The organism is Betaproteobacteria bacterium (assembly GCA_016720925.1).
In the GTDB taxonomy this organism is placed as follows: Bacteria; Pseudomonadota; Gammaproteobacteria; order Burkholderiales; family Usitatibacteraceae; genus UKL13-2.
This window is the reverse complement of sequence record JADKJR010000003.1, coordinates 1-57,671: the sequence shown is the minus strand read 5'-3', so window position 1 is coordinate 57,671 and position 57,671 is coordinate 1. Positions and strand designations below refer to the sequence as shown.

The following is a 57,671-nucleotide window of genomic DNA, read 5'->3' as shown; positions in this document are numbered from 1 at the left end:
TCCAGAATTTGCTGCTGCGGTTTCACGACGAAATTGCCGCCGATCTCAAGGCGGGAGAATCGCTCGGTCTGGTGTTGAATCTCGCCGAGCCGGCCAAGGCGGGCGCCGAAAGCGAGTACGACTATACCGCCTGGTGCCAGGCATACCTCGACGGCGTCGAGTCCTCGACCGTGCCATGGGTTGAAGCCGGCGATGATGAAGAAATCAACGATCTCTTGTTTCCCATCAGCCTGCTCGCCGGAGAGATTGATCCAAAGGCACTAAAGCAGGTCAAGCCGCGCGAGATGGCGGACCTGCTGCAAGAATGCCGCGAGGATTTGCCGATGCTGGCGGTGGACATCTACAAGTATTTTCAGTCGCTGCGCGATCGGCCAAAAGTGACGGCGAAGCATCCGGGTTCATCGCCAATGCAACCGGGGTCGGAAAAAAAGAAATTGCACTAAGCAGTCGTTTGCTTGGCAAGCCCCGCGTCCAGCTTGCCGTTCGAGTCTTTTCCAGCCTGCATGCCGCGCCAGTGCTTGAGTTTGATCGCAGGCAATTGTTGGGTTTCCCGCTAGCCTGGCGCCATCTGCTGCAATACACCTGACTTGCCAATGCGGCATAATTGAACGCGGCGCAAAGACCAACAATATCAAACCGCCCGCGTCTGTCGCATGAACCGCGTCACCTCGTCCGCTTGGCAATACCTCATAGGAGAGAACCATGTTCAAATGCATCAAAATTGGGGCCGCCGCGTTACTCGCCGCCGCATCGTTCACGCTGTCGGCCTTCGCGCAAAACGCTATCTGCTACAACTGCCCGCCCGAATGGGCCGACTGGGGCACGCAGTTGAAGCTCATCAAGGAAAAGACCGGCATCACTGTTCCGCAGGACAACAAGAATTCCGGCCAATCGTTGTCGCAGCTCGTCGCCGAAAAAGGGAACCCGGTCGCGGATGTGACTTATCTCGGTGTGACTTTCGGCATTCAGGCGAAGAAGGAAGGCGTGGTCACCGGTTACAAGCCCGCCAACTGGGCCGACATTCCTGACGGTCTGAAGGACGTCGACGGCGCCTGGTTCACCATCCACTCCGGCACACTGGGCTTCATGGTGAATGTGGATGCGCTTAAGGGCAAGCCCGTGCCGAAATCCTGGGCGGACCTCCTGAAGCCCGAATACAAGGGGCTGATCGGCTACCTTGATCCCCCAAGCGCGTTCGTTGGTTATGTTGGTGCAGTGGCTGTGAACCAGGCGATGGGCGGTAACATGAATGACTTCGGCCCCGCCATCAAGTACTTCACGCAATTGCAGAAGAACGATCCCATCGTGCCGAAGCAAACTTCGTACGCGCGCGTGCTTTCGGGCGAGATCCCGATCCTGCTCGATTACGATTTCAACGCCTACCGCGCCAAATACAAAGACAAAGCCAATGTCGCCTTCGTGATTCCCGCCGAAGGCACGGTAGTGGTGCCGTATGTGATGAGCCTGGTGAACAAAGGGCCGAATGCCGCCAACGGCAAGAAGGTGCTGGATTTTGTGTTGTCTGATGAAGGCCAGGCAGTTTGGGCAAACGCCTATCTGCGCCCGGTGCGCGCGAGTGCCGTGTCGAAGGAGGCCGCGGCTCGTTTCCTGCCCGCAACGGAATATGCACGCGCCAAGACCATCGACTACGCCAAGATGGCGGAAGTGCAGAAGGGTGTTTCGGATCGGTATTTAAAAGAGGTGAAGTAAGCAATCGCAGCGTGTCCCCTCGTCCCCACCCTTCTCGCGGAGGGGGGGTGGTTGAACGCAATGACTCTGCCGAATAAATGAAGCCCCACCACCGCGAATGCCTGCGCCACATTGCGCTGCTGCTCCCGGCGCTCACCATTTTCTCCGCCTTCTGGCTGCTGCCCATGGCCCGCCTGCTCGCGGTTGGTGCCAGCGGCGAGATGGGTATCGCTGCGTATTGGGCGGTCGTCACCGACCCGCGCTATTTCAGCAGCCTGGTCTCGACCGTCGTGCTTTCTGCCACGGTGACGCTGGCCACCATCATCATCTCCGGTATCGCCGGGATGTTCCTGCAGCGCAATCGATTCCTGGGTCGCAGTTTCCTCCTCGCCACGCTCACTTTTCCGTTGGCGTTTCCCGGCGTGGTGGTGGGCTTCATGGTCATCCTGCTGGTCGGCCGGCAGGGACTGGTGGGCAGTGTGACGGAGTGGTTATTTGGCGAGAAACTAGTGCTCGCCTATTCCATGGCCGGCTTGTTCCTGGGTTATCTGTATTTCTCTATTCCGCGCGTCATCCTCACCATCATGGCGGCCGCGGAGAAACTCGATGGCGCGCTGGAAGAGGCGGCGCGCTCACTCGGCGCCTCACCCTGGCAGGTGATCCGCGATGTGATGATTCCGGGACTCAAGCCCGCATTGATTTCCTCTGGCGCCATCTGCTTCGCCACCAGCATGGGCGCGTTCGGCACCGCCTTCACGCTCGCCACCAAGATCAACGTGCTGCCCATTACCATCTACAGCGAGTTCACGAACTACGCCAATTTTTCACTCGCGGCGGCACTGTCCATTGTGCTCGGCTTGATCACATGGCTGGCATTGGCACTCGCGCGATCGATGGCGGGCTCCACTGTCGCGGCAGCGGCATGATGCATTTCAACCTATGAAACGCACCAAACGTTTTTTACGTTCAACTGGCCTTCACGGTTGGTGTCTGTGCCTTTCCTGGTGGTCCCGGTGGTGCTGTCCATCATGGCCGGCGTCACGGAGAATTTTTTTATCGGCATCAAGAGCGGACTCACGCTGCGGTGGGTGGTGGAAGTCTGGTCGCTCTACAACAGAACCATCTTTCTCTCCATTGGTATCGCGCTTGCGACGCTGGCCGTGACGCTGCTGATTGGCGTTCCGGCTGCGTACGTGCTCGCGCGGCGGCAGAACCGTTACACCCGCTGGATCGAGGAACTGATGGTGTTGCCGGTCGCCGTGCCGGGGCTCGCCACGGCGCTCGCGCTTATTCTGCTTTACGGTCAGTTCAGCGCCTTTCGCATCAGCTGGACGTTCATCCTCGTCGGCCACGTCCTGTTCACGCTGCCGTTTATGGTGCGCTCGGTGCTGGCGGTGATGGGTGCAATCGACCTGAAGACGCTTGAGGATGCCGCCGCCAGCCTCGGCGCGACGTTCATGCAGCGTTTCTTCCATGTGATCCTGCCCAATTGCCGGCAGGGCATTCTGGCCGGTGCGCTGATGGTGGTGACCTTGTCGATGGGAGAATTCAACATCACCTGGATGTTGCACACGCCGCTGACCATGACGTTGCCAGTGGGCCTGGCGGATAGCTACGCCTCGATGCGCCTCGAAATCGGTTCGGCGTACACGATCATATTCTTCTTCATGATCATCCCGTTGCTCATCGCGATGCAATGGATGACGGAACCCGCCAATGCCAGGAAATCAACGCATGGATAATGCTCTCAGCACCGTCGGCATCCGCCTCGCCGGTTGTGCCAAAACGTTTCCCGACGGTACGCGTGCGCTTGAGCCGGTTCAGCTCGACATTAACCCCGGTGGAAACGCTGGTGCTGCTTGGTCCCTCGGGCTGCGGCAAGACGACAATGCTGCGGATCATTGCCGGCCTCGAACAACCTGATACCGGCGGACAGGTGTTTTTGACGCGCTGGATGTGACGCCGCTGCCGATCGAGCAGCGCCGTGTGGGCATGGTGTTCCAGAGCTATGCACTGTTTCCCAACATGAGCGTGGCGGAAAACATCGCTTATGGCCTGAAGGTTCGCGGCATGGCGGAGGCAGAAAAGAAGCAGCGCGTCGAGGAGATGCTGGCGATGATGCATCTCGACGGTTTCGCCGATCGGCGCATCGACCAGCTCTCGGGTGGCCAGCGTCAACGCGTTGCGCTGGCTCGCGCGCTCGCAGTGCGACCCCGTGTGCTATTGCTTGATGAACCGCTCACCGCGCTCGATGCCAAATTGCGTGAATCGCTGCGCACGGAAATTGATCGCCTGCTGCGCAGCCTCAAGATCACCGCCGTTTACGTGACGCACGATCAATCGGAAGCCATGGCGCTGGGCGATCGCATCGCGGTGATGGAAAAAGGACGCATCGCGCAGATCGGCACGCCACGTGATATCTATTACCGGCCGGCGACCCGGTTCGTTGCCGATTTCATCGGCACCATGAATCGCGTGCAAGGCGTGGTGGAGGGCGTGAATTTGCGGCTTCCCAGCGGATTGCTTCACGTCGGCCCACGCGTCGCAAACGAAGTCCTGTTTCGCCCGGAGGACGTGCGCATTGTCCCGGCCGCCGACGCGCCGTTGCAAGCCAGGATCGTCAGCGCATTTTTTCTCGGCGATCATACGCGCCTGATTCTCGACGTGGGTACTGAACATCCGATTGCTGCCGAAACGGTCGAGCGCCGTGAATTCAAGCCCGGTGATGTCGTGCCGATCGCGGTTGATGCCGACGCGCTGTTGTTCCTGGCGTAGCGCTCGCATGCTCATCTGCCAAATCAGCGATCTTCACATCAAGATCCCCGGCAAGCTCTCTTACCGGGTGGTGGACACCAGCGGCATGCTGAAGCGCTGCGTGGACCATATCCTCGCCCTGAAACAGGCGCCGGACATCCTGATTGCGACTGGTGATCTCACTGACTTCGGTCGCCCCGACGAATACGCGCATCTTCGTGAATTACTGGCTCCCCTGTCGATGCCGATCTACCTGATTCCCGGCAATCACGACCATCGTGAAAACATGGTGGCGACGTTTCCGGATCACCCATATCTTGCCCAGGCGCTGCCCTTTATTCAGTACGCCATCGAAGACTTGCCGGTGCGAATCCTCGCCATCGACACAGTCATCGTCGGTGAAAGTGGCGGAGAGTTGTGCGAGGCGCGCTTGGCTTGGCTCAAGCGGAAGCTGGAAGAAGCTCCCAACCGCCCAACGATCATCATCATGCATCATCCACCGTTCAAGACCTTCATCGGCCATATGGATGATATCGGCCTCGACAAAGTAAACAGCGCGGATGGCCTCAAAGCCATCGTTGAGCGGCACCCGCAGGTCGAGCGCATTCTGTGCGGTCATCTGCATCGGCCAATCCAGGTGCGTTGGGCCGGCACGCTGGCGTCGACTTCGCCGAGCCCCTGCCATCAAGTGGCGCTCGATCTAAGCGCTGATGCGCCGTCGCACTTTGTCATGGAACCACCGGGTTACCAGCTTCACCAATGGCATCCGGAAACCGGGCTGGTTTCGCATACGGCATTTATCGGGAAATTCGATGGCCCGTATCCTTTTTACGATGGAAACGGCTTGATCGATTAAGCTTCGTTTCCCGATTCCGTACGCAAAGCCCTCATTGAATTCCGCTTCCTGCAAAACTCCGACGCACACGCTCGAAACCTCGGAGGAGGCTGGGGTGCGGTTCCTGCATTTCGGCTCTGAATGGGTGCAGGGCGCCATGCGCATCGCGCGTCCGTATTCGCTGGAACTCGAATACACGCGAGAGATGGCGGCGTGCCTGCTGCTGCGGCCCGATAGCGATTGGCCGAAGCGGGTATTGCAGGTGGGCCTGGGCGCGGCTTCGCTGACCAAGTTCTGGCAGCGGCATCGACCGGACGCGACGCAGACCGTCATCGAGATCAATCCTGCAGTGGTGGCGATGGCGGAGCAGTCTTTCAAGCTGCCGCGCGTGATGGCCCGCGAGGAGGCGCACATTGACATCCAGATTGCAGATGGTGTCGCGTGGATGCGCGGTGAGGGTGAGCCGGTACACAAGGAAAAATACGATTGCATCATGGTGGACGGATACGATCACAACGCGCGCTTTGGCGCGCTGGGAACGGAACTCTTCTATCGCGATTGCCGCGCCCGCCTGACGAAACGCGGCCTGCTGGTGCTAAATCTGTTCGGTCGTACTCATGGCTATCGCCAGCAGATTGAAAACCTGCGTGCCGCGTTTGATGATCGCGTCCTGGCCCTGGCCCCCGTTGAAGGCGGCAATGCCATTGCGTTCGCTGTTAGCGGCGAGCCGGTGGCGCTGGAAATGTCGATGCTGCGCGCCGATGCCGATAAACTGCAAAAGGAGACGGGCATCAAGTTCACCGGCACGCTGGTGCGTATCGACCAGGCGATTGCGGGCATGATGGGGCAACTCGCGCGCAAGCGCGGGGGGCCGCTGATGCTGTAAATTAACGCTTACCCATGAATATCTCCGCCACCGTAAATTCGGTTGACCCGGAAACGGCCCTTGTGCCGGTGCCGTCGCCGAAGCCATCGCTTGTCCCGGCCCCGGTGTCGGTCCGCGAAGAGGTTGCGCGGATTCGCCTGGCGATCAATGCCGGCAATGGTGTCGCCGCGCAACACGATGCCGAACAATTACTAAGGACTGTCGAATCCGGCGAGCGGGCCATGGTGCTGAATGCCCTCGCGCAACTGCATGCAGCCAATGGCAACGTGCTCGCGCTGGGCCGTGTTGCCGCCGATGCGCGGCGCGATGCGCAGAACCATGGTGACAAGGAAAGTGAAGCGGAGGCGATCCTGCATTCCGGTGAGGCCCTGCAGATGATCGAGGACCATGCGGCGGCGATCAAATACTTTCTCGAGGCCGAACAACTTGCCACCGAAGCCGGATCGCGCGATATCGAGGCGCGCGTGTGGCGGCGCATGGGGGTGTCGTCTTCGATCATTGGCCGTCACCCGCAGGCAGTCGATTATCTCGAACGCAGCGTGCTGATGTTTCATGAGCTGAGTAACATTCCCGATTGGTTCGGCGCGCGCAGCTCGCTGCTCAACGCATACAACCGGAAAGTGGAAGCAGAGATCCCTGAGGGGCCAGAACGAGTGGCGGCCTACCGCCCGTACTTATCGCAGTGGGATAATCTGGCCAACGAAGCGCAGGCGGCCGGCATTCGCCGCATCAGCGCAATTGCGCGCGGCAACTATGCGATTACCCAACGCTACGTCGAAGACTATGAAGGCGCGCTGGCAACGCTGGAAGAAGTACTCAAGCAATACCAGATGTACAAAATGCGCGCCAATGTTGCCATTACCTTCAACGAACTGGGCACGGTCTATTGCCGATTGAAGCGATTCGGCGACGCGCTCGCCGCGTTCCAGAATGCCCTGGTGTATCTGGTTGATGGCTCCAAGCGCGAACAGTGCGATGCCTATGCCGGCATTTCACAGGCCCACGAGGGGCTGGGCGATCTCGCGGGTGCGCTCGGTGCATTGAAGAAGGTGCGTACGCTTGAAACCGCACTCACCGATCAGGAGGCGCGGAGCGGCGCGGAGCGGCGCGAGATCATGCTGACGCTGAAGCGTTTTTCCGATCAATGGGAAAAACTCGCCAAGGAAGATACCCTCACGAATCTGCCGAACCGGCGCGCGCTTGAGCAGTGGTTGCTGGCCGCACTTTCCCGTGCCACGACCGCGCAGCCGGTCACGCTGCTACTGATCGACGTTGATCATTTCAAACAGGTAAACGACCAGTACGGGCACGCCATCGGCGATCGCGCCCTGCATACCCTGGCGGATCTGATGCGCCAGAATTGCCGCTATGCCGATTTCCCGGCGCGCTACGGTGGTGAGGAATTCATTCTGGCCCTGCCACAAACCGATCTGGTCAGCGGGACTGAGGTGGCGAAGCGGCTCAACCATAGCGTGGCGGCCTATCACTGGGCGGGCATTCAGACAGAGCTTGCGGTGACGGTCAGCATCGGCGTTGCCAGCACCACGGAGCTGGACAAGCCGTACGCGTCGGAAACACTGATCGAAATGGCGGACGGACGGCTGTATGCCGCGAAGAATGCGGGTCGGAATCGGGTCGTGAGTGCGTAGGCAAACCCCGCGTCCAGTTTGCCGTCTGGGGCACTTTCGGCCTGGAAGGCCCGCCAGTGCTGGATACTGCGTGTGTTGCGATCCCTTGAACTTATTGCCCAAGTCCGGTCGAATCAACGCGCACGCGACATTTACTTGCCGCTGAACGCTTACGCAAACAACGCAGAATCGCAGAAGGAAACAAACATGACTGATCAAGACCACAAAGCCATCGTCACCATCGCCCTGATGGCCGCCTTCGCCGATGGAACCAACGGCGACACCGAGCGCGCGGAAGTAAAGCGTGTGGCCGACTCCCTCTCGCAGGGAAATGAAATCAATGTCGCGGCGATATACCAGGACGTGATTCTGAATCGCGCGTCGCTCGATGGCGCGGTCGCGGCATTGACATCGCCTGAAATGAAAAGCCTCGCCTACGAACTCGCCGTTGGCGTGTGCGATGCCGATGGCGTGCAGGGGAGTCGGAGCGCGCGTTCCTGGCCAGCTTGCGGACCAAGCTTGCCCTGAGTCCTTCCGCGATCGCCGCTGCCACCGCACTGACGGCCAACGCCGAAATCCTCGCGGGCGCGCCGCTTGCCGGCACGTCATCATTCGAGCCCGCGATGCTAGGCAGCAGCATGAGCACGGAAGAGCAGGATAAAGTCATTCTGAATTACGCCATTCTCAATGGTGCGCTGGAGCTGTTGCCGGATTCACTGGCCTCGATGGCAATCATCCCGCTGCAAATGAAGATGGTCTACCGTATCGGCAAATCGTACGGCTTTGAGCTGGACCGCGGCCATATCAAGGACTTCCTGGCGACGGCGGGCGTGGGCATGGCCTCGCAGTATGTCGAACAGATCGGCGTAAAGCTGGTGGGCAAGCTGTTCGGCGGCGGCCTGATTGGCGGGCTCCTCGGCGGCATGGCCAAGCAGGCGGTGAGCACCGGATTTTCGTTTGCCACAACTTACGCGCTTGGACATCTGGCCAGGCGCTACTACGCCGGCGGCCGCACGTTCTCAGCCGCGGTGCTGAAAGATACCTACGCCGGGTTGCTTGGTGAAGCGAAAAGTATGCAGGGGCAATATCTGCCCGCCATTCGCGAGAAGGCGCGCACGATTAACGTTTCGCAAATACTCGAGGAAGTGCGGCAGTAACGCGAAACTGCAATCCTGACCCAATCCCGGCTTGCCATCCAGCCGCGCGCGCGTAAGGACGTGCAAATGGCGCACCGCGCAGGAGGGCCAATGCCGCCCACAGCAGCGCCGATAACTGACCGCTCGCCATATGTACAAACACTAGCACTGGCGAGGCGTTTAGGGCATTAGTGACCGGAAAAGCTCGTCCGTGCTAGTGTTTGACTTGTTGGCGTGAAAAACACTACTTCGCTACGCGCGCCCGAACCAGCTTCAACAGCTGCCGAAAAATATCCTCGTCAGGCATCTCCGGCGTGTACTCGCCCCAGCCGAAGGCGCGTTCGACAGCGGCATCGCGTGTGCCATGCAAATGGGTTTTGTCCATTCGCGTTTGGGGATGCGCGGCGTTTCAGCCAACTTCAGCCCGAAAGCTGCGCCAGTATTCGCGTTCGCCGTTCCTAGTTGCGAGTGTATTCAAACCTCGCTTCGCCGGGCGGTGAATCCGGGCGCTGGATTTTCAATGTAATGACGTAGCGTCCTTTGGTCGGCAACTGGAAGAAGCTGCCGTAGCTGATTCCATTGTTGATCGCCACGACATCGAGGGCTTTGGAGTCGCCGCGGAACGCCGGGTCCTCGACCCGCGCATCGACTTGTGCATTGGTGACCACTACCTTGGTTGTGCGGTCGCGCAATGACACGTTGACATGGTAATAGTCGGCACCATCCGGCACATTCGCGATGGATGCCGCATCCGGATTCTTTTGCGCCGCGCGAATCGATTGCGCCGACGTGATGCCAAAGAATATCTCCGTGTTGCCGACAGACTTGTGGAAAGGATCCTGCGGCAGGGCCGTTGCCATGACCGGCCGGACCATCGTCGCGCTGGCGGGATTGAACATGTAGGTGATCGAGTTACGCATCTCGTTGACGGTAATGTCCGCCAGGCCGCCACGCGCGGGCATCGGTCCGTGACCATTGAACGCCGAGCGAACGAGCTCATCGAGACCCCGCTTCAGCCGCTGAACCCAGGCTTCGCGGTCGCCGAGCTTTGGCGCGCCTGCTTCACCGGTGACGTGGCATTTGCCGCACTGGGTTTGCACAATTTGCTGGCCGGTGCGTTCCTTCACCACAATGGGTTTTGGCGCGGGTGCTGCCTTGCCGACGGGTTCGATCCAGTTGCCACCGGACTGATTGACCATATAGGTGATGGCACGGCTGATGTCGAGATCACTGGCCTCCGCGCTGCCGCCGTGTGCCGGCATTTTGCGAAAGCCGGCTAGCGCACTTTGCGTCAGGCTGGTCAGACCGCGCGCGGTAAGTTTCCCCCACGCCTGCTTGTCACCGACCTTGTGCGCGCCATCCTTGCCGGTGGCATGGCACGTGCCGCAAATGGCCTGAACCACTTCCTTGCCGCTGCGTTCGGCGGCAATGGCGTTGGTCGGCGCCATGAGTGCCGCGGTCCCGAGCAATGCAGCGCCCGCGGCCAATGTGAAACGCCGCGCTCGACCGGATGATTGCCGTGCTGCTGTGTTTGAATTGTTTTTCATGATCGTATCTCCGCAGAAACTTGCAGGACTCAAGGCGAATACAAAACGAAATGACAAGTATCGGTTCCGTCAGGATGAACTGACGACCGCGATAATGCATACTCTTACGCGCTTTTTCCGTGCACTTTTTGATTCGTATCAAATGGACGCAAGAAAGAGAAATCAGTGACTTGCGGGAAATGGTGGATCGTCCGGCGCGGGCTCAACCATGTCACGGGCATTGATCCTGCGCAAACGCCGCCGTCCCGGTTAGTCCATCCTTCGCTTGTCAGCCACAAATTTTGCGGTGAGAATTCTTGTCGCCCACAAAAAACGCCGGTCAACCCGATGAACATCCTTCTTATTTACTCAACCACGGATGGCCACACGCTGCGGATCTGCCAGCGACTGCAGGCCATGCTGGAATCGCTGCGGTACCAGGTCACGATGGTCGCGTTGGATGATGGTGGGGGCGCCGACTTGAATGCATTCGACAAGATTGTGGTCGGCGCCAGTATTCGCTACGGCAAGCATCGGCCCGAGTTGGTCAAATTTTTGCAGCGCAACGGCACGACTCTCGGCGCCCGGCCGAATGCGTTCTTCACCGTCAATCTGGTTGCACGCAAACCGGAAAAAAACCAGCCCGACACCAATCCATACATGGTCAAGCTGATGAAACGCCTGTCCTGGCGACCGCGTCAGTTGGCGGTGTTTGCCGGAAAAATTGACTATCCGCGCTATGGCTTCTTCGACCGGCAAATCATTCGCTTCATCATGTGGCTGACCGATGGTCCGACCGGGCCACAGGATGTGATCGACTTCACCGACTGGGCGCAGGTGGACGAGTTCGCCCACGTGATCGACCGGATGTAAGTGTTATCCCTGCGTCGCCCTTGAAAGCGTCGATTCGAGGCCAATTGTAAAATGATGATCTTTATCAGGAGCGTTTCATGATTGAACTGACCGTTGACGATATGACCTGTGGCGGCTGCGTGGCCAGTATCACCCGCGTGGTAAAGGGCCTCGACCCGGATGCCAAAGTTAACGCTAACGTCGAAACCAAGCGCGTGAGCATTGAAAGCGTGACCGATACCGAGGCTGTGGTTGCGGCCATTGCGAACGCGGGCTATCACCCGGTGGCCGTGTAGGATTCATTCGTCTCTCCATCGGGGAGGCTGCCGCGAAGCGGTGATTGAGGGGAGCGCAGTGGACAAAACAATGAACCTCCAGATCACCGGCATGACTTGCGCGTCCTGCGTGTCCCGCGTCGAGAAAACGCTCACCGCGCTGCCGGGCATCGTCGCCACCATCAATCTCGCCACCGAAACCGCGACGCTACGCTCGACGTCACCGATCGACCTCGCGAAAGTCATCACCGCGATCGACAAAGCCGGTTATGGCGTGACTGATCAAACGATTGAGCTCGCCATCACCGGCATGACCTGCGCGTCTTGCGTCGGTCGTGTGGAACAGGCGCTGACCCACTTGCCGGGCGTACTGAAGGCAACCGTGAATCTGGCGACCGAACGTGCCACCGTGCACATTGCCACCGGCGCCGTGACCGCCATCGAGTTGATCGATGCGATCAAGCGCGCGGGTTATGACGCATCCACCATCGAAGACGCCTCCGTAAAGCCGGCAAAACTCACCAATCCCGCGCTACCCGTCATTCTGGCGGCACTGCTGAGTATTCCTCTGATGGCGCCGATGCTGATGGAACCGTTTGGCATCCACGTAATGATGCCGGGCTGGCTGCAGTGGTTGCTCGCGACGCCAGTCCAATTCATCCTTGGCGCGCGTTTCTATCGCGCGGGCTGGAAAGCGTTGAGGGCCGGAGCTGGCAATATGGATCTGCTGGTCGCGCTAGGCACCAGCGCGGCATATGGGCTGAGCGTCTACCAGTGGTTGACCGCGCAAGCCGGCGCGATGGTGCATCTCTATTTCGAAGCCAGCGCCGTGGTGATCACGCTGGTGCTGTTCGGCAAGTGGCTGGAAGTGCGCGCCAAACGCCAGACCACCGATGCCATTCGCGCACTGAATGCGTTGAAACCGGAACGTGCAACGCTACGAAGGAATGGCGTGGATGTGGATGTCGCGCTTTCCGCCGTGCAGTTGAACGACATCGTGGTGGTGAAGCCGGGCGAGCGGATCGCCGTCGATGGCGAGGTGATCGAGGGAGAAAGCCACGTCGACGAATCGCTCATCACCGGCGAAAGCCTTCCGATCGCCAAACGCGAGGGTGAACATGTCACTGGCGGTGCGGTCAATGGTGAAGGACTGCTGCTGGTAAAGACGCTCGCGGTCGGCGCCGAGAGCACGCTGTCGCGCATTGTGCGGCTGGTCGAGTCCGCGCAGGCCGAAAAGGCGCCGATTCAGCGGCTGGTTGATCGCGTGAGCGCGGTGTTTGTGCCGGTGGTGCTGGGCGTGGCCTTGCTGACATTACTGGGCTGGGGATTGGTGACCGGCCACTGGCAGACGGGATTGCTCAACGCCGTAGCAGTGCTGGTGATCGCGTGCCCGTGTGCGCTCGGGCTCGCGACACCTACTGCGATCATGGTGGGTACCGGTGCGGCGGCCCGGTACGGAATTCTGATCAAGGATGCATTGGCGCTGGAAATCGCGCACCGCATCAACGTGGTTGCGTTCGACAAGACCGGCACCTTGACGGTTGGGAAGCCGACGCTGACCGATGCAATTTCCGGTACCGGGGATCGCCCCGCGCTGATCCGTCTGGCAGCCGCCGTGCAACGCGGCAGTGAGCATCCGCTGGCGCGCGCCGTCGCGGAAGCAACCGTCGCGGAATCCATCGATGTGCCAGCGGCGAGCAACGTAAAATCGATCCCGGGCCGCGGCGTGATGGCGAATGTCGAGGGCGAGAACTATGCGATTGCCAGCACCCGCTACGCACGCGAATTCATTGCTTCACTGCCGCCAATATTGATTGAACATGCAGAGCGGCTGCAAACGCAAGGTCGCACCGTGTCATGGCTGGTCCATCTCGCGTCAACGCCCGAAGTCGTCGGCTTACTGGCGTTTGGTGACAGCATCAAGCCGACCGCAAAAGTGGCAATCGAGCGCTTGCACGCGCTGGGTGTCCGTTGCGTGATGATCAGCGGGGACAATGCCGGCAGCGTTCAGGCCGTTGCGCGGGAACTTGGGATCGATGAAGTGCGCGCGGAAGTGTTGCCGGGCGACAAGGCGCGGATCATGGGAGAGCTGAAAACTAAATATGGCGTGACCGCGATGGTCGGCGACGGCATCAACGATGCGCCCGCGCTGGCCGCGGCCGACGTCGGCATTGCCATGTCTACGGGTACCGATGTGGCCATGCATGCCGCCGCTATCACACTCATGCGCGGCGATCCGGCACTGGTGGCCGATGCCATCGACATCTCCCGGCGTACCTACGCCAAGATTCGCCAGAACCTGTTCTGGGCGTTCATCTACAACGTGGTGGGTATTCCCGCCGCCGCGTTCGGCCTGCTCAATCCGGTGATCGCCGGTGCGGCCATGGCGTTTTCCAGCGTGAGCGTGGTGTCGAACGCGTTGCTGCTGAGGCGTTGGCGGCCTGGAAAATAGAAGCGACGTTACGCGCCGCGTTTGGGGGCCTTGATGACCAAGGTACCCGCAATCTTGTCGTGCCAACCCTGTTTGCGGGCGTCGAAACCAACCCAGACCAGGCCCAGTAGCAGCGGAATGGTCGAGGCGTAATAGCCGATGTATCGCAGGATTGCCTGGCCAGTGGTGAGCTTCCCCAATGTCGCGGCATCAACTATTCGAGCGCCAATGACCATTTTTCCGGGGGTGGCGCCCCGCGCAAGCCAGAAAATGATGACCGCAATAGCCGGAAACACGAATTGCACGAGGAAATCCAGCGGCCCGGCGAACGCCGAATCGCTCGTGCGCACAAAGTGGCTGCTGCCATAGACAGCCATCAATACGGGCACGATGATCAGCATCATCCAAATCGTATCGATTAACGAGGCCAGCACCCGCGCCCAAAAACCAACGTAGACAATTTCCTGATCTGTTGTGCGCTCCATGCTCTCTCCCTAAATGGATAAATGTCGCCGCCAATTCAGCCATGCTACGCTTGCGGCGGACAACTATTATCGCGCCACTGTCATACTGGAAAAACCATGAAACCGATGCCGCTGGAAGGACTGAAAGTACTGGAGTTGGGCACGCTGATTGCCGGCCCGTTTTGCGGCCGCCTGCTGGCCGAATTCGGCGCGGAAGTCGTCAAGATCGAAACACCTCCCGACGCAAAGGGCGAGGGCGGCGATCCGCTGCGAAAATGGCGCAAGCTGCATGACGCGGATGGCGAATCCACCAGTCTCTGGTGGTACGCGCAGGCGCGCAACAAAAAGTCGGTGACGGTCAACCTGCGCGAAGTGGAAGGACAGGAAATCGTCCGCAAACTGGCGCTGGAGGCCGACATCATCGTTGAGAATTTTCGTCCAGGCACGCTGGAGAAATGGAACCTCGGCTTTGAAACGCTGGCGAAGGAAAATCCGAAATTGATCATGGTGCGACTGTCCGGATACGGCCAGACGGGCCCGTACAAGGACCGTGTCGGCTTTGGTGCCATCGGCGAATCGATGGGCGGCATGCGCTACCTCACCGGCTATCCGGATCGCGCGCCGGTGCGTGTCGGCATTTCCATCGGTGATTCGCTGGCGGCCATGTACGGCGCAATGGGTGCCTTGGTCGCGCTGCATCAACGCGGCAAGACCGGTCGCGGCCAAGTAGTTGATGTGGCGCTATACGAAGCAGTGTTTTCGATGATGGAATCGATGCTGCCGGAATTCGGCATGACCGGTTTCGTACGCGAACGCAGCGGCGCGAGTCTTCCGGGTATCGTGCCGTCCAACACGTACCTGTGCGGCGATGGCCAATATGTGGTCATCGGCGCCAATGGCGATTCAATATTCAAACGCATGATGCTGGCGATAGGCCGTGCGGATCTGGCCAATGATCCGACGCTCGCCGATAACGCGGGCCGCACCAGGCGAACAGAGGAACTCGATACCGCCATTGGCGCGTGGACCGGCGCGAACACACTCGATCATGTGCTGGAAATACTCGACAAAGCTGATGTGCCGTCAGGCCGTATCTATTCCATTGCCGACATTGTGACCGACATGCAGTATCAGGCGCGCGGCATGATTGAGAAACACAAACTCGGGGATAATGAAGAGGTGTGGCTGCCGGGAATTGTGCCAAAGCTTTCTGAGACACCCGGTGCAACGAAATGGCTCGGACCGAAACTGGGAGCACATACGGCAGAGGTACTGGGTGCCATTGGCTATGATACGAACGCACAGGCGGAACTGAAAAGGCGCGGAATAATTTAGGCACTGGACCTCTCACCGCCGCGATACGCCGGTCTCTCCAGGGGTGAGGTTCGATTTAGCCCTTCTCCCCCGGGAGAAGGGTTGGGATGAGGGGGTAGCGCGACCCCACGAAGGAAATCATGAAACAACGCATCTACATTAACGACGTCGCCGTGCGCGACGGTTTCCAGATCGAAAAAAACATTATTCCGACGGAAACCAAAATCGCGCTCATCGATGCGCTCTCCGAAACCGGCATCGCCAAAATCGAAGCCACCTCGTTCGTGCACCCCAGGCTGGTGCCGAACATGGCCGACGCGGTCGAGGTTCTGGCCAATATTAAACGTGCCGCCGGTGTAACCTACAGCGTGCTGGTGCCGAACCTGAAGGGCATGGAACGCGCCGTCGAGACGCACAAGACGCGTTGCAGGATTGATGAAGTCAATGTGTTCATGTCGGCGTCCGAAACCCACAATCGCGCCAACGTCAATCGCTCGTGCGATGAATCCTTCGCTGATTTCGCGGTGATGATCAAGATGGCCAAGGAAGCCGGTATTCGCATGAATGGCTCGGTATCGACTTCTTTTGGATGCCCGTTTGAAGGTGTTGTTCCGGAAGCGCGCGTCCTCGGTTTTGCGCGACGCTTTGTCGATCTGGGCTTTAACGGCGTGTCACTGGCGGACACCACCGGCATGGCCAATCCCGCACAGGTTGAGCGGCTATCTGCCGAGGCCGTGCAGCGGTTCCCGGGCACCGAACTCACGCTGCACTTTCACAACACGCGTGGCATGGGCCTCGCTAACGTTGTCGCCGGCATCCGCGCCGGCATCGTTCACTACGATGGCTCGCTCGCCGGCCTCGGCGGTTGCCCGTTTGCCCCTGGCGCCACCGGCAATATTTGCACCGAGGATATGGTGAACATGCTGGAGGACATGGGTTATGACACCGGCGTGGATTTGGACCAATTGCTGGCGGTTGCGGTGAAGATGCCGATGGTGGTTGGGCACGATGTGGCCGGGCAGGTGATGCGCGCCGGCAAGACCCTGCATCTGCATCCGGTGCCGGACAAGCTCTATACAAAATGAATGTCGCAACCAAAAGGAATCGCATGAATCGTTTGAAAGTATCCATCGCGGCACTGGCCACACTCACCTGCACGGTTTCTACCGGCAGTCTTGCGGGGAATCTGGATCAGATCGGCACGCTCGCGCAAAGCCAGTTCCTGAGTCTTTCCACCGACCTGGCCGCTGCTGCGTCCTACAAGGGCGTGACGCCTGCCACGCCTTTGGGTGTGAGCGGATTCGATGTTGGCCTGGAAGTAACGCAGACCCAGCTTGAAAGCACTGTCGTCTTCCGGCAAGCCGGCGCGGGCGACGTCAGCAACCTGTACGTGCCAAAAATCCATATTTACAAAGGCCTGCCATTCGGGGTCGACATCGGCGCGTTTGTGAGCAAGGTGTCTGGCGTCGATGGCTCGCTGGTTGGCGCGGAACTGCGCTACGCCGTGCTCGACGATGGCATTGCCATGCCCGCGCTGGGCGTGCGACTGTCAGGTACCAAACTTTTCGGCGTGAATGAGCTGAGCCTCTCCACAGTGGCGCTGGACGCGATGCTTTCCAAGAAACTTGCCATTGTCACGCCTTACATCGGCGCCGGCACCGTACGCACGCAAAGCCGGGCGAACGTTGCAGGACTGCGCGAAGAGACGTTCAACAAGTCGCGCGTGTTCGTCGGTCTGAATGTCAATATCCTGATTACAAACGTCGCGGTGGAAGCCGAAAAAATGGGTGACAACACCAGCTTGTCGGCAAAGGTCGGACTCCGGTTTTAGCATTTGGCAAATCACAAATAACGAGGACAAATCATGTTGAAGAAAATTCTGGGTGCCGCGCTCGCACTGGTAACCACATTGGCAATGGGCAATGTACATTCGCAGACACTGGAAAAGAAGAAGCTCACCATTGCCGTCGGCGGCAAAAATCTTTTCTATTACCTTCCCCTGACGATCGCGGAGCGTCAGGGCTACTTCAAGGATGAAGGCCTCGAAGTAGAGATTCCCGATTTTGCGGGCGGCGCGAAAGCGTTGCAGGCGTTGGTCGGCGGCAGCGCAGACATGGTCTCGGGTGCCTTCGAGCACACCATCAACATGCAGGCCAAGAAGCAACCCATTCGCGCGGTGGTATTGCAGGCGAGCTACTCCTCGATTGTGCTGGTGATGCCCAAGGACAAGGCCGCGAAATACCAATCGTCGAAGGATTTGAAGGGCCTGAAGATCGGTGTGACCGCGCCGGGTTCATCGACCAACATGTTTGTCAACAATCTGCTTGCGAAGGATGGCCTGAAGCCGAATGACGTGGCGATTGTCGGGGTCGGCGCCTCATCTGGCGCGGTAGCCGCGATGGAAAAGGGCGAACTCGACGGCATGTCGAATCTGGACCCGGTGATCACCCAGCTCGAATCGACCGGCAAGTACGTCGCGGTGGCGGATAGCCGCACCGAAAAAGGCATGAAGGACATCTACGGCGGCGATTACCTCGCCTCCTGCATCTACACCAATGAAGATTTTGTGAAGAAAAATCCCAACACCACGCAAGCCGTGGTGAACGCGATGGTGCGCGCCAATCGCTGGATCGCCAAGGCCACGCCGGAGCAGATCATGGCGGTGGTGCCGGAAGGCTACATGGCGGGCAACCGTTCGGTTTACAAAGCGGCGTTGCTGAAAAACATGGTCGGCTATTCCGTCGACGGCCAGATGAGCATGAAGGCCGCGCAGAATGTGTACAACGTGCTGAAGCAGTTCGAGCCGTCGGTGATTGCGGCGGGTAGCAGCATCAATCTGGCGGCGACGTTTGACAATTCGTTCGCGGTGAAGGCAGGTGCGAAGTACAAGTGATGAACCTGGCCAAGTATCTCTGATGACCGGAAAGTGTTATGAAACACAAGAACTGGTGCGGCTTGCGGGGCTGTTTTGGCTTGGAAGCCGCACCAGTGCTGGAGGTTGAGCGGGGGTTTCGATCCGCATGCGGATCGCCCGCGAGACGGCTGCCCCCTGCATGGGGCATGCGCGACCTGCAAGGTTGACGAATGATTCCCGCGCTATCCTTCGACAAGATCACTGTCACCTTCTCCGGCAAATCCGGTGGCCCCGGCTACTGCGCGGTGAAGGACACCACGCTCAACATCGCCGACGGCGAATTCGTCTCGGTTGTCGGCCCGACCGGCTGCGGCAAATCGACATTGCTCAATATCGGCGCAGGCTTGCTGAAGGCATCAAGCGGCGTCGTGAAAGTGTTTGGTGAACCGCTGGTCGGCTTGAACGCGAGGGCGGGCTACATGTTTCAGGCCGAGTCGCTGATGCCGTGGCGCTCGGCGCTGGACAATGTCACGGCCGGATTGCAGTTTCGCGGCATTGACGCGGTGCAGGCGGCACGCCAAGGTGAAGAATGGCTGGAGCGCGTCGGTCTCGCCGGCTTCGGCAATCGCTATCCACACGAACTCTCCGGCGGCATGCGCAAACGCTGCGCCCTCGCGCAGATGCTGATCCTCGATCCGAAAATCATGCTGATGGATGAACCCTTTTCCGCGCTCGATATCCAGACCCGGCAATTGATGGAAAACGAACTGCTGGAGCTCTGGAGCGCCAACAAAAAGTCGGTGCTGTTTATCACCCATGATCTGGAAGAGGCGATTTCCCTGTCCGACAGAGTAATCGTGCTCGCGGCGGGTCCCGCCACGCATCCGATCGGCGAATTCAAAATCGATCTGCCACGTCCGCGCGATGTGGCGGAGATTCGCATGACCCCGCATTTCCTTGAGCTGCACGAGAAGATCTGGCATGCGATGAAGGCTGAAGTATTGAAGGGATACGCGCAGACACGGAACAAGGTGGTGGTGTGAAAAAAGTCCCCATCTGGCTCTGGCAAATCGGTCTGCTCATCGCTATATTCGCCATCTGGCATCTTCTCACCGTGCCCGGCCTCATCCCGCCGATTTTTTTTGACAATGAAAACAAGGCGTCTTTTTTCTTCGGCGAGCCACTGAAGATTTTCAGTGCAATCTACGTCTGGTTCACCGAAGGCGAAATCTACGTGCATCTGTGGGTGACGCTGCAGGAGACCGCGCTCGCATTCATCATCGGTACGCTACTCGGCCTCGGCATCGGACTGTGGCTGGGGTTATCGAACACGGCGTCGGCCATACTCGACCCTTACATCAAAGCCATGAACGCCATGCCGCGCGTGATCCTCGCGCCGATCTTCATGGTCTGGTTCGGGCTCGGCATCTGGTCAAAGGTGGCACTCGGCGTGACGCTGGTGTTCTTCATTGTCTTCTTCAACGTCTATCAGGGCGTGAAGGAAGTCTCGCCGGTGGTGCTGAATAACGCACGCATGCTCGGCGCCAACGCATCGCAACTACTGCGCTATGTGTACATGCCGTCGGCGACCTCGTGGGTTTTCTCCAGTCTGCACACGTCCGTCGGCATGGCGTTTGTGGGTGCGGTGGTGGGCGAATATCTGGGCAGCGCCAAAGGCGTGGGCTACCTCATTCATCAGGCCGAGGGCTCTTTTGATATCAACACCGTGTTCGCCGGGATTCTGGTGCTGACGATGTTTGCGCTATTGCTGGATTACGTTGTGACGGTGGCGGAAAACAAGTTGCTCAAGTGGCGACCGCAGCAGGCGGAAACGGAGACGACGTAATTCAAGAGACGCAACGGATTTCCCAGCACACGAGCACGAAGATCGTCATTCGGCGCGCCTCGCCAAACGGAGTTGACCGGACAGTCGCACCGGTGCATGCGTTTATCAAGCGGCCAGTTACTCCGGCGCAGCCTCCAGCCCCAGTTCCTGAATCTTCCGCGTCAGCGTATTCCTTCCAATCCCCAACAACGTGGCCGCTTCAATTCGCCGGCCGCCCGTGTGCTCAAGTGCCTTGGCAATCAGCGCCGCTTCAAACGCCCGATTCAAGCCGTCAAAGATACCCTTCTCGCCACGCCCCAGCGACGCGGTGACTTCGCGTTCCAGCGCGCGCTTCCAGTTGCTGTCGAATGCCGCCGGTTTTTCTCCGCCGTTTGTGCCACGCACGTCGGGGGGCAAATCGGCCACTTCCACCATCTGTGCCGGTGCCATGACGGTGATCCAGTGGCAGAGATTTTCGAGCTGGCGCACATTGCCGGGAAAGTCCTGCTGCGCGAGGAAATTGAGCGCATTCTCGGTGAGCCGCTTGGGATCGACGCTGAGATCGCGCGCGCTCTTGGCGAGGAAGTGCCTGGCCAGCAGCGGAATGTCATCGCGACGCTCGCGCAGTGACGGCAGGCGCAGGCGAATAACGTTTAGCCGGTGATACAGGTCTTCGCGGAACAAGCCCTGTTTGACGCGCTGGTCTAGGTCCTGATGGGTGGCGGCGATCACGCGCACATTGGCGGTGATGGGCGTGTGGCCGCCGACGCGATAGAACTGGCCGTCGGACAATACGCGCAGCAATCGCGTCTGCAAATCCGGCGGCATGTCGCCGATCTCATCCAGGAATAGCGTGCCGCCATCGGCCTGCTCAAAGCGGCCGCGGCGCATGGTGGCTGCACCGGTGAATGCGCCACGTTCGTGACCGAACAACTCGCTCTCCAGCAAGTCCTTCGGAATCGCAGCCGTGTTGATGGCAATAAACGGCTTGGTGGCGCGCGGACTATGGCGATGCAAGGCATGCGCAACCAGTTCCTTGCCGGTGCCGGACTCGCCGGTGATCAGCACCGTTGCATGTGACTGTGACAGGCGGCCGATGGCGCGAAACACTTCCTGCATGGTTGGCGCGGAGCCGAGAATTTCCGGCGCGTCGGCGGCGATTTCTTCCTCGGGAACCTCGCGCATCGATTCATCCAGCGCACGCCGAATCAACTCCACCGCATGATCGACGTCGAATGGTTTCGGCAGATACTCGAACGCGCCGCCCTGGAAAGCGGCCACTGCACTTTCAAGATCCGAATAGGCCGTCATGATGATGATCGGAATGGTGGGCAGTTGGGCTTTCAGTTGCTGCATGAAATCCAGTCCGGAGGCGCCCGGCATGCGGATATCGCTGATCACCACCTGTGGCGGGCCCTTTGGCAAGGCATCCAGGGCGTCCTGCGCGGCTGCAAATGACTGGTAGCCGATTCCCTCCCGAGTCAGGGCTTTTTCGATGACCCAGCGTATCGATTTGTCGTCGTCAATTATCCAGACAGGCCGCATGAATCAGCTTTCAATGTGAGTGTGAATGAGGGTTGAAGGATTGGCTTTCGCGCACCGGCAGCAATACTGAAAAGCAGGTGTTGCCCGGCGCGCTCTCGAATTCGATGATGCCGTGATGCTGGCTGACAAAATTTTGCGCCAGCGACAAGCCGAGCCCAGTGCCGCCATCGCGACCTGACACTAGCGGAAAAAATATCTTGTCTTGCAACGTCGCAGGCACGCCCGGGCCGTTGTCGATAATCTGCACCTGGATGGCGTGACGGTAGCGCTGCTTGGCGAGTGTGACCTGGCGGGCGATGCGCGTGACCAGCCGGATCTGCCCGCGCCCATGCATCGCCTGCGCGGCGTTTCGGGTGATATTGAGCAAGGCCTGGATCAGCGGCTCCTTGTCGGCAATGAACTCCGGCAGGCTGGTATCGTAATCACGTATCACCGTCACGCCCGACGGAAATTCCGCCAGCACCAGGGAGCGCACCCTTTCCAGTACCTCATGAATATTCAGCCGCGCCATTTGCGGCAGGCGGTGCGGTGTCAGCAGCCGGTCCATCAGCGTGTGCAGGCGATCTGCCTCATTGACGATGACTTGCGTGTATTCCTTGAGGTCAGCCTCATTGGCCAGACCCTTCAATTCGCGCTCCAGCAGTTGTGCCGAGCCGCGGATGCCGCCCAGCGGATTCTTGATTTCATGGGCGAGATTGCGGATCAACTCGCGATTCAGTTCCTGACGCTCAAGAATCTTGGCCTCGCGTGCAATCTTGATCTGCTGATCGAGGGCGTGAAATTCCAGCACCACCCGCTCGCCATCCACGGGCGACGCGACACACGACGAATGCAGGGTATGCATGGTGGCGGACTCAAGTGTCAGCTCATTTTCATTGAAGCCCGCATCGTTTTTCACCACCTGGTCTAGCATGGCGAACAGCGCACGATTGCCGGCATGTCCCGCCGTAAACAGCCGCGCGAATGGCTGGCCAGTGGCGTTCTTCAGGCTGAATGCAAACAGGTTTTCGGCGGCGGGATTGGCGTACATCAGCACAAATGACCGGTTGATGATGACTACAGCAGTCGAGAGCAAGTCCAGACCGGCGTAGGTGGCATGGGAAGGATGGGGGGAAGGGTTCTGGTATTTCGGCATCGATTCGTCTTAGTCAAAAAGCAATTTCTGCGCCACACATCTCGCGCGGCATGAGTTGCAGCATAAACCTGAATGCACTGGCAAAAAAAAACGCCGGAAGTTCTTCACTTCCGGCGTTCAAGGTATCGATCGGCAACCCGATCGAAAGGAGACGTAAGTTCCCGAGCGCTATTTCAGCGCATTTAACTGCTCGCGAAGGGACTGCAAGTGGTTTTCGTGCATGGCGACCTGATCCTGCAGATTGCGCACACGCTCAAAATGACGTTCGATTTCGGCACGCTTTTCGGGATCGACCAGTGGCTTCTGGGGAGCGACCGCGTCAGATGTGGCAACGAACGAGGCACGCATCGCGCGAACATCGTTCGACGCTTTTTGTTCTTCCTCCCAGTTTCGATCTGGCCGCAGCCAGCAACTGCTCTTCGGTCTGCAATTCACCTTCCAGCAGACGACGCCTCGTATCCGCGCGACGTTGCTCGGTCAATCGATTAATGGTTTCAAGCGAGGCCAAGACAGTATTGTCTGGCGCAGGTGCGACGGGTTTCGCAAGGGCCAACTGTGCCTGATTGCTCAATGGAAAAACGGAAGCTACCTGAACAACCGGTTTGACGGGTTGTATTGCCGGTGTGGATTTGGCGGCAGGTGTTGGCGCGATAGCCCGGGAGACGACTTGCGCATTGGCAGGGTTAAGGGATCCGCTGGGCGTGGAAGGAATCACGGTCAGCGGTTCCAGTTCGACTCGCGCACCGCCTTTGATCGGTGCATTCGCGTACGTTACGCGGCCATTCTCGTCGATGTGTTTGAAGATGATGGTTTCGGCACGTGGCGCGCTTGCATTGGCGATCGCACTTGGCTGCGCATGGCCGATTGCCGGCACGAGCCACAACGGGCACAAACAAAAACAAACGATTTTCGCGGGTCGATCCATGGTCATTCGCCGATGCTGGAAATCGCTTTGACGGGTCTTCCAGCATACGACTCGGAAAATTCTTTTTCAACTCAAGGAGTTGTGGAAATCACATGCGCCGGACACTATGGGTAGTTCCGGGGACAAAAAAGCGTCCATTTATTGGCGTCAGCGGTACTTTTTCGCAAACTGAAACGTTGCGTCGAACAAATCAAAAAGGGCGGTGCAGTTGCCCGCGCCGCCCTTTCCCGCGATGCCTGAAAACTTATGAGGAATAGTACATATCGAATTCGAGCGGGTGGGTTGTCATGCGGAAACGCGTGACATCCTGCATCTTGAGTTCGATATACGCATCGATCATTTCGTTGGAGAACACTCCGCCTCGGGTGAGGAACTCGCGATCCTTATCCAGATATTCCAGCGCCTGATCCAGCGAGGAACAAACGGTTGGGATCTTTGCATCCTCTTCCGGCGGCAGGTCATACAGGTTCTTGTCGGCCGGATCGCCTGGGTGGATTTTGTTCTGGATGCCATCAAGACCGGCCATCATCATTGCCGCGAAGGCGAGATACGGGTTTGCGGTGGGATCTGGAAAGCGCACTTCGATGCGACGTGCTTTGTCCGACTGTACATATGGCACACGAATGGACGCAGAACGGTTACGGGCGGAGTACGCCAGTTTCACCGGTGCTTCGAAGCCCGGCACCAGGCGCTTGTACGAGTTGGTGCCCGGGTTGGTGATCGCGTTCAGCGCGCGTGCATGCTTGATGATGCCGCCGATGTAATACAGCGCGAGTTCAGAAAGGCCTGCGTAACCATTGCCGGCGAACAGGTTCTTGCCGTTTTTCCAGATCGACTGATGAACGTGCATGCCGGAACCGTTGTCGCCGACGACCGGCTTCGGCATAAAGGTCGCGGTTTTTCCATAGCTGTGCGCGACATTATGGATTACATATTTCATGCGCTGATTCCAGTCGGCGCGCTTCACCAGCGTTTCAAACTTGGTGCCAATCTCGCATTGGCCAGGGGCCGCCACTTCGTGGTGATGCACTTCAACTTCGACACCGACATCTTCCAATGCCAGGCACATAGCGGAACGCATGTCCTGAAAAGAATCGACTGGGGGCACGGGGAAATATCCGCCCTTGACCGGGGGACGATGACCGAGATTGCCGCCTTCGAATTTGGTGCCGGTCGACCAGGGGGCTTCTTCAGAGTAGATCTTCACGGCGCTGCCGGACATGTCGACATTCCACTCAACGGCGTCGAAAATGAAGAATTCCGGTTCAGGTCCGAAATAAGCAACGTCGCCGATGCCGCTCGATTTCAAATACGCTTCGGCGCGGCGGGCGAGTGAGCGCGGGTCGCGGTCGTAGCCCTTGCCGGTCGATGGTTCGATGACGTCACAGGAAAGCACCAGCGTTGATTCGTCGAAAAAGGGGTCAATGAATGCCGAATCCGGATCGGGCATCAGAATCATGTCCGACGCTTCAATGCCCTTCCAGCCAGCGATGGAAGAACCGTCGAATGCATGCCCCTCGGTAAACTTATCTTCGCCAAAAGCTTTGGCTGGAACGGTTACATGCTGTTCCTTACCCTTGGTATCGGTGAAACGAAAGTCCACAAACTTGACCTCGTTGTCCTTTGCCATTTTCAATACATCTGCCACTGCCATGATTTTCTCCTGAGTTGAAACGAAAATGAGCCTAAATGCGTACAGAAATGCGAAACGACTATTCTATTGATCCGGCACGATGATGTCTTCTCTCATCGAACCGAGGTTCTTACCCTTTCCTGCCAGAAGGATGGGGGTTATGCTGAAACCGGCATAAGAAGATTTCGTGCCGATTCAACCATCAGAAACATAAATAGCAGAAAACATGCCACCTCAAAGAACTCAGTAAGCCATTGAATTATTTTCTGAAAATCACAACTGACGCGACCGGCCGCACCGTGATGGGGCATAACTGTAAATTGCGCACCACTTTAGTGCAAAGAGAGGCGACGACAGATGGGATCAACCGGATGACATTTTTTTAAATTGAACATATAAGTATATGACAGACCGCTACGCCGTAATCGGCCACCCCGTTGCACATTCCCGATCACCTGAAATTCACGCGGCTTTTGCGCGTCAGACCGGACAGGTGATGAGCTATGAACGTATGCTCGCGCCGCTTGACGGATTTCAAGCCACAATTGAAACGTTCAGGACCGGTGGGGGTTGCGGCGCGAACGTTACCCTGCCATTCAAGATGGAGGCGTATCAATATGCGAACGAGTTGACACCGCGCGCGCGGCAAGCCGCTGCCGTCAACACGCTGAAGTTTCAGGGCGCCCAAATACTGGGTGACAACACTGACGGCGTAGGGCTATGCAGGGACATAATAGACAATCTGAATGTGCCGCTTGTCGATGCGCGCATCCTGGTGGTTGGTGCGGGCGGTGCGGCGCACGGCGTGATTGGACCATTGCTTTCTGCCAGGCCACAAATGGTCGCAATCACCAACCGCACATTTTCCAAGGCCGTCGAGCTTGCAGACTATTTTTCTGATCTTGGCCCGATTGCCGCAATTTCAGCCGGCGACCTGCATGTGCAGAAGTTCGACATCATCATTAACGCCACCTCCGCGAGCCTCGCCGGCAGCGTGCCAATGGTAGTAGCGTCGATTTTCAAACCAGGCGCCTTGGCCTACGACATGATGTACGGAAAAGGCCAGACACCATTCATGGCGTTGGCTGAAAGTGAGGGTGCGAGGACCGCTGATGGCCTCGGCATGTTGGTGGAGCAGGCGGCCGAAGCGTTTTTTTTATGGCGAGGCGTGCGCCCGGCAACGGCCGTGGTCATCGCGCAAATGCGTGGCGCATGATCCGGAAGTTCTTCAGCTATTTCGCCGCGCTGGCCGGGGTCGTCCTTATCATCTTCGTCGCGTACCAGGGCTATGTACTGGTGAAACTCTGGTGGTGGAATGACCACAATCCGTCATCAACTGCGTTCATGGAGGCCCGTCTCGGCGTCATGCAACAGAAAAATCCTGCGGCGAAACTGCAAAATCAGTGGGTACCCTACTCGAAGATCTCCAACAATCTGAAACGTGCAATTCTGGTGGCCGAAGACGACAAGTTCGTTGATCATGAAGGTTTCGATTGGGAAGGCATGCAAAAGGCACTGGAGAAGAATCAGAAAAAAGGAAGAGTAGTGGCCGGTGGATCAACCATCTCACAGCAACTCGCAAAGAACCTGTTCCTGTCCGGCGAACGCAGCCTGATTCGCAAAGGCGAAGAAGCTATCATCACCTACATGATGGAATGGATGATGGATAAGGAACGGATCCTAGAGATATATTTGAATGTCATCGAATGGGGCGACGGTGTGTTTGGCGTGGAAGCCGCCGCACGCCACTATTTTGGTGTTGGCGCCGCTCAACTGTCGCCCGAGCAGTCCGCCAAACTTGCGGCAATGGTGCCGCGCCCACGTTTCTACGACCACAACCGCAACGCGCCGTGGCTGCAGAAGAAAACCCAGATCATCCTTGAACGTATGCCGCGTGCGCAGTTACCCTGACGCGATGGAGATCTTCAACTGGCTATTTTTTGGACCCGCAAAACTGATCGCGCTGTGGCCTTATGCAGGTGTAGTCATTGCCGGCGCACTGATCACCCTGCAGGTGTGGCTGATCTGGCGGGCGCAAAAAACCTTCGACATCGGGTTCTTCCGTGAAGCGCCGGTGTTTGCCGGTTTGCTTTGGATTATCTTCAATGCCTTCGAATTGCAAATGTCCGCTGTTACCGCGCTCAGCAAAAAGCCGGAAAGCGGAATGCTACGACTTGATTTGATCGTCCTGGTGCCGATTCTATATGTGCTGACTGTCGCCGCCGTGTTGTCGCTGGCGAAGCAGCTACATGCGCGGGTCGATCAGCGCGATCACGATGCATGAACGGCAGGCACCCCGCATTGGTCGGGACTAAATACCAGGCGCGTAACCGGACGCAGAAAAGCGCGCGGGTCTAGCGGCAGGGCCGATCATGCCGCGGACGCGGAATGTTACGCGGGCGGGATGAAGAGCGTTTGTGAGGATGTGTGGACATGGTATTGAATAATCCGATCCGGCGGGGTGGCACGGCAAAGTAAGTACACCATTGCCAAACCAACCCGCAGGACCGGAATCCTTCTGCCTTACCGCTTAGCCCATTGGCTTGATGAGCGGGGTGATCACCGGGGTGACCATTGGGGCTGGCTTTGCGGCCATTGGTTTTGCAGCAGCTTTCTTCTTGGGCGCAGCCTTTTTCTTGGCTGGCTTTTTCTTTGCGGCAGGCTTTTTAGCAGCAGGTTTCTTGGCTGCTTTCTTGGCCGCCGGTTTCTTGGCTACCTTCTTTTTCGCAGCGGGTTTCTTCGCAGCTTTTTTAGCAGCAGGCTTCTTTGCGGCTTTTTTAGCGGCGGGTTTCTTCGCGGCGGGTTTCTTTGCGGCTTTCTTAGCAGCGGGTTTCTTTGCTGCCGGCTTCTTTACTGCTTTTTTAGCAGCGGGTTTCTTTGCTGCCGGCTTTTTAGCAGCGGGTTTCTTTGCTGCCGGCTTTTTCTTGGCTGTTGCCATGGTGTAACTCCTTTCGATGGTTGGACCGAATTGCTTTATTAGCAGGCGGCGGTGTTTTGCCAACCTACCAAGCATCAGTTCTGTCGAACGATTGAGTTATGGCTAACTGCAGCAGACAAACTTCAGTAGCAGAGCAACCTCACTCAACCCGGTCACGTCAGCACACTAAAAACAAAAAATGAAACAAGTGAGCTTCTACAACACGGGCACTTGGTGAAACGGATTCTATTACAGAAGTTTTTTTGAACACCAGTTTTAGTACGTGTCAAGAGCGATTATTTGCACACGCGATTTGTGCATTAGTATCGCCTCGATACCAATGGCATTTGGATTGCGCGCCTTGCACGCGATTTTGCGGATCACCAACTCGATTGACACCGGCATTGAGGTGATCGGCAACCGGCATCCGCCGCATCACGCAAGGGGTAATACGCACAAAAAGCTGGTGCCACAATCGCATTAAACGAAACCTGATGCGTCAGATATCTTCTCCGGCGACCAGCGTCTCGAATGTTTCACGCGCGCGCACTTGCCGCATAGTGGCGCCGGTGATCATCACCTCGGGAGCGCGTGGCCGCGAGTTGTAATTTGAAGCCATCACAAAGCTGTATGCGCCCGCGGACAGAATCGCCAGAAGGTCACCCTCCACCGCTTGTAGTGAGCGTTCGTGGGCGAGCACGTCGGTGCTCTCGCAGATTGGGCCGACGACGTCGTAGACCCGCTCGGGGGCATTGCTGGCTTGCGCCGCAACAACCTCGTGATAAGCCTGATAAAGCGGTGGACGAATCAGATCGTTCATGGCGGCATCGACCACCAGGAAATTCTTTGCCTCGGTGGGCTTGACGTATTCCACACGCGTGAGCAACACGCCTGCGTTGCCGACCAGCATGCGCCCGGGCTCAAGCAGCAACTCCACGTCGCGATCACCCAGGCTCGCCTGCAATGCCTGGGCATAGTCATCGAGCGATATGGTTGCCTCATCCTTGTACGTGATGCCGATGCCGCCACCCGGACAGATGTGGTGAACGGGAATCCCCTCGTCCTTGAGCAGATCCGCCAGCGCAACGATTCGGCTCATCGCCTCGCGCAATGGCGCATCGTCCGTCAGTTGAGAGCCAATGTGACAATCGACACCTGCAATGTCGATATGCGCGAGCGAAGCGGCCTTTCGATACACCGCCATCGCGCGATCGAATGCCACGCCAAACTTGTTGTTCTTGAGTCCGGTAGAAATATAAGGATGGGTCCTGGCGTCGACATCCGGATTGACGCGCAGGCTGATTTTCGCGCGCTTGCCCAGCGCGGCAGCCACCGCATTCAGCCTTTCCAGCTCCGGCTCACTCTCGATATTGAAGCACTTGATGCCCGCCTCCAGCGCCATCCGCATTTCTGACGCGGACTTGCCGAGACCGGAGAACACCACCTTGCGCGCGTCGCCGCCAGCCTTCAGTACACGCTGTAACTCGCCGCCCGAGACGATATCGAATCCCGCCCCCAATCGTGCAAACAGATTCAAGACGGCGAGATTGGAGTTGGCCTTCACCGCATAACAAATGAGATACGGCCGCTCACCGCGCGCCGCTTTCATGGCGCTGTCGAGTAGCCGGAATGCACCGGTCAACGCGGATTCCGAATAGACAAAGCACGGCGTGCCAAAGCGTTCGGCGACGGCGGTCAGCGGGACATTCTCCATCATCAATTCGCCTGAAGGCAGCGCGCGCGAAACCCCAAAATTTGAGAGGGGCACGGTCATGATGTGCTCGCAACAGTCTGGGTCTTGGGAGTATCGGGCGGCAATTTGAGCGGGCCCTTTTGTCCGCACGCGGCGGCGCCAAGGCATACGAGCAAAGCGAATAGAATGAGAGGAGAGCGGCGCATGAGAGGTCGTGATCAGTAGAGTTGAAAGGATGGTATCACGGGTATGAACAGCCCTATTCGTCTGGAAGAAAGCGACTTTCACGAGCGCGTTGATGACGTTTTGACCTCGATCGAAAACTCGCTCGAGTCGGCGGACGCCGATATCGACAGTGACATCAACTCGGGCATCCTCACGCTCGAATTCGCCAACCGCAGCAAGGTGATCGTCAATCGGCAGGCGCCAACGCGCGAGATCTGGGTCGCCGCAAAATCCGGCGGCTTCCATTTCTTTTTCGACGGCGCGGTTTGGCGCGATACGCGCAGCAATGAATCGCTCGAATCACTCCTGTCACGCGTGATTTCCGAGCAGAGTGGCGATGTGATGCCAATCACACTTTGATGAAGAATGGAACAGGCGCAGTACCAATTACGCGAACAAACGTCAGACTTGAAAATTATCCTGCCCCAGTTTAGTATCGCCTCAACACCAAAAAAACTTGGTTGAAAATCAGCCTGATGCAGTATCGAGTCGAAACTATTATTTGTACGCGGCCCGCCAAGGCAATAGAAATGGACAGCATGAACCTTGATATCAATCGACATCGCCAAAGGCGCCGCGGGCGGTTCTCAGACGGGAACGAAAGTGGCGCCGCGGCAAAATTACCTCGCGAACTTCCCTGATCAATCAAAATGGATAAGAGCCCGCAAGTACTCCTCGAACTGGTCGAACGCCTCGGCAACCTGATGCGCGCCGAGTTCCGCCGCGCCGGATCAGACGAGCAACTGCAACCTGTCCACGTTCATGCCCTGGTGTACCTGGCCCGCGCGAACCGATACTCGAATACGCCCCAGGCAATGGCAGAATACCTCGGCCTCACTAAAGGCACCATGTCGCAAAGTCTGCTGTTGCTGGATCGCCGTGGGCTGATCGAGCGCTATCAAGACGATCTCGACCGGCGGGTGGTGCGCTTGAGGCTCTCCGCTTCAGGTGATCAGTTTCTCGCTGAAGTCCAGCCGCAGCTCGCCTGGCAGCAAGCCACACGCAACATCAGCCCCAACCGCATCCGCAATGCCGTGTCGGCACTTCGGGAGACACTGACAACCTTTCAGGCGGACAACGAAGGGCAGCCATTTGGCGCGTGTCATGGTTGCCGGCATTTTGAAAGATTGTCCGCGCGGGCCTACCGGTGCGGGTTGATGGGGGATCGCCTTTCCGGGCCGGAGACCAGGCGTATTTGCTGGTTGTACGAAGAGAAAGGATCCGGGGTCGAGGAGGAGGACGAGGAATAGCGCGCCATCTGTATATGGCGTCTCCCAGATGCGCGTTGCTCCGAGTCGAAGCGAATCCAGGATATTGCAACTGGCAGGCCGGGCGAGATTTTTGGGTTCGAATGCCGGGCGCAGTCGGGCGGCTACCCGGTTTTCCTGCTTCGCTGGGAAAGGTGGCAGAGCGACCCGATAACCGACGCCGCTGAAAAATCGCTTATGCCAACCGCTTCCTTGCCCGCTCCACCGCCAACCTCACCTGCGCCGGTGCCGTCCCGCCAACATGATTCCGGCTCGCCACCGACCCTTCGGGCGACAGCACCAAATACACATCCTCGCTCACCAGCGCGGAATATCCGCGCAGCGTATCCAAGGGAAGCTCTGCCAAATCCTTGCCCAACTTCTCGGCATCCCGCACCGCCCGCGCCACCACTTCATGTGCATCGCGGAAGGCCAGCCCCTTCTTGACGAGATAATCCGCGAGATCCGTCGCCGTGGCGAAACCCCGCAGCACGGCAGCCCGCATCCGCTCCGGCCTGACCTCGATCGCCGCCGCCAGATCTGCCATGATGGTCAGCGAATCTCGCACGGTATCGACCGTATCGAACAACGGCTCCTTGTCTTCCTGGTTATCCTTGTTGTAGGCCAGTGGCTGACCTTTCATAAGCGTCAGGAGCGCAACCAGGTGTCCATTTACCCGCCCGGTTTTGCCCCGAATAAGTTCCGGCACGTCGGGGTTCTTCTTCTGCGGCATGATGGAGCTGGAGTAGCAGAACCGATCTGGCAGGTTGATAAAGCCGACGCTTTGGCTCATCCAGATGATCAGTTCTTCCGAAAAGCGCGAGAGGTGCGTCATCACCAGCGCGGCGGCGGAAACGAATTCGATGGCGAAATCGCGGTCGGACACGGCATCCAGCGAGTTCTCGCAGACGCCATCGAAGCCCAATTCCTTGGCCACGAATTCGCGGTCGATCGGGTAGCTGGTTCCGGCCAGCGCGGCCGCGCCTAGCGGCAGGCGATTCACCCGCTTGCGACAATCGCTCATTCTCGCTTCATCGCGCGCGAGCATTTCCACGTACGCCATTAGGTGATGTCCGAAGGTCACCGGCTGGGCCACCTGCAGATGTGTAAAGCCGGGCATGATGGTGTCAGCATGTTTTTCCGCCAAACCGACCAGCGCCCGTTGCGTCGCGCGCAGCAGTGCAACAAGGCCGTCAATCTCGACGCGCAGCCACAGGCGAATATCAGTGGCGATCTGGTCATTGCGGGAGCGACCGGTATGCAGGCGCTTGCCGGCATCACCGATGGCCGCGATCAGCCGTGACTCGATATTCATGTGCACGTCTTCGAGATCGACGCGCCACTCGAACTTCCCCGCTTGAATCTCGGCCTCAATGGCGGCCATCCCGCGCTCGATGTCAAACAGGTCTTGCGCCGTGATCACCCCCTGTTTCGCGAGCATTTTGGCGTGGGCCAGCGAGCCCAGGATGTCGACTGCAGCCAAGCGCTGGTCGAAAGTGACGGACGCGGTGAAACGTTTGACGAGTTCGCTGACCGGCTCGGAAAAGCGGCCGGAAAAGTGCCCGGATGAGGAACCGGATGAATGGATTGCAGCGGATAATGGGTCGTTTTTTTCTGACATGTGGCGTTGTCTTTATGCGGGTTTATCGCTCACAATCGAGCCATGGTGAGTACAAAGTGAGTATAAAGCATCCCTCCAATGGCCCTCCTTCGGGGTTTTCCGCCACGCCCGCAAACCTGATGCCGGCGGCGCGGCTGCCGAATTTCTGCAATCTCGGCATCATGTTGCGCTTGTTGATTATCGTGAACCTGCTCAGCATTGCCGCCGCGGTGGTACGCAGCAACGGACGTGACGGCTGGGAGCAATTCCTGATGATTTCGGCAGTCGCGCAGCCGGTGATTATTCTCTCGCTGCTGGCATTCTGTGCGCTCCGACAACCACTGAACAAACTCACGTACTGGCGCGGCGTCGCGGCCATTTTTGCCCTGGAAGCCTTGATCGGCGGAGGGTTCTGGTTTTTGCTGGAGTCCATGCTGCCGTTTTCCCAGCCGATTGCGCTCTGGCAATACGTGTTCTTTTTTGCTTTCGCAACCGCTGTGGTGCTGCTGTATTTCGATCTGCGCGCGCGTTCGCTGTCGCCGGCGTTGACGGAGGCACGGTTGCAGGCGCTGCAGGCCCGTATCCGCCCACACTTTCTGTTCAATACCATCAATGCAGTGCTGTCGCTGATCCGCGCCGAGCCCAAGCGCGCCGAGCGCATGCTCGAAGACCTGTCGGACCTGTTCCGCGTGCTGATGGCGGACAACCGTAAACTGGTGCCGCTTGCCGATGAAATCACGCTGTGCCGGAAATATCTCGAGATCGAACACATCCGTCTGGGCGACCGGTTGATCGCCACCTGGCACATCGACGACCTGCCCAAGGGCGCGATGGTGCCACCGCTGATTCTGCAACCACTGGTGGAAAACGCCGTTTATCACGGCATTGAGCCACTTGAAGGCATCGGTGAAGTCGTCATCGATATTGAGCGCACGGGCAAACAATTTCTCATCCGCCTCACCAATCCATACGCCAGCGGTTCCACCCACGTTACCGGCAATCGCATGGCGATCAATAACATCCGCGAACGCCTGCAATTGCACTTCGATGCCGAAGCCAGCCTGAAAGCCGACGTGATCAAGGACAAGTACGTGGTCACCATCGTCATGCCCGTGGAAAAACTGGAGGATTAGCAAATGCCAGCCGCCCGAATCCTGATTGTCGATGACGAGGCGCCCGCGCGACGCCGCCTGCGGGATCTGCTCGATGATTGCCGAGAACAGTTCCCATTGGTGATCGCCGATGAAGCCGCGAACGGCGTGGAAGCCATCGACATCATCAACCGGGGTGGCATAGAAATTGTATTGACCGATATCCGCATGCCGGCCATGGACGGGCTGGAGGTCGCGCGGCACGTCGCCAAACTCGACACGCCACCCAAGCTGATCTTCACCACCGCCTACGACGAATACGCGGTGAAGGCCTTCGAACTCAATGCCATTGACTACCTGTTAAAGCCGATCCGCCAGGAACGGCTGCTGATGGCGCTGACCAAGGCGGTCGCCATTCGGCCCGCGCTGGCGGATGCCGTCGCCGAGGCCGCGCAATCCCGGCGCAAGCATTTGTCGATTCATGAACGCGGTCGAATCGTGCTGGTGCCGATAGACGACATTCTTTATCTGAAGGCGGAACTGAAATACGTGACCGTGCGCACCGCGCAGAAGGAATATCTGCTGGAAGAATCGCTGACGCGGCTGGAGGAGGAATTTCCCGGGATGTTCACGCGCTTGCATCGCAATACGCTGGTGACCACCTCCGCAGTGACAGGGTTTGAAAAGGTTGCCGGCGGTGGCGGTGGCGATGACGATGACAGCGACGGTGGTAATAGCCCGGGTGGCGTGCACTGGGTGGCGGTGATTCGCGGTGTGCCGGAAAAATTGCCGGTGAGCAGGCGGCAGCAGTACGTGGTCAAGGAGTTTTGATTAGTACAAGGTATCGACACACCACATCGGCGCCTCAGGCACGCTCTTTCAACTTCGCAAACGCCGCTGCCATCGTCCCGCCCGTCGGTGCCGAGGTCGAGGTCGCCATTTGACGCGGGTTTCCAGCCGTTTTCGCCCTGGAATCCGCACCCGTGCTTGAGTTTGTCCCTCTTTCCCTCGGCGCCGCGGTATCGTTCAGCCGCATGGTTAGCGCAATCCGCTTGCGCTTCTCATCAACTTCCATCACCTTCACCTTGACCACGTCGCCCGCCTTCACCACATCGCGCGGGTCTTTCACGTATTTCTCGGCGAGCGCGGAGATATGCACCAGCCCATCCTGATGCACGCCGATATCCACGAACGCGCCGAACGCAGCGACATTGGTAATCACGCCCTCAAGGATCATCCCGGGCTGCAGGTCGCGCAGTTGTTCCACGCCGTCCTGAAACGTCGCCGTCTTGAATTCGGGGCGGGGATCGCGACCGGGTTTTTCCAGCTCTTTCAGGATATCGGCCACAGTTGGCAGACCGAAGCGATCATCAGCGTATTTCTCAGCGTGGAGCGATTTCAGCAGCTTGCCGTCGCCCATCACCGCCTTCACGTCTTTCCGAATGTCGGCGAGGATTTTTTCGACCAGGGGATAGGCTTCCGGATGAACCGATGAGGCATCGAGCGGATTGTCGCCGTCGCGGATGCGCAGGAATCCCGCCGCCTGCTCGAAGGCCTTGTCACCCAGACGCGGCACCGTTTTCAGTGCTGCGCGCGATTTGAATGCGCCGTGGGCATTGCGATGTGCGACGATATTCGCGGCCACTGAACTGCTGAGTCCCGATACCCGCGCCAGCAACGCGGCGGACGCGGTATTGACGTCCACGCCCACGGCGTTCACGCAATCTTCCACCACCGCCTCCAGCGAGCGCGCCAGCTGCGATTGGTTGACGTCGTGCTGGTATTGGCCGACGCCGATCGATTTCGGGTCGATCTTCACCAATTCCGCGAGTGGATCCTGCAATCGCCGCGCAATCGATACCGCGCCGCGCAACGATACATCCATGTCCGGCAATTCCTTCGACGCAAACTCGGACGCTGAATACACCGAGGCACCGGCTTCCGAGACCACAATCTTGGTCATCTTCTGTTCCGGCAGAAGCTTGATGAGGTCCGCCGCCAGTTTGTCGGTCTCGCGAGAGGCAGTCCCGTTGCCGATCGAAATCAGATCGACATGATGCTTTTTCGCCAGCGCTGTCAGCGTGTGCAAGGTGCCATCCCAATCGCGGCGCGGCTCGTGCGGGTACACGGTCGCGGTCTCCAGCACTTGCCCGGTGTGATCCACTACCGCGATCTTGCAACCAGTGCGAATGCCCGGGTCGATGCCCATTGTGGCGCGCGGCCCGGCGGGCGCGGCCAGTAGCAGGTCTTTCAGGTTGCTTGCGAAGACATGGATCGCGTCGCGCTCTGCTTTCTCGCGCAGGCTGCCCATCAATTCGGTTTCCATGTGCAGCGAAATCTTGATGCGCCAGGTCCAGCGCACGACTTCCGTCAGCCATTTGTCGGCCGGGCGGTTCTTGTTGATGATCTTGCCGTGACCGGCGATCATGTCTTCGCAGGCGTTGAACGGTGAACTCCAGGTGGGCTTTTCTTCGCCCGCTTCCGAATCCAGTATCAGCTTCGAGGTCAGGAAGCCTTCGTTGCGGCCACGGAAGATCGCCAGCGCGCGATGCGAGGGAATCGTCTTCCAGGTTTCGCTGTAATTGAAATAGTCCGCGAACTTGGCGCCCGCTTCCTGCTGTCCTTCAATCACGCCCGATTCCACCACGCTGTGCACTGACAAGTAATCGCGCACGCGTGCCAGCAAGCCCGCGTCCTCGGCAAAGCGTTCCATCAGGATTTGTTTCGCACCTTCCAGTGCGGTTTTGACATCCGGCACGACCGTATCTTTCTCATCCGGCTTGACTGGCTCCGCGCGCAGATACTTTTGCGCCTCGTCTTCCGGCACCAGCATTGGATTGGCGAGCAGCGCATCTGCCAGCGGCTCAAGCCCCGCTTCCCGGGCAATCATCGCCTTAGTGCGACGCTTCGGTTTGTACGGCAGATACAAGTCTTCCAGCGTGGTCTTGTCTTCCGCGGCGCTGATGCGCGTCTTCAATTCATCGGTAAGTTTGCCCTGCGATTCGATGCTCTCCAGTATCGCTACGCGCCGCTCTTCCAGTTCACGCAAATAACGCAGCCGGTCTTCCAGCAAGCGCAGTTGAATGTCGTCGAGGCCGCCGGTGGCTTCCTTGCGATAGCGGGCAATGAACGGCACCGTCGCGCCTTCGTCCAGGAGGGCGATCGCCGCAGCCACCTGCTGTGGTTTCGCGGAAAGTTCAGTAGCAAGGCGGGATTGAATCGAAGGCAGCATGCGATACCAAGTCAGATTGAAAATGAAGGGCGAATTCTACGCCAATGCGCCAGGCCAGTGCATAACGCTAACGCATACAACATGCCAATTCGTACTTTGCGCGCTCGAACGAATTCCGTCAGACTGCTTAGTTCCCAACTGATGTTTCCGGAGGTCCGCATGAAAGCTCAATCCATCCTCGACACGATCGGCGACACGCCGCACATTCGCATTAACCGCCTGTTTGGCAACACCCATCAGGTCTGGATCAAATCCGAGCGCGGCAATCCGGGCGGATCGATCAAGGATCGCATTGCGCTCGCGATGATCGAGGACGCCGAAAAATCCGGCGTGCTCAAATCGGGAGGTGTCATCATCGAGCCGACATCGGGGAACACCGGCATCGGGCTAGCCATGGTGGCGGCCGTTAAGGGATACAAACTCGTGCTGGTGATGCCTGACAGCATGTCCATTGAGCGCCGCCGGCTGATGCTGGCATACGGCGCCAGCTTCGAACTGACGCCGCGCGAAAAAGGCATGAAGGGCGCAATCGCCCGCGCGCAGGAACTCGCGGCGGCCACGCCGGGTGCGTGGATTCCCCAGCAGTTTGAGAATCCCGCCAATATTGAAGTGCATGCCCGTACCACCGCGCAGGAAATCATCGCTGATTTTTCGGCGGGTGTGGACGTGTTGATCACCGGCGTCGGTACCGGCGGCCATATCACCGGCTGCGCAAGGGTACTGAAGGCGAAGTGGCCGAAGCTAAAGGTGTACGCAGTGGAACCGACCGCCTCTCCCGTGATATCCGGCGGGCAACCCTCGCCGCATCCGATTCAGGGTATTGGCGCCGGTTTTATTCCGAAAAATCTCGACACGTCCTTGCTCGACGGTGTCATTCAGGTGGATGCGGAACCCGCGCGCGAGATGGCGCGCCGCGCCGCGCGCGAAGAGGGCACGCTGGTGGGCATTTCCTCAGGCGCGACACTGGCCGCCATCGCGCAAAAACTCCCCGAGATTCCCGCCGGTGCGACGGTGCTGGGATTCAATTACGATACGGGTGAGCGCTATTTGTCCATCGAAGGGTTTTTGCCGGTGTGATTCAACCGGTCGCCTTGGTCAACGAGTGCAGAACGCCATTTGGCGACGCGTTCGGAGCGAAAATGCCTGGCGAGCCGCGCCGGCGCTAGAGTATAGGCAATAATGCGATCGGGAATACGCCGACCCGAAACCCCTTTCAAAATGAAGACCCCACTATTCATATCCGCGATTTGTCTTGTTCTCGCTGCCTGTCAAAGCGTTCCAGAATTGCCAGCGCGCGGATCGGGCACCGATTCTGGCGCGCCACTTCATGTCACACCCGTTCGAGGGCCAGCGCCGCCGCCAGCTGTGTATCGAGGCGAAACCTGTTTCGCGCAAAGCACCCGTGCGTGTGAAGGATGCTCGGTGACTTGTCCGTCAAACCGGCAAGCCACGTGCAATCAAGGCAAAGATGCCGAGCCCGTCACTGGAGCCAACGCGCCGCCCGTATGTGCCAAGCAGCCCGTCTGCCGATGTGAATAACCGTCCTTGGCAAACCGGGCGTGCGTTACCATCGGGGCAATCGCTTAACCCGGTCGACTCCCAAATGTCCAAGCCCACCATTTTCCGACGTGCCGCGTGTGTCTCGGCATTCCTGGTTGTCGCAAGTATTACCATCTGCGTAAACGCCAAGACCCTGCGTTATGCCACCCAGGACGAGCCACAAACACTCGATCCGCATTCTGCCAGCCTCGCCGTTACCACCCGCTTCCTGTCCAATGTTTACGAGCCGCTGGTCGGTCGCGACAAGGATTTCAAGCTCGTCCCCTGGCTCGCGGAATCGTGGTCGCAGCGTGATGCCCTGACTTGGAGATTCAAGTTGCGGCCGAACGTGAAATTTCACGATGGCTCACCATTTGCGGCTGATGACGTGGTGTTCTCGCTGGAGCGGGTACTGTCGCCGAATTCGCAAATGAAATCCACTGTGCAGGGTGTCGCGCTGGCAAAAAAGATCGATGCACTCACGGTCGACCTGATCATGAAGGAATCGAATCCGGTATTGCTGAATCACCTGTTCAGCTTCCGCATCATGAACAAGGCGTGGGCTATCAAGAACAATTCGCGCTACCCGCAGAATTATCGCGACAAGGAAGACACTTTTTCCTCTCGCAATGCCAATGGCACCGGGCCGTTCATGATCAAGGAGCGCCAGACCGATGTTCGCACCGTGCTGGTCGCCAACCCGCACTGGTGGAATAATGCCAGCCCGGAAAGAGGCAACGTCACCGAAGTGATCCTGCTGCCGATAAAATCGAACGCCACGCGCGCCGCCGCACTACTTTCCGGCGAAGTGGATTTTGTGAACGACCCGCCCCCGCAGGATATCGCCCGTCTCAAATCCGGGGCCGACGTGAAGGTCGTCGAAAGTCCCGAGCAGCGCGTGCAGTACCTGGTGTTCGATGTCCATCGCGACGAGCTGTTGTACTCAAGCGTGAAGAAGAAAAACCCGTTCAAGGATGTACGCGTCCGCCGTGCCATTGCTCACGCTATCGACGTCGAGGCAATCCGTGTCAAGGTGATGCGCAAACTCTCTTTGCCGATCGGTTCCCTCGTCACCTCGACCGAGCAAGGCTATTCGAAGGACGCTGATGTCCGCTTGTCACTGGATCGCGAGAAAGCCAAGGCGCTGCTGGCCGATGCCGGTTACCCGAACGGATTCGATATCACGCTGGATTGCGGCAACAACCAGCCCGCCGCCGACATTTGCCAGGCGATTCCGCCGATGCTCGCGCAGATCGGCATCAAGGTCACACCGAATATCGTCCCCACCACCAATTATTTCAGCAAATTGCAGCGGCTCGACACCAGCTTTTACCTGCTGAGCTGGGGCACGCCGACGGCGGATGCGATTTCAAGTTTGCAGTTCACGCTGCATACCCCGCGCGCCGATAGCAGTGGCGACGGTGACGGCAATTATGGCCGCTACACCGACGCCCGATTCGACGCGCTGGTCGACAAGGCTAAGATCGAAAACGACCTTGTGAAACGCGATACGCTGATCCGCGATGCCCTGCTGATCCTGAAAAATGATCTTCCCATCGTGCCGCTGCATCAATCGATCATCCCGTGGGCAATGCGCAAGAATGTGACGGCGGTTTTCCCGCCAAACAGCGTGCCGTATTTTTTCCGGTTCCGGGTGGATTAGCTGGACAGGGATAACGTCACAAAGCGTCGCGGGCTATTTCATCCGGGACGGCAACTTGACGGTCTCGCCCGCGACCATGAATGCGCCCTTGCCGCGATGGTGAATGGTGCGCGGATCTTTGTGCGATGGGTCGATCCAGGCCTTCAACACTTCCAGGATGAAGAAGTTGTATTTGTTGATCAGCTTCCCGTCGACAATCTTGCACTCGAGGTTGGCCTGACATTCATCGATGAGCGGCGCCTTCACGCATGCGGCCGCCGCCGGTGTCAAACCGAAGCGGCTGAACTTGTCGACGGTTCTGCCCGACGTATTCCCGCAGCCGACAACTTGTTTGGCGAGTTCCACCGTCGGAATGTTGATCACGCATTCCCGGCTCGACTTGAGGAGCTCAAACGAATAATTGCGGTTGCTTATCACGCAGCCCACCAGCGGCGGCTCGAAATCGAGCATCGTGTGCCACGACATGGTCATGATGTTTGCCTCGCCTTTTCTAGCCGTGGTGACCAGCACGACCGGGCCGGGTTCAAGAAGGCCGTAGACCTTCGACAAGGGGTACGATTTCTTTTTGCTCATGGCGGGTTTCCTTTTCATCAATGCACCAATCATGCGCCTGTCCTGAGCCTGCCGACGGACCCACCCTGCGACGGTTACATAGCTGACATTGTCGTTAGCGCCTAATATGAGCGTCGTGTAACGGATCCACCTTCCAAGATCGGAGGCGCAAATGAAAAATCCCCCAAAAGGCTGGCCGCGAATTTCATCCGGAATTTACTACCGTGAAGCCGGCAAGATGATCGACTGGTTGTGCAATGCCTTCGATTTTGAAGTGAAGCTGAGGGTCGAAGGCGACAATGGCCGCATCGAACACAGCGAGCTTTCTTACGGTGACGGCGTGGTCATGGTGAGCGAAGAACGAATCGGCGCGACCTCCAAATGGGGCGTTGATCTGAAGAGCCCGCTATCGGCAGGCGGCGCGAACACGCAAGGCATGATGCTGTATGTCGATGACGTCGACGCACATTGCGCGAAGGCGCGCGCGGCTGGAGCCAGGATTGTCGATGAACCCGCCGTACACGATTATGGTGAAGACTATTGGGCCGACCGCAGTTATGGCGCCGTCGATCCCGAGGGACATTTCTGGTGGTTTACACAGCGCATTCGCGGCGACTGACTACGCGGCTGTCACGTATTCGTCATCTGAGTTGACCAACAGCGACGCCATCGACCGCGCCCACCCCGAGCCGCCACCTACGTAAAGGCCTATGGCACAAGCGCGGTTTGTGTATGCATGCGCATTTCGATAGGCTCACGCGGCGCTGAGCATGCGGTCAATTGCCGTCTCCAGGTCCTTGACGCGAAGAACTTCCCGCCCGAACAAGTTAAGCGCCCGTCGCGCCTCTTGTTCGGCGACTGACAAGGCAGGAACGTCCTTGGGGATAAACGCCGCTGTGCAGACAATGTCGTAGCGCGGGGATAGTCGGCAATCATCGGAACCCGGATGGGTGTACAGCAAGCCGAAATTTTTCAGATGTAATTCGCGCCGGCGACTTTTTACAGTGGCTCCGGCACAGGATCGTGGATGGATCTGGTTATCGCAGAGAATTTGGCGAAGGGAAAATAGTCTATCCCGGCGCAGTGGATTTTCCGCACGCCCGCGTGTACCTGCCGGATCTGGCGCGTACTTTTGTGGCGGTTGCCGGCGCGCGGGCGGTACCGACCGATGTGGCGCGAACTGCTGGAGATGCGCTACCTGTGGGATGAGGCGCATTCGCTGGACGACAGTCACCTTATGGAATTGCTTGGGGAGGTTTCCCGGACGCCGCTCGACGCAGCGATGGATCAAACCTTCGAAACTTGGTGCGAATGGACGGATCAATCATAGACCAGCGAGAAGAAAGCGACGTAAACAAAATGGACAACTAATGCTTACAACTTCTCGCTGAAGAATTGAGCTAGTAACATATACTAGTGCCACAAATAACCGCGAGTAACACGCCGCTAACGTGATGCGCCAAGTAGAACCGCAGCGAAAAGAGGTGCCACCATCTCCCCCGGCTTCACTCGTGACGGTTGTGATTCGAAGTCTCGGGCGACCGCACCTGGCGAGTGCGCTTGCGTCTGTCGCGCGGCAAACGCACCGCGAGATCGAGGTGCTGATGGTCGATGCAACAGGCGGCAAGCATCCATCGATGGCGGATCGTTGCGGAGACTTCCCGCTTCGTTTCGTTTCCGGATCAAGAACTCTGAACCGGCCCGAGGCGGCTAACCGTGGTCTGGATTACGCACGCGGTGCATGGATCATCTTTCTCGATGACGACGATTTTTTTGAGCCCGGCCACATTGCCTCACTACTCAAGGCGGCCAAGGAAAACCAGACGGTCGTCGCCTACGCGGGAACGCGCATGCTCGATGGGAATGACCAGGCCATCGGCGAACTCAACGAGCGTTACAGCCGCCTCAAACTGTGTGCCGGGAACTTCATGCAGATGGGCGCGGTATTGTTTCACCGCAATCTGCTGCAACAAGGTTGCCGATTTGATGAGCGCATGCTGCTTTATCAGGACTGGGACTTTTGGTTGCAGCTATCCAGATTCAGTCATTTTGCGCACGCCGCGGAGATCACCAATAACTGGCGCATTCACACCGGCGAGTCCGGCGCGGGCGCCGGCGAAAATGCCAATCTGGTTTTGCAGGCCGAATTCACCGCGAAGGTTAAAGACAAGTGGCAACCGCACCACGACCGGCTCATCGAATTCGTCCACAATACGGTCCGCCGATCCAACCAACAGATTTCGACAGGCAGGGCCAATCGTGCGGTGAAATGGCTGCGGCGGGCATTGACGGCAATGCCCAACGATCCGACGCTGACCAATTTGCTCGGTCTCGCCAAATATAAGGCGGGCGACTTGACCGGCGCATGGCACGCGCTGGATGATGCGCATGCACTCCTGCCGGAAAACGACGCGATCGGTCGGAACCTGGTGCAGGTTGAAAAACTGCGGCGCACGCGTCGATCGAAATAAAGCTGCAAAATGTCGCCCCAATCATGTCGAACAATGCGCTTGGCCACGGTCATGATGCGATGTCGCCGGATGATCAATAACCCAAATCAAGAGAAGGATCAAATGAACAGAGCGGCACTATTTTTGCGCGTTGCATCGTCTTTGTTATTGTTGTGCGTTGCCGCGGGCTCCGCAGTGGCACAGACGGATTTGGAGAAGTTATTCAAGAATGCACAATTCGCTTCGGCCACGCTTTCGCCCAACGGAAAATATCTCGCGACGACCGCGAACATCAATGGGCGCTTCCATTTGGCGGTCGTGGAAATCGAGACGGGCGCCGCGAAAAATCTTGCCGGCTATGAGGCGGTCGATATTTACCAAATCAACTGGATCAGCGACGAGCGCATTGTCTTCAATATCATCGATCGCGAAGAAAAACAAAATTCCTCGTATAGCGGCCTCCACTCCATCGATCGCGAAGGAAGCCGGCTCACCAACCTTGGCAGGCCGATGGACGGGGGCCCAGCGACGATCGGCTGGACGGGGAAGCCGTACCACATGGAAATAGCGGGGATTGTCCGCAGCGATCCCGACAGCATCATCGCGCTGGGGCATTTTTATAATCGGGATGTACTGCCGTACCGCATCGAGAGCACGACCGGCAGGCGAAAGGAAATCGCCTACAACGTCAACGGGCTGCCGCGAGGTTTTGTATTCGACGCGAAGAGCCAGTTGCGCGTGGTGGTCACCGCCAATGCCATCGAAAGCGAATTGACGATATGGCATGCCGATCAGACCGGGCAAGAGTGGAAGAAGCTGTCGACGCATAGTCGCCTGGACCCTAAATTTACCGCGCTCGCTTTTGATGCGGACAACACCACGATGCTCGTTTCCGCGCCGACCGCCGAGGGGCGGCTGGGCATTTACAAGTACGACTTCGTCAACAACAAACCCGGCGAATTGCTGGCTGCGGATAAATCCGTTGATGTGGGGAGCGGTCTCGTATTCGGCCCAGACACGAAAAAAATTGCTCGGCGTGAGAATGCAGACCGAGCCACCCCAAACCATTTGGCTCGACAAGGCTCGCCAGTCTGCAAGCCGGCATCGACAAGGCCTACCCCGGCATGGTCAATGTCATTCATCCGGGCAACGCCGGAGCCGCATTGCTGATCCATTCCTACTCGTCGACCCATCCAGGCAACTATGCGCTCTACTACCCGGACAAAAGAAGCTGCAGAATCTGCTGGCCACGCGCCCATGGATTGATCCGACGAAAATGTCACCGCAACTGGTGTATGACTACGTCGCGCGCGATGGCCTGCCGATAGTTTCCTACCTGACGCTGCCGAAAGGGCGTGAGGCAAGGGATTTGCCGCTGGTGGTGAATGTTCACGGCGGCCCGTGGGTACGCGACCGCTGGGGCTTCAGCCGTGAAGTGCAATTCCTGGCGGGTTTGGGTTACGCCGTGCTGCAGCCGCAATTTCGCGGCTCGACCGGGTTTGGCGATGCACATTTCAAGAAATCCTTCGGTCAGTGGGGCCTCGCGATGCAGGACGATATCACTGACGGGATCAACAGCCTGGTGAAGCAAGGCGTCGTGGACCCGAAACGAATTTGCATCATGGGGGCCAGCTATGGCGGATACGCCGCAATGATGGGCCTGGTCAAGGACCCGGATCTGTATCGGTGCGGCGTCAACCTGCTGGGCGTGACTGATATCGGCTACTTATTTACGGAAGGTGCATGGCGGAACGACCGCGTGGCGGGCTACGCTTTCAAGGAAATGGTTGGCGATCCTGATGCACTGCGCGCGCAGTTCGTCGCTACGTCTCCGTCGAAGCAGGCAGACAAAATTCGCGCCCCGGTATTCATGGCTTACGGTGAGCATGATCTGCGTGTCCCACTGATCCATGGTGAAGAGATGCGCGACGCGCTGAAGAAACACAAAAAAGTGTACGAATACATGGAGCTGGAAAAAGAAGAACATGGCTTCGCTGCGGAGAAAACCCGATACCGGGTCTATGGCGCGATCGAGAATTTTCTGAAGACCTACAACCCAGCGAAATAGCGGGGCAGTTGTTTTCGTGATCTGGCGAAATGGGAATTTCCCGCCGCGCCAAAATGTGTAGAGTGCCATTTGACGGGGCGTTCACGGCAAAAATGGCTGCGCAGGCGCCACAGTGCTTGAGTTTGACGCGGCGGTGCGGTGAACCCAGGTAGGGTGCGCAAAAAAGAAAAGCGGCCGTGACGGCCGCTTTTCCATTACCGGGTTTGAAACAAATTACTGCCGTGGTTCGCCCCGGCTATTAACCGCGATCGTCCTGCCGGGCGGCGCGCTCATTTCTATCCGGTGCTCGACGCCGCGAAAGACGTAGGTCACGATCCAGAATTCGGGCCGGCCACTTGCGACCGTTTTGCAGCGTTGCACGTCCCTGTCGTACGCTACCGCGCCGTCGCCACGTCCGCCCCCAATGACCGCACCCGCCACTGCGCCCGCGGCGGTCGCCGCATCCTTGCCCCGTCCGCCGCCGACCTGATGGCCGAGCACGCCGCCAATGATCGCGCCAAGCAGCGCGCCACCGGCGTCGCCGGACGGTCCTTCAACGACTTGCTGACGCTCGACCCAGCAGCGTTGTTCCGGCGGTCCCACGACCGCGCGTACCGAGCTCACCGGCACTTCATAGATGCGCTCACCGGGGCGTTGACGATATTCATAGATCGGTGCGGGTGGCGGCGGAGGTGCCTCGTTTTCATAGCGCGCACGCTCACTCACCGGGCGCGCCGAGGACACTCGTCCGTCCAGGCCCATTCTGCCGAGTGAATCGTAACTGCCGCGGCGAAGTACGACGCAACGGCCCTGAAAGCGCGCGTCCGTACATATTTCCCAGCTACCACGATCGACGACCACCGATGAGGCGCGATCATTGAATCCGTAACGCTCGAAGTTCTGCACCGGTTTGTTGGCTGTGAAGGCACGTCCACGGAATCCATCTCCCTGGTAGAAGGTAATCTGTGCCGCTGCCTGGGCAGCGAAAGCGAGGGCGGTTGCGCCCAGCGCAGTCTTGAATTTCCATTTCATGGTTGAATCTCCAAATTGTATCCGCGCAAAATGCGCACTTGCAGTGACTCCCTCGGCAGCTAACGCGGCGGGGCAGGCATTCGTTGTCATGCAATGCACCGAAACGCGACATGTTTCGGTTTCACGCCTGACAATATTCATCCGCCGCTGCCGCTACCTTGCGTTCTCCGAATCTCGTGTTCAATTCACGGTCTGCGCCGCTCACTTGCCGGACCACCAATTTTCCGCGTGCCTCAGCGTCCCCTCAAGGGATCGAGCAGCGATGATAGCCCGTTATGGTCGATCTCAAGCATCAGCGCCATCAGACGGCCGATTTCACCTTTTGGGAAACCCTTGCGTGCAAACCAGCTCAGGTAATTGCCGGGCAAATCGGCGATGATGCGCCCCTGATATTTTCCATAGGGCATTTGTCGTGTCACCAGCAACTGCAGATCTTCGGCGTCCACGTTTCGGCTAGCCCCCGGCCCGCTTGACGATCATGCCCAGCTTGCGGATAACATCCATGGCCGCATCGCATCGGTCACCCTGCAATTCAATGGTGCCGTCTTTCACCGTCCCCCCCGTGCCGCAGGAAGTCTTCAGTTGCTTGCATAGTTGCGACAGCGCGTCGGTATCCAGCGCCAATCCACTGATCAGCGTCACGGCCTTTCCGCCACGTCCTTTTGTTTCGCGGGAAACGCGCACCACGCCATCTGAAGCAGGCGGCGATGTCTTCTTTCCGCATGCGCACACCGCGACCGGCCTGCGGCATGCCGGGCACATCCTGCCGGATTCGGTCGAATAGACAAGGCCGCCACTTGTGTTGCGTTTCATCGCGGTGTACGTCTCTGATAGTTCGCGAGAACGGGTGGATGCGCGTGAACGTCATGCATTAAGTAAATCTCCCGGAAAACCTTCGCAAGCCATAGCTTATCTGACTACAAACTTGCCGTGCACGGGTGTTTCCAATAACCTGTTTCGCTTGACAGTCTTTGAGCGAACTCATGATAAGTAATTCGCGTGTCCTGCTTGTATTGGCGCTTTGCCTGGCGGCACCTTTCGCCGCTGCCGCGCCGGACGTGGCGATTGTCGGCGCCACGCTGATCGATGGCAACGGCGGGCCGGCGCAAGCGGATTCAGCCATCGTCGTCAGCGGTGCGCGCATCAGCGCGATCGGCCCGCGCAACTCGGTGCGCATTCCCGACGGCTCGACGGTGATCGATGCGACGGGGCGCTACGTGGTGCCCGGCTTCATCGACACCAACGTCCACTTATCGTTGTACGGCGGATCACGCGACCGCTACGAGACCCTGGCCAAATATCACTCGCGCCAGAACGACATCGTCCTCGAAGCCGCGCAGATCGATTTGCGCCACGGCGTGACCACCGTTCGCGACAGTTACGGCCTGCTGATACCGCTGACGCAAGTGCGCGACGCGATTGCGCGCGGCGAAGCCACTGGCGCGCGGATTCTGGCGGCGGGGAACATTGTCGGATGGGGCGGTCCCTACTCGGTTTCATTCAGCCTCACGCCACAGAAGGATCTCACGCGTTTTCAGGAAGAAATGAATGATGCCGTTGCGCAAGGCGCGGGCGAGGACCTCGCCGACCTGACGCCCGACGAATTGCGCGCCGCCATCAACAAGTATCTCGACAAGGGCCCGGACTTTCTCAAGTTCGGTGGCACCAGCCACTTCGCCCAACCGGCGTATATCGGTTTCTCACCGGACGCGCAGAAGGTGCTGGTCGAGGAAGCACACAGGCGCGGAAAGGTGGCCGAAACGCATTCGACCACCATCGACGGACTCAAGTTGTCACTGCAGGCGGGGATCGATCTGATCCAGCATCCCGAAGTGATGACGCCACGGCAGTTGCCCGACGATCTCGTGAGTCTGATCCGTCAGCGCAATGTGATTTGCTCCATGCTGGTGAACACCATCACCGGCGACGCGTGGCAGAAGCACCTCAAGACCAAGGCCGACGCGGAAAAGAAATTTCTGGAGGCGGACAAGAAAGGCCCCCTGCCGAGAACGCTGGTCGAGGAACGCCGGCGCGCGGACGCGCTCGAAACGGACATGGATACGCGCCGCGACAATGCGCAGAAACTGATCCGCGCCGGTTGCACTGTCACCGTCGGCACCGACAGCTACTGGGCCGCCGCGCAGGAATTCGCGATGGCACCCAAGCCGGACAGCCAGAGCCACGGCATCGGCACCATCATGGCCATTGAAGGATTGGTGGAACTCGGCATGACACCGCTGCAAGCCATCACCGCCGGCACACGCAATGGCGCGATGGCCAGCCGCAAATTGGCCGAACTCGGTACGCTGGAAAAAGGGAAGCTTGCGGATCTGGTCATTCTCGATGCCGATCCGCTCAAGGACATTCGCCACATCCGCAAGGTGCGATCGGTGATGCAGGGCGGCCGCCTGCTGGATCCGGGCGCGTTCCCCGAAAAGCCGGTGCTTTCCAAAAAGGTCCTGCTGCTGACGCCGGACTCGCCGCTCATGACCCGACAGGCGCCTGCAAGTTTTCGTGTGAAGTTTGAAACCAGCCGCGGCGACATGCTGCTGGAGTTCAATCGCGAGTGGGCGCCGATGGGTGTCGATCGTTTTTTCAATCTGGTGCGTAATGGTTATTACGATGGCAACCGTTTTTTTCGCGTCGTAAAGGATCGCTGGGCACAGACCGGCATCAACGGTGATCCGGCGATTGCAGCCCTATGGCGTACGCGCACGATCGCAGATGACCCGCGCCGTGAATCCAATGTTCGCGGCACCATTGCGTTTGCTTTCGCCGTGCAGAATGGACGCAGCACGCAGATCTTCATCAACACCCGCGACAACGCCGGGACGCACGACAAGGAACCGTTCGTGCCGATTGGCAAGGTGATTGAAGGCATGGACGTGGCCGATGCGCTTTACGCGGAATATGGCGAAGCCTCGGGGAGCGGAATCCGTGCCGGCAAGCAGGGGCCGTTGTTCGCCGGGGGCAATGCGTATCTAAGCCGCGACTTTCCACGGCTGGACTGGATTCAGCGGGCGACGGTGGTGGAAGCGCCGTAGCCTGCATCGAGTGGATGGACAAACGCAAGCGCTGGCGGGGCTCTCAGGGCGATAATGCCTGAAACGCCGCACCAGTGCTTGTGATACACCTGCCAGATTGTGCCTGCAGTGGGTAACAAAACCGGCAAGGTCAACTGCGACTGCGTTGATGGTTGATTTGAAAAACTCAGATGCGCCCGTCGTAATAGGACCGCGCCGTCGACATCTCCACGGCCATGTCGATGTAGCGGCGCGTCGCGGCGCAAAGGTGCATGACGGTGGCCACCGCATGTCGCGCGGCGCAGGCTTCATAGGCGCGCTCCAGCGCGTCGTCAGCTTGTCGCCACTCGGGCGTGGACAAGTCGTTGTCGTCAAATTGATCACGTGACGATTCAAAAAACTGTTGCAGTGCTTGCAGCAACTGCGTTCGCATATCGATGCGAACACGCGAAATGGGCAACCATGGCGGGTGTTTGACCGGCGGCACGTGCGATTGAAAATTGCGGCTTCCCATGGTGGCATTCTCCTTGGCGAAATCGTTGTGTGGCGCGGGTCCGCATACGCTTGCGGTGTGGCGCGATAACCACAGCATGCGCGCAGCCGCGCCGGGACCATCCGGAAATAAGATGGCAAAACCCACGTCAATTCCGCGGTGCCGCCTGTGAAGCGGTGAAAAGAACCGCATTTATCCTTGAATTCATGACCACGAACGTCGCTGCCACGTGGCAACATAGGGTCTGGTGAAGCGGCATAGAAAACCATTGCGCATCGCAGGTGTCGGCACTTCCGTGCGGCCGGTGAGTTACGCTAACGTTTCAAGTGATACAAGTAATACAAAAGGCGAATATTGAACGTACACATGCTTTGTCGGGGTTTGGTGGCATTGCTGGCGGCACTGGCCGGGATGGTGGCCATCGTGCCCGGCTCGGCCCAGGCGCAAGCCATTGTCGTCAACGGTGCGTCTTGCCCGGCGGCCTCGGTTCAATTTTCACCGGCCGGAATGGTGGCCATCCTCCCCGTGGGTTGTTCGGGAAACGGCAATCCCTGTGATAGCGCCCTCGTCACGTTTTCGTCCGCCGGTATTTCCATTCAGGCGCCGCCAGCGTGTCTGACCGCACCATCTGTACCGTCGCCGATGGCGCTGCAGTCGGTTCTGGTCAACGGCAATATCTGCAATGGCGCGACGGTGACGCATTCCGCTGGCGCCATCGCGATCGATGCGACGCCCGCATGCCTCGCGGCCACGCCGCTGCTGCCCGCGATCTCCCAAATCAGTCCGGCCTCCGCCTATGCCGGCCAACCCGTTACCATCACCGGCAGCAACTTTTTTGCGGGAGCCAGCGTCACCGTGGGGGGTATCGCGGCGAACATACTCGTTTCGACCGGTACCACGTCCCTCACCATCGGCATCCCCACCATTGGACTCGGAATGCAGCCGGTGATCGTCACCTCCGCCGGACTATCCTCGGCCGCCTTCCAGATGAACATCATCGCGGTCCCGGTGCCGGTGAAACTGGTGGCGTCAAATCGCGCAAAGTTCATGGTACCGCGGGTACGTTTGACCTCGCCATTGATACCACGCCCGCCATCGGTGGGAGTGTCAGCGTGGAGCCACGCAGCATCGGCGCGGGTCACACCGTCGTGTTCCAGTTTGACGGCGCAATCACGACTCCCGGGGTCGTCACCGCGGTCGATTCAACCGGTGCCCCGGTCAGCCTCAATGTGCCGGCGTTGTTGCCGGGCAACGAAATCCTCGTGACCCTGCCGAACGTCGCCGACAACCGGCGCGTCACGATATCGCTCGCGGGTATCAATGGCGTGAGTAACGCGCATGCCTCAATGGGTTTCCTGTTGGGGGACGTCAATAATTCGCGTGCAGTCGACGCCACTGACCTTGCCGCGGTGAAAGCCTACTCTAGGCAAGCATCTGGATGCGACCAACTTCCGAATGACCTGGAAAATAACCGGCAGCATCAATGCCGCCGACATCGCAGCTATCAAGGCGCGTCAGGGCGACGCTGGCGCCTTGAGTCGTTCACCTGCCTGCTACTATTTGCCTCGTCACTTTACGGCGAGAGTCTGATGCAGTCGGGACCCGAATCCAACATTGAAGCGCTGGGCATTTCGCGTGCGTCGCTAAGCGCGCGCGGCCTGTGCGAGCACGAAGAAGCCGGCACGCTGGTTTTGGCGGAGATCGGCGCGGATGGACGCGAGTATCTTCTGGTGCCCGCCGCCGCTGCCTGGCGCGATCTCAAGGCCGCTGCCGGTAACGACGGCAGCACGATTTTTCTGGCTTCGGCATTTCGCAGTGTGGCCCGTCAAAGCGAAATCATTCGTGAAAAACTCGATGCGGGAATGGGAATTGGCGAGATCCTCACGGTTTGCGCGCCACCGGGATTCAGCGAACATCACACCGGGCGCGCCGTGGACATTGTTTGCCCGGATATGCCGGATCTTGAAATCGAGTTCGAGGAAACCGAGGCGTTTCAGTGGCTCGTCCGCCACGCGCGCCGTTTCGGTTTCACGCTTTCTATCCGCGCGGCAATGCGGACGGCTATCAATACGAACCCGTGGCACTGGTGTTTTCGTCGCGCGGAGTCGGCATGTCCGCGTAGTTTGTCACCTGCCGGTCGCGGCGGCAATGCCGATCAGCAGCGCTCGGGAGTTTATACTTTCGTCAGCAAGTTCGAGGCGAAGGAGAATTTTCATGATGCCCACAGTGTCCCTTTTTCGGCTGAGCGGGCTGCTTTGGCGTGGACTGTACCGCATGCTCTACGTCGCCGTCGCGTTGGCGAGTGTTCCGTCGGTGGTCCACGCCGTGGGCGAATCAACGAATGGTTTCCCCAACTGGGAAGAGCGCGTCATTCACACCTGGATCAACCGCGCGCGCAGCGATCCGCAATTCGAGATGAACGCCTGCACCGCCGGCAACTGCGGGGAGAAAGCCTGTTACACGGCGATGGCGCCGCTGAGCTACAGCCTGGCACTGAATCGCGCGGCGCGTTTCCATTCGGACGAGATGTTGCGTCAGGGGTACTTTGCGCACGATTCAATTTGTACCATTGTCAGCGACATCAATTCAAAATATCCGGGTAGCTGCAACGGTGCTGCTTCATGCGCCTGCGTAGGCGGGACAGCGACTTGTTCACCAAGTGGCTGCACTGCCACGTTTTCACGCATGCCGCTGTTTGGCACCAGTGGAACCGGCGAGATCATCGCTTCGCCAACTGATCCCAATCAGGCTTTTTACCTGTGGCTTTTCGAACCATCTTCAAGTACAACGTGTACGTTCTCACAGGCCAATGGGCATCGCTGGCTGATCCTCAAATCGACCAGCGCTGTTGGCGCGGGCGTGTCGGTGCCGTCGGGATATTCCGTTGGTGATTTTGGTCCCGGCGTCGCACCCGCCAAGATTCCATCCGGCTCACACTATCCGCGCCAGTCCGCATCGGTGGACGTATGGGCCAACTGGTTTGACACAGCCGGGCCTACGACAGCGCGCGTAAACGTCGATGGCACCTGTACCCCCATGACGCTCGGCCGCGGCACCATGCAGAACGGCGCGTACAAAGCCACGCTCACGAACGTCGCGACGGGCTGTCATCGTTACTACTTCGAATTCAAGGATTCCTCCAACCAGGCTGTCACCTACCCGACCACCGGGTCGCTCGGTATTGGCGCCGCGGGCACATGCCCGGACTGGGAAGTAGCCCGCCCGGCAACCTGTGACGCACCGCCGCAATTCGTATTGAGTGTGGTGCTCGCGGGCTCCGGTGGTGGCGCAGTCACCTCGGGGCCCGTGGGAATCAGTTGCGGCATGGACTGCGGCGAGCTTTTCAACGCCGGTACGATGGTCACGTTGACCGCCATGCCGGCCGGTGGGTCGCTCTTCAATGGCTGGTCAGGCGGCGGGTGCAGCGGCAATGGCACGTGTGTGGTGACCGTCAACGCAGCGACAAGTGTCACCGCGACCTTTACCGCCATCACCGTGCCCGACGCGCCGATCATTCTCTCGGCCACACCCGGCAACGGCCAGGTGTCCGTGTCCTTTTCGCCTCCTGCTTTTGACGGTGGCAGTCCGGTCACCGGATACACCGCCCAATGTGCCGGCGCACAGACCGCATCCAACACCGGCGCGGGATCACCCGTCACGGTCACGGGCATGATCAACGGCCAGTCCTATTCCTGTGGCGTCATTGCGTCGAACGTGATCGGCGATAGTCCCGTGTCGGGACGGATTCTGGTCACCCCCAACACCGGCACACCGTTAGCACTTCTCGGTGTGAAGTCCCGCAAGATCCATTTTGCGCCGCCGCCATTCGATTTGCCGATCGACTACACAGTACCCGTCGGCAGCAAGGTGACGGTGGAACCACGCAACATCGGCGCCGGACATGCCATCGTTTTCCAGTTCAACAGCACGATTTCCTCGACGGGAATCGTGAGCGCCATCGACACCGTTTCCGGCGCGATCACCGGCGTGCTCGCGATTTCTGCTGGCAGCGAAATAATCGTTACGCTTCCAGGCGTTCCAGACAAGCGGCGTGTAACGGTGTCACTGACGAACGTCAATGGGGCAGGCGTCAATGCTGCGGCAACGATCGGCTTCCTGGTAGGCGATGTGAACAGCACTGGCGTTGTCAATGCCAGCGACATTGCGGGTGTCAAGGCGCGATCACTGCAATCCGCGAATACGGACAATTTCAAGTTCGACCTCGATACCTCGGGCACGATCAATGCCACCGACGTTTCTGCAGCGAAGGCGCGGTCAGGGCGAGTGCTGCCCTGAGATCTTCAGATGGCTCTTCACCTTCGTCACGGCAGGATGCTGTGGGGCCGTTCATTTGAGTTGGCGGCAACGTTCTATCGGTGATCTTTTGAGAGGCGATGTTCTGCGACGTCTGCGAGCAATATCGCGTCTGCAATGTCTAATCTGGATTAATTCGTTTCCTTGACGAATGACCCTATTGGGTGACGTGAATATTCGCGTTTCGATACACTTCGGAATTACAATTTTCTCGGAAGCATACATTCGACCAACGACTGATTTCGAGAACCGCGACCGGCTGGTAACGTTAAGGTTTGTACGATGCCTGCCCTCACGCGATGAACGGTGAGCACGAGTCAGTGCCGGTGGGCAGGCGTTGTACAAGCCTCGAAGGAGGAAACCGCGGAATGCAGCGACACGGCTTGTTGACGCGACAGCGTCTATGGGGATTTGAATGTCCGCGGCTGGGGTGGCGCAGCAGAATGGCTACGGAGTCGGATGGCACTGTTCCCAGATTGCATCGATGTGACGCTTCCTGGCCAGTTTGTTCGGCGATGATTTAGATGCAATACGTCGGTTTTGCGGCCGATGGCCAAAGCGTCTCCTATCGGCGCTTCACATCGAAGAGCAGACGGTCGGTGTTCTGGTTGATTAGCCGAGGGGGTCATGGTGGCTGTCGCAACCGGGGCGGTGCCCGGATCGGTTGAGCGCGCGCCAGGGTTTCAATGACGATCATTGCCGCCCCGCAGTCTGGACAGACGAACGTCGGTGGAACGATGGCACCGGATGGGGCCGTTCGGTTCGCATCAGGCAAGCTGACTTTGATGGCCGCTGGCTCAGGTTGCAGAAGTTCAAGCATACGTGCCAGATTGGCCTTGCGCGCCGCATTGGCGATCAAGCCAAAGTAACGGATGCGGTGAAAGCCGCCCGGCAACACATGCAGCAGAAAACGGCGCATGAACTCCTCGGGCTTGAGCGTCATCGTCTTGTGTCGCGTCCTCCCCTTGGCCCGATAATCCTTCCATCCGAACGTGATGCCTTGCTCATTCATGCTGATCAGTCGCTGGTTGGAAATGGCCACGCGGTGGGTATACCGCGACAGATACGCCAGGACGGCGGCCGGACCGGCAAAAGGACGCTTGGCATAGACCACCCATTCGCACGTTCGCAACGGTGCCAGCCAATCGTCGAATGCCGTCGGATCGGCCAGATGCGCGAAGTCACCGAAGCACTGCAACCGGCCGGCGCGCTGTGCGGCGCCAAGCTCCTCCAGAAAGCGCCGCCGAAACAGTCGCGAGAGCACGCGCACGGGCAGGAAGAAACCCGGCTTGCAGCGGATCCAGCGTTGGCCATCAGGCGACAAACCCCCGCCAGGCACAATGCCATGCACGTGAGGATGATGCGTCAGTGCCGAGCCCCAGGTATGCAGTACCAGGGTCACGCCGATCTGGGCACCCAGATGCCTGGGGTCGGCGGCGATGGTGCGCAGGACCTCGGCGGCGACTTCAAACAACAGACCATAGATCACCGTCTTGTTGTAATAGGCGATCGCGCTAATCGGTGCGGGCAAGGTGAAGACGACGTGGTAATAATCCACCGGTAGCAGTTCAGCCTGACGGGCATCGAGCCAGCGGCGCGCGGCGCGGGCCTGGCATTTCGGACAATGCCGGTTGCGGCAGGAGTTGTAGGCAATCTCGAGTTGTTCGCAGCGCGGGCAGCGCAATACATGTCCCCCCAGCGCAGCACGGCGACACTGTTCGATGGCCGACATGACCTTGAGTTGACCCAGACTCAGATGCGCGCGCTCACGCAGACGCCAGGCTGTCCCGTGGGCACGAAAGATATCGGCGACCTCCAGGGCCGAACGCCCCATGATCGACCCCTACGTGGGGTGCAGCATCTCCAGCGGACTGATGACTTCACGCAGAATGTCGGTGGCGACTTGGGTATAGAGGGCTGTCGTTTCCAGTTTCTTGTGTCCGAGCAGGACCTGGATCACACGAATGTCGACCTTCTGTTCGAGCAGGTGGGTGGCGAAGCTGTGACGCAAGGTGTGCATCGACACCCGCTTGTCGATCTTGGCCACCTCCGCGGCGGCATGGATGGCCCGATTGAGCTGACGCGCGGTGAGCGATTTGATCGGGTCCAACCCGGGAAACAGCCAGCCGCCGTCGAGCATCTTGCCTTGTGCGCGGGCCACCCGCCACCAGTGGCGCAAGCGTTCGAGCAATATGGGCGAGAGCATGGCGTAGCGATCCTTGCTGCCTTTACCTTGCTCCACCCGCAGGATCATGCGGTTGCTGTCGATGTCGCCGATCTTGAGTGAGACCACTTCGCTCACCCGCAAGCCGGTACCGTAGGCAACGGCCAGTGCGGTCTGGTGTTTGAGGTTGCGGGTCGCGGCGATCAGGCGGCTCACCTCTTCGCGGCTCAGTATCACCGGCAGCGTCCGGGGAACCCGCACCGGTTGCATCTTGCCCATCAACTCGGTATCGCCGACGGTGATCTCGAAGAAGAACTTCAGACCGGTGATGGTGGCATTAAGTGAGACCGGTGAGATGCCGTGATCGACCAGATACAGCTGATAGTTGCGCAACTCTTCATCAGTCGCTGTATCCGGTGAACGATGAAGATAGCTGGCGAACTTCCGCACTGCGCGGACGTACTGGGTCTGGGTCTTGTCGGTAAACTTACGCATGCGCATGTCGTCGATCATGCGTTGACGTAACTCACTGTTGGCTGCTGTCGATTGGCTCATGGCGCGGCTCCTGTCGAAAAGCGAGGCGGATTGCCTCACCAATCAACATAAACAGAACCACAATCCCTGTCTCTCAAAGACCCACCGACCTCTGATCGAAGTGCCAATACCGCGCGAGCGGTTTAGT

The 57,671-nt window shown here is 58.7% G+C and carries 52 protein-coding genes and 2 pseudogenes (1 of these 54 running past the window's edge); 35 read left to right on the top strand and 19 right to left on the bottom strand.

Annotation, left to right across the window (positions count from 1 at the left end):
* The 9 genes and pseudogenes from IPP88_04395 to IPP88_04355 all read left to right on the top strand — a co-directional run.
* Positions 1-443 carry the 3' portion of a YecA family protein gene (locus tag IPP88_04395; GenBank protein MBL0121983.1) on the top strand. The gene continues 220 nt to the left of window position 1, outside the view, so the window shows 443 of its 663 coding nt (coding positions 221-663); its start codon lies beyond the left edge, outside the window; its stop codon occupies positions 441-443.
* A gap of 259 nt (positions 444-702) precedes the next feature.
* A complete protein-coding gene (locus IPP88_04390; protein ID MBL0121982.1) occupies positions 703-1,710 on the top strand; it encodes an ABC transporter substrate-binding protein in 1,008 nt (335 codons plus the stop codon).
* 77 nt (positions 1,711-1,787) lie between these two features.
* Positions 1,788-2,615, top strand: a complete 828-nt coding sequence (locus tag IPP88_04385; GenBank protein ID MBL0121981.1) for an ABC transporter permease — start codon at positions 1,788-1,790, stop codon at positions 2,613-2,615.
* Positions 2,616-2,717: 102 nt separating this feature from the next.
* The gene (locus IPP88_04380; GenBank protein MBL0121980.1) at positions 2,718-3,431 is read left to right on the top strand and encodes an ABC transporter permease subunit; all 714 of its coding nucleotides are present in this window, start codon (positions 2,718-2,720) and stop codon (positions 3,429-3,431) included.
* A pseudogene (locus IPP88_04375) lies at positions 3,424-4,464 on the top strand (ABC transporter ATP-binding protein). The gene IPP88_04380 and the pseudogene IPP88_04375 overlap by 8 nt, the downstream one beginning before the upstream one ends.
* A 7-nt stretch (positions 4,465-4,471) precedes the next feature.
* The gene (locus tag IPP88_04370) at positions 4,472-5,299 is read left to right on the top strand and encodes a phosphodiesterase (GenBank protein ID MBL0121979.1); all 828 of its coding nucleotides are present in this window, start codon (positions 4,472-4,474) and stop codon (positions 5,297-5,299) included.
* 136 nt (positions 5,300-5,435) lie between these two features.
* The gene (locus IPP88_04365) at positions 5,436-6,164 is read left to right on the top strand and encodes a spermidine synthase (protein ID MBL0121978.1); all 729 of its coding nucleotides are present in this window, start codon (positions 5,436-5,438) and stop codon (positions 6,162-6,164) included.
* Between the two features lie 14 nt (positions 6,165-6,178).
* On the top strand, positions 6,179-7,813 hold the full coding sequence (locus IPP88_04360; GenBank protein ID MBL0121977.1) for a GGDEF domain-containing protein: 1,635 nt from the start codon (positions 6,179-6,181) through the stop codon (positions 7,811-7,813).
* Positions 7,814-7,999: 186 nt separating this feature from the next.
* Positions 8,000-8,949, top strand: a pseudogene (locus IPP88_04355) (GTPase).
* A gap of 223 nt (positions 8,950-9,172) precedes the next feature.
* On the opposite strand, the gene IPP88_04350 reads toward IPP88_04355, so the two are convergent.
* Together IPP88_04350 and IPP88_04345 are read right to left on the bottom strand one after the other, a co-directional pair.
* Positions 9,173-9,313, bottom strand: coding sequence for a hypothetical protein (locus tag IPP88_04350; GenBank protein MBL0121976.1), 141 nt, complete (start codon positions 9,311-9,313; stop codon positions 9,173-9,175).
* Between the two features lie 73 nt (positions 9,314-9,386).
* Positions 9,387-10,475, bottom strand: a complete 1,089-nt coding sequence (locus IPP88_04345) for a cytochrome c5 family protein (GenBank protein ID MBL0121975.1) — start codon at positions 10,473-10,475, stop codon at positions 9,387-9,389.
* Between the two features lie 327 nt (positions 10,476-10,802).
* Here IPP88_04345 and hemG point away from each other — a divergent pair, with 327 nt between their 5' ends.
* The 3 genes from hemG (at position 10,803) to IPP88_04330 (ending at position 14,033) form a co-directional block, all read left to right on the top strand.
* Positions 10,803-11,327 carry a menaquinone-dependent protoporphyrinogen IX dehydrogenase gene (hemG, locus tag IPP88_04340; GenBank protein ID MBL0121974.1) on the top strand — a complete coding sequence of 175 codons (525 nt, stop codon included), beginning with the start codon at positions 10,803-10,805 and terminating at the stop codon, positions 11,325-11,327.
* Between the two features lie 77 nt (positions 11,328-11,404).
* Entirely contained in the window at positions 11,405-11,602 is a 198-nt protein-coding gene (locus IPP88_04335; GenBank protein MBL0121973.1) for a heavy-metal-associated domain-containing protein, read from the top strand.
* A gap of 70 nt (positions 11,603-11,672) precedes the next feature.
* The gene (locus tag IPP88_04330) at positions 11,673-14,033 is read left to right on the top strand and encodes a copper-translocating P-type ATPase (GenBank protein MBL0121972.1); all 2,361 of its coding nucleotides are present in this window, start codon (positions 11,673-11,675) and stop codon (positions 14,031-14,033) included.
* Positions 14,034-14,041: 8 nt separating this feature from the next.
* On the opposite strand, the gene IPP88_04325 is transcribed toward IPP88_04330, so the two are convergent.
* Positions 14,042-14,497: an RDD family protein gene (locus tag IPP88_04325; GenBank protein ID MBL0121971.1), complete on the bottom strand. Its 456-nt coding sequence runs from the start codon at positions 14,495-14,497 to the stop codon at positions 14,042-14,044.
* Between the two features lie 96 nt (positions 14,498-14,593).
* Here IPP88_04325 and IPP88_04320 point away from each other — a divergent pair, with 96 nt between their 5' ends.
* The 6 genes from IPP88_04320 to IPP88_04295 all read left to right on the top strand — a co-directional run bounded on the left by IPP88_04320 (position 14,594) and on the right by IPP88_04295 (position 20,490).
* Entirely contained in the window at positions 14,594-15,811 is a 1,218-nt protein-coding gene (locus tag IPP88_04320; GenBank protein ID MBL0121970.1) for a CoA transferase, read from the top strand.
* 119 nt (positions 15,812-15,930) lie between these two features.
* The gene (locus tag IPP88_04315; protein ID MBL0121969.1) at positions 15,931-16,875 is read left to right on the top strand and encodes a hydroxymethylglutaryl-CoA lyase; all 945 of its coding nucleotides are present in this window, start codon (positions 15,931-15,933) and stop codon (positions 16,873-16,875) included.
* A gap of 44 nt (positions 16,876-16,919) precedes the next feature.
* Positions 16,920-17,621, top strand: a complete 702-nt coding sequence (locus IPP88_04310) for a hypothetical protein (GenBank protein ID MBL0121968.1) — start codon at positions 16,920-16,922, stop codon at positions 17,619-17,621.
* A gap of 33 nt (positions 17,622-17,654) precedes the next feature.
* Complete coding sequence (locus tag IPP88_04305; protein MBL0121967.1) at positions 17,655-18,683, top strand: ABC transporter substrate-binding protein; 1,029 nt, start codon at positions 17,655-17,657, stop codon at positions 18,681-18,683.
* Between the two features lie 191 nt (positions 18,684-18,874).
* Complete coding sequence (locus IPP88_04300; GenBank protein ID MBL0121966.1) at positions 18,875-19,687, top strand: ABC transporter ATP-binding protein; 813 nt, start codon at positions 18,875-18,877, stop codon at positions 19,685-19,687.
* Positions 19,684-20,490: an ABC transporter permease gene (locus IPP88_04295; protein ID MBL0121965.1), complete on the top strand. Its 807-nt coding sequence runs from the start codon at positions 19,684-19,686 to the stop codon at positions 20,488-20,490. Before IPP88_04300 ends, IPP88_04295 begins: the two co-directional genes overlap by 4 nt.
* Before the next feature lie 117 nt (positions 20,491-20,607).
* Here IPP88_04295 and ntrC read toward each other — a convergent pair whose 3' ends face one another.
* The 4 genes from ntrC to glnA form a co-directional block, all read right to left on the bottom strand.
* A complete protein-coding gene (ntrC, locus tag IPP88_04290) occupies positions 20,608-22,014 on the bottom strand; it encodes a nitrogen regulation protein NR(I) (protein MBL0121964.1) in 1,407 nt (468 codons plus the stop codon).
* 10 nt (positions 22,015-22,024) lie between these two features.
* Positions 22,025-23,149, bottom strand: coding sequence for a PAS domain-containing protein (locus IPP88_04285; protein MBL0121963.1), 1,125 nt, complete (start codon positions 23,147-23,149; stop codon positions 22,025-22,027).
* A 319-nt stretch (positions 23,150-23,468) separates the two neighbouring features.
* Positions 23,469-24,074 (bottom strand): DUF4124 domain-containing protein, encoded by a 606-nt coding sequence (locus tag IPP88_04280; protein MBL0121962.1) that lies wholly within the window; start codon positions 24,072-24,074, stop codon positions 23,469-23,471.
* 244 nt (positions 24,075-24,318) lie between these two features.
* Positions 24,319-25,728 carry a type I glutamate--ammonia ligase gene (glnA, locus tag IPP88_04275; protein MBL0121961.1) on the bottom strand — a complete coding sequence of 470 codons (1,410 nt, stop codon included), beginning with the start codon at positions 25,726-25,728 and terminating at the stop codon, positions 24,319-24,321.
* A gap of 382 nt (positions 25,729-26,110) precedes the next feature.
* Between glnA and aroE the strand changes: the two genes are divergently transcribed.
* The 3 genes from aroE to IPP88_04260 are packed head-to-tail and all read left to right on the top strand — an operon-like array spanning position 26,111 to position 27,991.
* On the top strand, positions 26,111-26,923 hold the full coding sequence (gene aroE / locus IPP88_04270) for a shikimate dehydrogenase (GenBank protein MBL0121960.1): 813 nt from the start codon (positions 26,111-26,113) through the stop codon (positions 26,921-26,923).
* Positions 26,920-27,618, top strand: a complete 699-nt coding sequence (mtgA, locus tag IPP88_04265) for a monofunctional biosynthetic peptidoglycan transglycosylase (protein MBL0121959.1) — start codon at positions 26,920-26,922, stop codon at positions 27,616-27,618. Before aroE ends, mtgA begins: the two co-directional genes overlap by 4 nt.
* Positions 27,602-27,991 carry a hypothetical protein gene (locus IPP88_04260; GenBank protein MBL0121958.1) on the top strand — a complete coding sequence of 130 codons (390 nt, stop codon included), beginning with the start codon at positions 27,602-27,604 and terminating at the stop codon, positions 27,989-27,991. The genes mtgA and IPP88_04260 overlap by 17 nt, the downstream gene beginning before the upstream one ends.
* Before the next feature lie 246 nt (positions 27,992-28,237).
* On the opposite strand, the gene IPP88_04255 is transcribed toward IPP88_04260, so the two are convergent.
* Together IPP88_04255 and lysA are read right to left on the bottom strand one after the other, a co-directional pair.
* The gene (locus tag IPP88_04255; GenBank protein MBL0121957.1) at positions 28,238-28,645 is read right to left on the bottom strand and encodes a histone H1-like repetitive region-containing protein; all 408 of its coding nucleotides are present in this window, start codon (positions 28,643-28,645) and stop codon (positions 28,238-28,240) included.
* 478 nt (positions 28,646-29,123) lie between these two features.
* Positions 29,124-30,398, bottom strand: coding sequence for a diaminopimelate decarboxylase (lysA, locus tag IPP88_04250; protein ID MBL0121956.1), 1,275 nt, complete (start codon positions 30,396-30,398; stop codon positions 29,124-29,126).
* A 168-nt stretch (positions 30,399-30,566) separates the two neighbouring features.
* Here lysA and cyaY point away from each other — a divergent pair, with 168 nt between their 5' ends.
* Both cyaY and IPP88_04240 read left to right on the top strand, forming a co-directional pair.
* Positions 30,567-30,902: an iron donor protein CyaY gene (gene cyaY, locus IPP88_04245; protein ID MBL0121955.1), complete on the top strand. Its 336-nt coding sequence runs from the start codon at positions 30,567-30,569 to the stop codon at positions 30,900-30,902.
* Positions 30,903-31,192: 290 nt separating this feature from the next.
* Positions 31,193-31,792 (top strand): MarR family transcriptional regulator, encoded by a 600-nt coding sequence (locus IPP88_04240; GenBank protein MBL0121954.1) that lies wholly within the window; start codon positions 31,193-31,195, stop codon positions 31,790-31,792.
* A 193-nt stretch (positions 31,793-31,985) separates the two neighbouring features.
* Here IPP88_04240 and argH read toward each other — a convergent pair whose 3' ends face one another.
* The gene (gene argH / locus IPP88_04235; GenBank protein MBL0121953.1) at positions 31,986-33,410 is read right to left on the bottom strand and encodes an argininosuccinate lyase; all 1,425 of its coding nucleotides are present in this window, start codon (positions 33,408-33,410) and stop codon (positions 31,986-31,988) included.
* A gap of 116 nt (positions 33,411-33,526) precedes the next feature.
* On the opposite strand from argH, the gene IPP88_04230 reads away from it, so the two are divergent.
* Positions 33,527-34,522 carry a histidine kinase gene (locus IPP88_04230; protein MBL0121952.1) on the top strand — a complete coding sequence of 332 codons (996 nt, stop codon included), beginning with the start codon at positions 33,527-33,529 and terminating at the stop codon, positions 34,520-34,522.
* A 3-nt stretch (positions 34,523-34,525) separates the two neighbouring features.
* Positions 34,526-35,311, top strand: a complete 786-nt coding sequence (locus tag IPP88_04225; GenBank protein MBL0121951.1) for a response regulator transcription factor — start codon at positions 34,526-34,528, stop codon at positions 35,309-35,311.
* 34 nt (positions 35,312-35,345) lie between these two features.
* Here IPP88_04225 and IPP88_04220 read toward each other — a convergent pair whose 3' ends face one another.
* Positions 35,346-37,712 carry an RNA-binding transcriptional accessory protein gene (locus tag IPP88_04220; protein ID MBL0121950.1) on the bottom strand — a complete coding sequence of 789 codons (2,367 nt, stop codon included), beginning with the start codon at positions 37,710-37,712 and terminating at the stop codon, positions 35,346-35,348.
* A gap of 159 nt (positions 37,713-37,871) precedes the next feature.
* On the opposite strand from IPP88_04220, the gene cysK reads away from it, so the two are divergent.
* Together cysK and IPP88_04210 are read left to right on the top strand one after the other, a co-directional pair.
* Complete coding sequence (gene cysK / locus IPP88_04215) at positions 37,872-38,789, top strand: cysteine synthase A (protein ID MBL0121949.1); 918 nt, start codon at positions 37,872-37,874, stop codon at positions 38,787-38,789.
* 526 nt (positions 38,790-39,315) lie between these two features.
* The gene (locus IPP88_04210; GenBank protein ID MBL0121948.1) at positions 39,316-40,914 is read left to right on the top strand and encodes an ABC transporter substrate-binding protein; all 1,599 of its coding nucleotides are present in this window, start codon (positions 39,316-39,318) and stop codon (positions 40,912-40,914) included.
* A gap of 33 nt (positions 40,915-40,947) precedes the next feature.
* Here IPP88_04210 and IPP88_04205 read toward each other — a convergent pair whose 3' ends face one another.
* The gene (locus IPP88_04205) at positions 40,948-41,487 is read right to left on the bottom strand and encodes a flavin reductase family protein (protein MBL0121947.1); all 540 of its coding nucleotides are present in this window, start codon (positions 41,485-41,487) and stop codon (positions 40,948-40,950) included.
* 151 nt (positions 41,488-41,638) lie between these two features.
* Between IPP88_04205 and IPP88_04200 the strand changes: the two genes are divergently transcribed.
* Positions 41,639-42,085, top strand: a complete 447-nt coding sequence (locus IPP88_04200) for a VOC family protein (GenBank protein ID MBL0121946.1) — start codon at positions 41,639-41,641, stop codon at positions 42,083-42,085.
* Positions 42,086-42,220: 135 nt separating this feature from the next.
* Here IPP88_04200 and IPP88_04195 read toward each other — a convergent pair whose 3' ends face one another.
* Positions 42,221-42,550 (bottom strand): HipA domain-containing protein, encoded by a 330-nt coding sequence (locus tag IPP88_04195; GenBank protein MBL0121945.1) that lies wholly within the window; start codon positions 42,548-42,550, stop codon positions 42,221-42,223.
* 84 nt (positions 42,551-42,634) lie between these two features.
* Here IPP88_04195 and IPP88_04190 point away from each other — a divergent pair, with 84 nt between their 5' ends.
* The 4 genes from IPP88_04190 (at position 42,635) to IPP88_04175 (ending at position 45,984) form a co-directional block, all read left to right on the top strand.
* Positions 42,635-42,796 (top strand): hypothetical protein, encoded by a 162-nt coding sequence (locus IPP88_04190; GenBank protein ID MBL0121944.1) that lies wholly within the window; start codon positions 42,635-42,637, stop codon positions 42,794-42,796.
* Between the two features lie 181 nt (positions 42,797-42,977).
* On the top strand, positions 42,978-43,937 hold the full coding sequence (locus tag IPP88_04185) for a glycosyltransferase (protein ID MBL0121943.1): 960 nt from the start codon (positions 42,978-42,980) through the stop codon (positions 43,935-43,937).
* A 102-nt stretch (positions 43,938-44,039) separates the two neighbouring features.
* The gene (locus IPP88_04180) at positions 44,040-45,086 is read left to right on the top strand and encodes a hypothetical protein (GenBank protein MBL0121942.1); all 1,047 of its coding nucleotides are present in this window, start codon (positions 44,040-44,042) and stop codon (positions 45,084-45,086) included.
* 106 nt (positions 45,087-45,192) lie between these two features.
* The gene (locus IPP88_04175) at positions 45,193-45,984 is read left to right on the top strand and encodes a S9 family peptidase (protein ID MBL0121941.1); all 792 of its coding nucleotides are present in this window, start codon (positions 45,193-45,195) and stop codon (positions 45,982-45,984) included.
* A gap of 213 nt (positions 45,985-46,197) precedes the next feature.
* Here the strand turns inward: IPP88_04175 and IPP88_04170 are convergent, their stop codons facing one another.
* The 3 genes from IPP88_04170 to IPP88_04160 form a co-directional block, all read right to left on the bottom strand.
* Positions 46,198-46,995, bottom strand: a complete 798-nt coding sequence (locus IPP88_04170) for a glycine zipper 2TM domain-containing protein (GenBank protein ID MBL0121940.1) — start codon at positions 46,993-46,995, stop codon at positions 46,198-46,200.
* A 233-nt stretch (positions 46,996-47,228) separates the two neighbouring features.
* Positions 47,229-47,441: a DUF3820 family protein gene (locus IPP88_04165; protein ID MBL0121939.1), complete on the bottom strand. Its 213-nt coding sequence runs from the start codon at positions 47,439-47,441 to the stop codon at positions 47,229-47,231.
* 7 nt (positions 47,442-47,448) lie between these two features.
* Positions 47,449-47,808 (bottom strand): translation initiation factor Sui1, encoded by a 360-nt coding sequence (locus IPP88_04160; GenBank protein MBL0121938.1) that lies wholly within the window; start codon positions 47,806-47,808, stop codon positions 47,449-47,451.
* Positions 47,809-47,978: 170 nt separating this feature from the next.
* On the opposite strand from IPP88_04160, the gene IPP88_04155 reads away from it, so the two are divergent.
* The gene (locus tag IPP88_04155; protein ID MBL0121937.1) at positions 47,979-50,039 is read left to right on the top strand and encodes an amidohydrolase family protein; all 2,061 of its coding nucleotides are present in this window, start codon (positions 47,979-47,981) and stop codon (positions 50,037-50,039) included.
* A gap of 166 nt (positions 50,040-50,205) precedes the next feature.
* Here IPP88_04155 and IPP88_04150 read toward each other — a convergent pair whose 3' ends face one another.
* Positions 50,206-50,658, bottom strand: a complete 453-nt coding sequence (locus IPP88_04150) for a hypothetical protein (protein MBL0121936.1) — start codon at positions 50,656-50,658, stop codon at positions 50,206-50,208.
* 965 nt (positions 50,659-51,623) lie between these two features.
* On the opposite strand from IPP88_04150, the gene IPP88_04145 reads away from it, so the two are divergent.
* Both IPP88_04145 and IPP88_04140 read left to right on the top strand, forming a co-directional pair.
* A complete protein-coding gene (locus tag IPP88_04145) occupies positions 51,624-53,114 on the top strand; it encodes a D-alanyl-D-alanine carboxypeptidase family protein (GenBank protein ID MBL0121935.1) in 1,491 nt (496 codons plus the stop codon).
* Positions 53,115-53,196: 82 nt separating this feature from the next.
* On the top strand, positions 53,197-54,807 hold the full coding sequence (locus IPP88_04140; GenBank protein MBL0121934.1) for a fibronectin type III domain-containing protein: 1,611 nt from the start codon (positions 53,197-53,199) through the stop codon (positions 54,805-54,807).
* A gap of 643 nt (positions 54,808-55,450) precedes the next feature.
* Here IPP88_04140 and IPP88_04135 read toward each other — a convergent pair.
* A complete protein-coding gene (locus IPP88_04135; GenBank protein MBL0121933.1) occupies positions 55,451-56,659 on the bottom strand; it encodes an IS91 family transposase in 1,209 nt (402 codons plus the stop codon).
* Positions 56,660-56,668: 9 nt separating this feature from the next.
* Entirely contained in the window at positions 56,669-57,544 is an 876-nt protein-coding gene (locus IPP88_04130; GenBank protein MBL0121932.1) for a site-specific integrase, read from the bottom strand.
* Between the last annotated feature and the right edge of the window lie 127 nt (positions 57,545-57,671).

Coding starts and splice junctions, on each gene's coding strand:
- IPP88_04390 (MBL0121982.1), top strand. CDS start 703: ATGTTCAAATGCATCAAAATTGGGGCCGCCGCGTTACTCGCCGCCGCA.
- IPP88_04385 (MBL0121981.1), top strand. CDS start 1,788: ATGAAGCCCCACCACCGCGAATGCCTGCGCCACATTGCGCTGCTGCTC.
- IPP88_04380 (MBL0121980.1), top strand. CDS start 2,718: ATGGCCGGCGTCACGGAGAATTTTTTTATCGGCATCAAGAGCGGACTC.
- IPP88_04370 (MBL0121979.1), top strand. CDS start 4,472: ATGCTCATCTGCCAAATCAGCGATCTTCACATCAAGATCCCCGGCAAG.
- IPP88_04365 (MBL0121978.1), top strand. CDS start 5,436: ATGCGCATCGCGCGTCCGTATTCGCTGGAACTCGAATACACGCGAGAG.
- IPP88_04360 (MBL0121977.1), top strand. CDS start 6,179: ATGAATATCTCCGCCACCGTAAATTCGGTTGACCCGGAAACGGCCCTT.
- IPP88_04350 (MBL0121976.1), bottom strand. CDS start 9,313: ATGGACAAAACCCATTTGCATGGCACACGCGATGCCGCTGTCGAACGC.
- IPP88_04345 (MBL0121975.1), bottom strand. CDS start 10,475: ATGAAAAACAATTCAAACACAGCAGCACGGCAATCATCCGGTCGAGCG.
- hemG (MBL0121974.1), top strand. CDS start 10,803: ATGAACATCCTTCTTATTTACTCAACCACGGATGGCCACACGCTGCGG.
- IPP88_04335 (MBL0121973.1), top strand. CDS start 11,405: ATGATTGAACTGACCGTTGACGATATGACCTGTGGCGGCTGCGTGGCC.
- IPP88_04330 (MBL0121972.1), top strand. CDS start 11,673: ATGAACCTCCAGATCACCGGCATGACTTGCGCGTCCTGCGTGTCCCGC.
- IPP88_04325 (MBL0121971.1), bottom strand. CDS start 14,497: ATGGAGCGCACAACAGATCAGGAAATTGTCTACGTTGGTTTTTGGGCG.
- IPP88_04320 (MBL0121970.1), top strand. CDS start 14,594: ATGAAACCGATGCCGCTGGAAGGACTGAAAGTACTGGAGTTGGGCACG.
- IPP88_04315 (MBL0121969.1), top strand. CDS start 15,931: ATGAAACAACGCATCTACATTAACGACGTCGCCGTGCGCGACGGTTTC.
- IPP88_04305 (MBL0121967.1), top strand. CDS start 17,655: ATGTTGAAGAAAATTCTGGGTGCCGCGCTCGCACTGGTAACCACATTG.
- IPP88_04300 (MBL0121966.1), top strand. CDS start 18,875: ATGATTCCCGCGCTATCCTTCGACAAGATCACTGTCACCTTCTCCGGC.
- ntrC (MBL0121964.1), bottom strand. CDS start 22,014: ATGCGGCCTGTCTGGATAATTGACGACGACAAATCGATACGCTGGGTC.
- IPP88_04285 (MBL0121963.1), bottom strand. CDS start 23,149: ATGCCGAAATACCAGAACCCTTCCCCCCATCCTTCCCATGCCACCTAC.
- IPP88_04280 (MBL0121962.1), bottom strand. CDS start 24,074: ATGGATCGACCCGCGAAAATCGTTTGTTTTTGTTTGTGCCCGTTGTGG.
- glnA (MBL0121961.1), bottom strand. CDS start 25,728: ATGGCAGTGGCAGATGTATTGAAAATGGCAAAGGACAACGAGGTCAAG.
- aroE (MBL0121960.1), top strand. CDS start 26,111: ATGACAGACCGCTACGCCGTAATCGGCCACCCCGTTGCACATTCCCGA.
- mtgA (MBL0121959.1), top strand. CDS start 26,920: ATGATCCGGAAGTTCTTCAGCTATTTCGCCGCGCTGGCCGGGGTCGTC.
- IPP88_04255 (MBL0121957.1), bottom strand. CDS start 28,645: ATGGCAACAGCCAAGAAAAAGCCGGCAGCAAAGAAACCCGCTGCTAAA.
- lysA (MBL0121956.1), bottom strand. CDS start 30,398: ATGACCGTGCCCCTCTCAAATTTTGGGGTTTCGCGCGCGCTGCCTTCA.
- cyaY (MBL0121955.1), top strand. CDS start 30,567: ATGAACAGCCCTATTCGTCTGGAAGAAAGCGACTTTCACGAGCGCGTT.
- IPP88_04240 (MBL0121954.1), top strand. CDS start 31,193: ATGGATAAGAGCCCGCAAGTACTCCTCGAACTGGTCGAACGCCTCGGC.
- argH (MBL0121953.1), bottom strand. CDS start 33,410: ATGTCAGAAAAAAACGACCCATTATCCGCTGCAATCCATTCATCCGGT.
- IPP88_04225 (MBL0121951.1), top strand. CDS start 34,526: ATGCCAGCCGCCCGAATCCTGATTGTCGATGACGAGGCGCCCGCGCGA.
- IPP88_04220 (MBL0121950.1), bottom strand. CDS start 37,712: ATGCTGCCTTCGATTCAATCCCGCCTTGCTACTGAACTTTCCGCGAAA.
- cysK (MBL0121949.1), top strand. CDS start 37,872: ATGAAAGCTCAATCCATCCTCGACACGATCGGCGACACGCCGCACATT.
- IPP88_04210 (MBL0121948.1), top strand. CDS start 39,316: ATGTCCAAGCCCACCATTTTCCGACGTGCCGCGTGTGTCTCGGCATTC.
- IPP88_04205 (MBL0121947.1), bottom strand. CDS start 41,487: ATGAGCAAAAAGAAATCGTACCCCTTGTCGAAGGTCTACGGCCTTCTT.
- IPP88_04200 (MBL0121946.1), top strand. CDS start 41,639: ATGAAAAATCCCCCAAAAGGCTGGCCGCGAATTTCATCCGGAATTTAC.
- IPP88_04190 (MBL0121944.1), top strand. CDS start 42,635: ATGTGGCGCGAACTGCTGGAGATGCGCTACCTGTGGGATGAGGCGCAT.
- IPP88_04180 (MBL0121942.1), top strand. CDS start 44,040: ATGAACAGAGCGGCACTATTTTTGCGCGTTGCATCGTCTTTGTTATTG.
- IPP88_04175 (MBL0121941.1), top strand. CDS start 45,193: ATGTCACCGCAACTGGTGTATGACTACGTCGCGCGCGATGGCCTGCCG.
- IPP88_04170 (MBL0121940.1), bottom strand. CDS start 46,995: ATGAAATGGAAATTCAAGACTGCGCTGGGCGCAACCGCCCTCGCTTTC.
- IPP88_04160 (MBL0121938.1), bottom strand. CDS start 47,808: ATGAAACGCAACACAAGTGGCGGCCTTGTCTATTCGACCGAATCCGGC.
- IPP88_04155 (MBL0121937.1), top strand. CDS start 47,979: ATGATAAGTAATTCGCGTGTCCTGCTTGTATTGGCGCTTTGCCTGGCG.
- IPP88_04140 (MBL0121934.1), top strand. CDS start 53,197: ATGCCGCTGTTTGGCACCAGTGGAACCGGCGAGATCATCGCTTCGCCA.
- IPP88_04135 (MBL0121933.1), bottom strand. CDS start 56,659: ATGGGGCGTTCGGCCCTGGAGGTCGCCGATATCTTTCGTGCCCACGGG.
- IPP88_04130 (MBL0121932.1), bottom strand. CDS start 57,544: ATGAGCCAATCGACAGCAGCCAACAGTGAGTTACGTCAACGCATGATC.